Annotated in this window: 51 protein-coding genes and 1 pseudogene (2 of these 52 running past the window's edge); 21 read left to right on the top strand and 31 right to left on the bottom strand. The window is 65.7% G+C overall.

The window, feature by feature from the left end; genetic code table 11:
• The 3 genes from C693_RS0112940 to pilB form a co-directional block, all read right to left on the bottom strand.
• Positions 1-601, bottom strand: partial view of a prepilin peptidase gene (locus C693_RS0112940; protein WP_017462706.1) — the 5' portion only. 257 nt of this gene lie to the left of the window's left edge; the window shows 601 of its 858 coding nt (coding positions 1-601); it begins with the start codon at positions 599-601; its stop codon lies beyond the left edge, outside the window.
• Between the two features lie 72 nt (positions 602-673).
• Positions 674-1,936: a type II secretion system F family protein gene (locus C693_RS0112935; protein WP_017462705.1), complete on the bottom strand. Its 1,263-nt coding sequence runs from the start codon at positions 1,934-1,936 to the stop codon at positions 674-676.
• 133 nt (positions 1,937-2,069) lie between these two features.
• Entirely contained in the window at positions 2,070-3,797 is a 1,728-nt protein-coding gene (pilB, locus tag C693_RS0112930; RefSeq protein WP_026107401.1) for a type IV-A pilus assembly ATPase PilB, read from the bottom strand.
• Positions 3,798-3,958: 161 nt separating this feature from the next.
• Between pilB and C693_RS0112925 the strand changes: the two genes are divergently transcribed.
• Genes C693_RS0112925 through C693_RS0112915 form a run of 3 tightly spaced genes read left to right on the top strand, consistent with a single transcriptional unit; the run spans position 3,959 to position 7,095 of the window.
• The gene (locus C693_RS0112925) at positions 3,959-4,846 is read left to right on the top strand and encodes a glycosyltransferase family 2 protein (protein ID WP_052329395.1); all 888 of its coding nucleotides are present in this window, start codon (positions 3,959-3,961) and stop codon (positions 4,844-4,846) included.
• A 48-nt stretch (positions 4,847-4,894) separates the two neighbouring features.
• The gene (locus tag C693_RS0112920; protein WP_017462702.1) at positions 4,895-6,061 is read left to right on the top strand and encodes a glycosyltransferase family 4 protein; all 1,167 of its coding nucleotides are present in this window, start codon (positions 4,895-4,897) and stop codon (positions 6,059-6,061) included.
• On the top strand, positions 6,058-7,095 hold the full coding sequence (locus tag C693_RS0112915) for a glycosyltransferase family 2 protein (protein ID WP_017462701.1): 1,038 nt from the start codon (positions 6,058-6,060) through the stop codon (positions 7,093-7,095). The genes C693_RS0112920 and C693_RS0112915 overlap by 4 nt, the downstream gene beginning before the upstream one ends.
• Here the strand turns inward: C693_RS0112915 and C693_RS0112910 are convergent.
• From C693_RS0112910 to C693_RS21780, 15 genes are all read right to left on the bottom strand, one after another.
• Positions 7,092-7,646, bottom strand: a complete 555-nt coding sequence (locus tag C693_RS0112910) for a methyltransferase domain-containing protein (RefSeq protein WP_241762670.1) — start codon at positions 7,644-7,646, stop codon at positions 7,092-7,094. The two genes, C693_RS0112915 and C693_RS0112910, sit on opposite strands and share 4 nt — an antisense overlap.
• A 241-nt stretch (positions 7,647-7,887) precedes the next feature.
• A complete protein-coding gene (locus C693_RS22690; RefSeq protein WP_017462699.1) occupies positions 7,888-8,910 on the bottom strand; it encodes a glycosyltransferase in 1,023 nt (340 codons plus the stop codon).
• Between the two features lie 22 nt (positions 8,911-8,932).
• Entirely contained in the window at positions 8,933-10,390 is a 1,458-nt protein-coding gene (locus tag C693_RS21800; RefSeq protein ID WP_083868308.1) for a lipopolysaccharide biosynthesis protein, read from the bottom strand.
• Between the two features lie 26 nt (positions 10,391-10,416).
• Positions 10,417-11,391, bottom strand: coding sequence for a 3-oxoacyl-ACP synthase III family protein (locus tag C693_RS0112895; RefSeq protein WP_017462697.1), 975 nt, complete (start codon positions 11,389-11,391; stop codon positions 10,417-10,419).
• Positions 11,384-12,013: a hypothetical protein gene (locus tag C693_RS22685; RefSeq protein WP_017462696.1), complete on the bottom strand. Its 630-nt coding sequence runs from the start codon at positions 12,011-12,013 to the stop codon at positions 11,384-11,386. The genes C693_RS0112895 and C693_RS22685 overlap by 8 nt, the downstream gene beginning before the upstream one ends.
• A complete protein-coding gene (locus C693_RS0112885) occupies positions 12,010-12,744 on the bottom strand; it encodes an SDR family NAD(P)-dependent oxidoreductase (protein ID WP_026107399.1) in 735 nt (244 codons plus the stop codon). Before C693_RS0112885 ends, C693_RS22685 begins: the two co-directional genes overlap by 4 nt.
• Positions 12,737-13,774 carry an aromatic ring-hydroxylating oxygenase subunit alpha gene (locus C693_RS0112880; RefSeq protein ID WP_017462694.1) on the bottom strand — a complete coding sequence of 346 codons (1,038 nt, stop codon included), beginning with the start codon at positions 13,772-13,774 and terminating at the stop codon, positions 12,737-12,739. Before C693_RS0112880 ends, C693_RS0112885 begins: the two co-directional genes overlap by 8 nt.
• The gene (locus C693_RS21790) at positions 13,764-14,825 is read right to left on the bottom strand and encodes a 3-oxoacyl-ACP synthase III family protein (protein WP_017462693.1); all 1,062 of its coding nucleotides are present in this window, start codon (positions 14,823-14,825) and stop codon (positions 13,764-13,766) included. Before C693_RS21790 ends, C693_RS0112880 begins: the two co-directional genes overlap by 11 nt.
• Complete coding sequence (locus C693_RS0112870) at positions 14,822-15,061, bottom strand: acyl carrier protein (RefSeq protein ID WP_017462692.1); 240 nt, start codon at positions 15,059-15,061, stop codon at positions 14,822-14,824. The genes C693_RS21790 and C693_RS0112870 overlap by 4 nt, the downstream gene beginning before the upstream one ends.
• Positions 15,058-16,245, bottom strand: coding sequence for a DegT/DnrJ/EryC1/StrS family aminotransferase (locus tag C693_RS0112865; RefSeq protein ID WP_017462691.1), 1,188 nt, complete (start codon positions 16,243-16,245; stop codon positions 15,058-15,060). Before C693_RS0112865 ends, C693_RS0112870 begins: the two co-directional genes overlap by 4 nt.
• Positions 16,246-16,273: 28 nt before the next feature.
• A complete protein-coding gene (locus tag C693_RS0112860; RefSeq protein ID WP_100243716.1) occupies positions 16,274-18,151 on the bottom strand; it encodes a hypothetical protein in 1,878 nt (625 codons plus the stop codon).
• A gap of 103 nt (positions 18,152-18,254) precedes the next feature.
• Positions 18,255-20,192 carry a hypothetical protein gene (locus C693_RS21785; protein ID WP_157798630.1) on the bottom strand — a complete coding sequence of 646 codons (1,938 nt, stop codon included), beginning with the start codon at positions 20,190-20,192 and terminating at the stop codon, positions 18,255-18,257.
• A gap of 70 nt (positions 20,193-20,262) precedes the next feature.
• Positions 20,263-20,697 carry a pilin gene (locus C693_RS24390; RefSeq protein ID WP_017462688.1) on the bottom strand — a complete coding sequence of 145 codons (435 nt, stop codon included), beginning with the start codon at positions 20,695-20,697 and terminating at the stop codon, positions 20,263-20,265.
• Positions 20,698-20,817: 120 nt separating this feature from the next.
• Positions 20,818-21,261, bottom strand: a complete 444-nt coding sequence (locus tag C693_RS0112845; protein WP_017462687.1) for a pilin — start codon at positions 21,259-21,261, stop codon at positions 20,818-20,820.
• A 450-nt stretch (positions 21,262-21,711) separates the two neighbouring features.
• Positions 21,712-23,112, bottom strand: a complete 1,401-nt coding sequence (locus C693_RS21780; RefSeq protein WP_017462686.1) for a hypothetical protein — start codon at positions 23,110-23,112, stop codon at positions 21,712-21,714.
• Between the two features lie 126 nt (positions 23,113-23,238).
• Here C693_RS21780 and C693_RS0112835 point away from each other — a divergent pair, with 126 nt between their 5' ends.
• Positions 23,239-25,332 carry an alpha/beta hydrolase family protein gene (locus C693_RS0112835; RefSeq protein ID WP_026107398.1) on the top strand — a complete coding sequence of 698 codons (2,094 nt, stop codon included), beginning with the start codon at positions 23,239-23,241 and terminating at the stop codon, positions 25,330-25,332.
• Positions 25,333-25,811: 479 nt separating this feature from the next.
• Here C693_RS0112835 and C693_RS23065 read toward each other — a convergent pair whose 3' ends face one another.
• The 6 genes and pseudogenes from C693_RS23065 to C693_RS0112805 all read right to left on the bottom strand — a co-directional run bounded on the left by C693_RS23065 (position 25,812) and on the right by C693_RS0112805 (position 31,819).
• The gene (locus tag C693_RS23065; RefSeq protein WP_083868305.1) at positions 25,812-26,321 is read right to left on the bottom strand and encodes an REP-associated tyrosine transposase; all 510 of its coding nucleotides are present in this window, start codon (positions 26,319-26,321) and stop codon (positions 25,812-25,814) included.
• 467 nt (positions 26,322-26,788) lie between these two features.
• Positions 26,789-27,808, bottom strand: a complete 1,020-nt coding sequence (gene corA, locus C693_RS0112825) for a magnesium/cobalt transporter CorA (RefSeq protein ID WP_017462683.1) — start codon at positions 27,806-27,808, stop codon at positions 26,789-26,791.
• Positions 27,809-27,844: 36 nt separating this feature from the next.
• A complete protein-coding gene (locus tag C693_RS0112820; protein ID WP_017462682.1) occupies positions 27,845-29,077 on the bottom strand; it encodes a DUF4105 domain-containing protein in 1,233 nt (410 codons plus the stop codon).
• A 93-nt stretch (positions 29,078-29,170) separates the two neighbouring features.
• Entirely contained in the window at positions 29,171-30,022 is an 852-nt protein-coding gene (locus tag C693_RS0112815) for an HlyC/CorC family transporter (RefSeq protein WP_026107397.1), read from the bottom strand.
• A 352-nt stretch (positions 30,023-30,374) separates the two neighbouring features.
• A pseudogene (gene ybeY, locus C693_RS21770) lies at positions 30,375-30,830 on the bottom strand (rRNA maturation RNase YbeY); the annotation flags it as partial.
• A complete protein-coding gene (locus C693_RS0112805) occupies positions 30,827-31,819 on the bottom strand; it encodes a PhoH family protein (RefSeq protein ID WP_017462679.1) in 993 nt (330 codons plus the stop codon). The pseudogene ybeY and the gene C693_RS0112805, both read right to left, overlap by 4 nt.
• 113 nt (positions 31,820-31,932) lie before the next feature.
• Between C693_RS0112805 and C693_RS0112800 the strand changes: the two genes are divergently transcribed.
• The 4 genes from C693_RS0112800 to C693_RS0112785 are packed head-to-tail and all read left to right on the top strand — an operon-like array spanning position 31,933 to position 35,607.
• The gene (locus tag C693_RS0112800) at positions 31,933-32,607 is read left to right on the top strand and encodes a TetR/AcrR family transcriptional regulator (RefSeq protein ID WP_017462678.1); all 675 of its coding nucleotides are present in this window, start codon (positions 31,933-31,935) and stop codon (positions 32,605-32,607) included.
• Positions 32,604-33,557, top strand: coding sequence for an HlyD family secretion protein (locus C693_RS0112795; protein WP_017462677.1), 954 nt, complete (start codon positions 32,604-32,606; stop codon positions 33,555-33,557). Before C693_RS0112800 ends, C693_RS0112795 begins: the two co-directional genes overlap by 4 nt.
• Before the next feature lie 14 nt (positions 33,558-33,571).
• A complete protein-coding gene (locus C693_RS0112790) occupies positions 33,572-34,501 on the top strand; it encodes an ABC transporter ATP-binding protein (protein WP_026107396.1) in 930 nt (309 codons plus the stop codon).
• Positions 34,498-35,607: an ABC transporter permease gene (locus C693_RS0112785; RefSeq protein WP_017462675.1), complete on the top strand. Its 1,110-nt coding sequence runs from the start codon at positions 34,498-34,500 to the stop codon at positions 35,605-35,607. Before C693_RS0112790 ends, C693_RS0112785 begins: the two co-directional genes overlap by 4 nt.
• A gap of 259 nt (positions 35,608-35,866) precedes the next feature.
• Here the strand turns inward: C693_RS0112785 and miaB are convergent, their stop codons facing one another.
• Positions 35,867-37,213 carry a tRNA (N6-isopentenyl adenosine(37)-C2)-methylthiotransferase MiaB gene (gene miaB / locus C693_RS21765; protein ID WP_017462674.1) on the bottom strand — a complete coding sequence of 449 codons (1,347 nt, stop codon included), beginning with the start codon at positions 37,211-37,213 and terminating at the stop codon, positions 35,867-35,869.
• A gap of 172 nt (positions 37,214-37,385) precedes the next feature.
• On the opposite strand from miaB, the gene C693_RS0112775 reads away from it, so the two are divergent.
• A complete protein-coding gene (locus C693_RS0112775; RefSeq protein WP_017462673.1) occupies positions 37,386-38,549 on the top strand; it encodes a lytic transglycosylase domain-containing protein in 1,164 nt (387 codons plus the stop codon).
• Here C693_RS0112775 and C693_RS0112770 read toward each other — a convergent pair.
• A complete protein-coding gene (locus C693_RS0112770) occupies positions 38,535-39,719 on the bottom strand; it encodes a S1C family serine protease (RefSeq protein WP_017462672.1) in 1,185 nt (394 codons plus the stop codon). The genes C693_RS0112775 and C693_RS0112770 overlap by 15 nt on opposite strands.
• Positions 39,720-40,039: 320 nt before the next feature.
• Here C693_RS0112770 and petA point away from each other — a divergent pair, with 320 nt between their 5' ends.
• The 5 genes from petA (at position 40,040) to C693_RS0112745 (ending at position 43,816) form a co-directional block, all read left to right on the top strand.
• Positions 40,040-40,645, top strand: a complete 606-nt coding sequence (petA, locus tag C693_RS0112765) for a ubiquinol-cytochrome c reductase iron-sulfur subunit (RefSeq protein ID WP_017462671.1) — start codon at positions 40,040-40,042, stop codon at positions 40,643-40,645.
• Positions 40,645-41,946: a cytochrome b gene (locus tag C693_RS0112760; protein WP_017462670.1), complete on the top strand. Its 1,302-nt coding sequence runs from the start codon at positions 40,645-40,647 to the stop codon at positions 41,944-41,946. The genes petA and C693_RS0112760 overlap by 1 nt, the downstream gene beginning before the upstream one ends.
• Positions 41,939-42,670 (top strand): cytochrome c1, encoded by a 732-nt coding sequence (locus C693_RS0112755; protein WP_017462669.1) that lies wholly within the window; start codon positions 41,939-41,941, stop codon positions 42,668-42,670. The genes C693_RS0112760 and C693_RS0112755 overlap by 8 nt, the downstream gene beginning before the upstream one ends.
• 73 nt (positions 42,671-42,743) lie before the next feature.
• Positions 42,744-43,367 (top strand): glutathione S-transferase N-terminal domain-containing protein, encoded by a 624-nt coding sequence (locus C693_RS0112750; RefSeq protein ID WP_017462668.1) that lies wholly within the window; start codon positions 42,744-42,746, stop codon positions 43,365-43,367.
• Between the two features lie 23 nt (positions 43,368-43,390).
• Positions 43,391-43,816: a ClpXP protease specificity-enhancing factor gene (locus tag C693_RS0112745; RefSeq protein WP_085939847.1), complete on the top strand. Its 426-nt coding sequence runs from the start codon at positions 43,391-43,393 to the stop codon at positions 43,814-43,816.
• 18 nt (positions 43,817-43,834) lie between these two features.
• Here the strand turns inward: C693_RS0112745 and C693_RS0112740 are convergent, their stop codons facing one another.
• From C693_RS0112740 to C693_RS0112725, 4 genes are all read right to left on the bottom strand, one after another.
• Positions 43,835-44,275 carry a DUF3301 domain-containing protein gene (locus tag C693_RS0112740; protein WP_017462666.1) on the bottom strand — a complete coding sequence of 147 codons (441 nt, stop codon included), beginning with the start codon at positions 44,273-44,275 and terminating at the stop codon, positions 43,835-43,837.
• 49 nt (positions 44,276-44,324) lie between these two features.
• The gene (gene nadC, locus C693_RS0112735) at positions 44,325-45,182 is read right to left on the bottom strand and encodes a carboxylating nicotinate-nucleotide diphosphorylase (protein ID WP_017462665.1); all 858 of its coding nucleotides are present in this window, start codon (positions 45,180-45,182) and stop codon (positions 44,325-44,327) included.
• A complete protein-coding gene (locus C693_RS0112730) occupies positions 45,179-47,446 on the bottom strand; it encodes a DUF1631 domain-containing protein (protein ID WP_017462664.1) in 2,268 nt (755 codons plus the stop codon). The genes nadC and C693_RS0112730 overlap by 4 nt, the downstream gene beginning before the upstream one ends.
• 114 nt (positions 47,447-47,560) lie before the next feature.
• Positions 47,561-47,830 carry a Trm112 family protein gene (locus tag C693_RS0112725; protein WP_017462663.1) on the bottom strand — a complete coding sequence of 90 codons (270 nt, stop codon included), beginning with the start codon at positions 47,828-47,830 and terminating at the stop codon, positions 47,561-47,563.
• Between the two features lie 60 nt (positions 47,831-47,890).
• On the opposite strand from C693_RS0112725, the gene purE reads away from it, so the two are divergent.
• Together purE and C693_RS0112715 are read left to right on the top strand one after the other, a co-directional pair.
• The gene (purE, locus tag C693_RS0112720; RefSeq protein WP_017462662.1) at positions 47,891-48,394 is read left to right on the top strand and encodes a 5-(carboxyamino)imidazole ribonucleotide mutase; all 504 of its coding nucleotides are present in this window, start codon (positions 47,891-47,893) and stop codon (positions 48,392-48,394) included.
• Entirely contained in the window at positions 48,391-49,548 is a 1,158-nt protein-coding gene (locus tag C693_RS0112715; RefSeq protein ID WP_017462661.1) for a 5-(carboxyamino)imidazole ribonucleotide synthase, read from the top strand. Before purE ends, C693_RS0112715 begins: the two co-directional genes overlap by 4 nt.
• Positions 49,549-49,633: 85 nt before the next feature.
• Here C693_RS0112715 and sodB read toward each other — a convergent pair whose 3' ends face one another.
• A complete protein-coding gene (sodB, locus tag C693_RS0112710; protein ID WP_017462660.1) occupies positions 49,634-50,212 on the bottom strand; it encodes a superoxide dismutase [Fe] in 579 nt (192 codons plus the stop codon).
• 122 nt (positions 50,213-50,334) lie between these two features.
• Here sodB and grxD point away from each other — a divergent pair, with 122 nt between their 5' ends.
• From grxD to C693_RS0112685, 5 genes are all read left to right on the top strand, one after another.
• Positions 50,335-50,658, top strand: coding sequence for a Grx4 family monothiol glutaredoxin (gene grxD / locus C693_RS0112705; RefSeq protein ID WP_017462659.1), 324 nt, complete (start codon positions 50,335-50,337; stop codon positions 50,656-50,658).
• Positions 50,658-51,422: an SDR family NAD(P)-dependent oxidoreductase gene (locus tag C693_RS0112700; protein ID WP_017462658.1), complete on the top strand. Its 765-nt coding sequence runs from the start codon at positions 50,658-50,660 to the stop codon at positions 51,420-51,422. The genes grxD and C693_RS0112700 overlap by 1 nt, the downstream gene beginning before the upstream one ends.
• Positions 51,423-51,484: 62 nt before the next feature.
• Positions 51,485-52,084, top strand: a complete 600-nt coding sequence (locus C693_RS0112695) for a YhgN family NAAT transporter (RefSeq protein ID WP_017462657.1) — start codon at positions 51,485-51,487, stop codon at positions 52,082-52,084.
• A gap of 97 nt (positions 52,085-52,181) precedes the next feature.
• Positions 52,182-53,894 carry a lysophospholipid acyltransferase family protein gene (locus C693_RS0112690; protein WP_017462656.1) on the top strand — a complete coding sequence of 571 codons (1,713 nt, stop codon included), beginning with the start codon at positions 52,182-52,184 and terminating at the stop codon, positions 53,892-53,894.
• Between the two features lie 257 nt (positions 53,895-54,151).
• Positions 54,152-57,126: the 5' portion of a TonB-dependent receptor gene (locus tag C693_RS0112685; protein ID WP_017462655.1), read on the top strand. Its footprint extends 280 nt past the window's final position; 2,975 of the gene's 3,255 nt are visible here — the first part of the coding sequence; its start codon is at positions 54,152-54,154; the stop codon falls past the right edge of the window.

Genomic DNA, 57,126 nt, shown 5'->3' with positions numbered 1-57,126 from the left:
TCCCGGTGAGCAATTTGAACCCCCAGTACACGCTCCACAGGCTGAGGTAGCCGATGGCCGCGGCGAGAATGGCCGGGCCCGGTTGTACGAGGAAGGGGGCCAGCGACAGCAGCAGACCCAGCCACAGCAACGGATAGACGATCTGGTCGGGCAGCAGCTGCGTGCGCAGGTCGATGCCGGACAGGGCGATCAGGGCCCAGGTGAAGGCCAGTCCGGCCAGTGCCGGCCAGCCTGCGCCAAAACGCCAGACGATCGCCGCGCTGCACAGGCCGGTGACCAGCTCGACCAGCGGATACTGTGCCGAGATGGGTTCGCTGCAATAGCGGCAGCGCCCTCGCAGCAGCAGCCAGCCGAAGACCGGGATGTTGTCGTAGAACGCCAGCCGGTGCTTGCACTTCGGGCAGTGCGAAGGCTCGAACACGATGCCCGGCGGCGGTGCCTGCGGCTCTCCCTCCAGTTCGAGCACGGCGATGGCATCGGCCCGCCATTCGGCTTCGAGCCTGGCGGGCAGGCGCAGGATCACCACGTTGAGGAAACTGCCCACCAGCAGGCCGAGCACGCCGGCGGAAACGATCCACATCCAGAGGGGCAGGTCGGTCATGGTTTGCCTGTCGCGGAAAAGAAAAGGCCCCTTCCCGCGGGGGAAGGGGCCACGAGACCCGGGCGGGCTCTCCTAGACGGTCGCCGCCAGCTTGAAGATCGGCAGGTAGAGCGAGATCACCATGCCGCCCACCAGCACGCCCAGGATCACCATGATAAGCGGCTCGAGCAGGGTGGACAGGGTATCGACGGCGTTGTTGACCTCTTCCTCATAGAACTCGGCCACCTTGAACAGCATGCTGTCCAGGGCGCCGGATTCCTCGCCGATCGCGGTCATCTGCACCACCATGTTGGGGAACAGGCCGGTCTGGCGCATGGCCAGCTGCAGCTGGTGGCCGACGGCGATGTCGTCGCGCATGGCCTTCACGGCGTCGCTGTAGACCACGCTGCCGGTCGCGCCGGCCACCGCATCGAGTGCTTCCACCAGCGGTACGCCCGCCTTGAAGGTCACGCCCAGCGTGCGGGCGAAGCGGGCGATGGCCGACTGGCGCAGGATGTTGCCGATCACCGGCAGCTTCAGCATCAGGCGGTCGAGGAAATGGGCGAACTTGACCGAACGCCTCTTGCCCATCACCAGCGCCACGACGCCGCCGACGATGCTGCCGATCACCAGCCACCAGTACGCCTTCATGAACTCCGAGGCATTGATCACGATCTGGGTGGGCGCGGGGAGCTCCGCGCCGGCGTCGCGGAACGTCTGGGCAAATACCGGCACCACGAACAGCAGCATGATCATGCTGACCAGCAGCGCCACGGCCAGCACCATCACCGGGTAGAACAGGGCCTTCTTGATCTTGGCCTTGATGCCCTCCATCCGCTCCTTGTAGGTGGCCACCGTGTCCAGCACGGTATCCAGCACACCGGCCGATTCGCCGGCGCGGACCAGGTTGCGGTAGAGCTCGTCGAACTGGACGGGGTACTTGGCCAAGGCCTCGTTCAGCGAGGCGCCGCCCTCGATGCCCTGCTTCACGTCCGTCAGGATGTTCTTGAAGCGGACGTTCTTCTGGCCGTCGGCGATGATCTCGAAGGACTGCACCATCGGCACGCCCGAAGCCATCATGGTGGCGATCTGGCGACTGAAGATGGCCACGTCGCGCGGCTTGACCGTACTGCCGGTGGCGCCGAACAGCGGCTTGCCCCGTTCCTTCACCGTCTGCGGATTCATGCCCTGGCGGCGCAGTTCCGCCTTGACCAGCGAGGCGTTCTTGGCGGGCATCTCGCCCTTCATGCGCTTGCCGCGCTTGTCCAGGGCCACCCAGTCGTACACGGTCGCCTGACTGACCTGGGCCCGCTGGGCGCCCAGATCCCGCGGATTCTTTGCCGTCGCCGTAGCCATGCGTCTCCCCCTCATCCCACCTTGAACCGGCCCGTGGCCGGCGGTAACTGGTACAGCTTATTGCATTTCCGATGCCGTTTTCCGTGGCAGGACACGCATCCGCAATGTGTCGCGGGCCACGGAACCCGGCGCTTCAGTCCTTGGTGACGCGGTCGATCTCGGTCAGGCTGGTCAGGCCGTGCTTCACCTTGAGCAGGGCCGAGGCGCGGAGATCGTTGATGCCGGCCGCCTTGGCTGTCTCGGCGATTTGCAGCGCATTGCCGCCCTTGAGGATGATCTTCTGGATCTCCTCGAGCATCGGCATCACCTGGTAGATGCCCACGCGCCCCTTGTAGCCCTCGTTGCAGCCATCGCAACCGGCCGCCTCGTAGATGGTCATGCCCTCGTCGATGTCCTTCTGGCTGAAGCCGGCCGCCAGCAGCGCTTCGGGCGGCAACTCGATCGGCTTCTTGCATTCATGCAGTCGCCGGGCCAGGCGCTGCGCCACGATAAGGGTGACGGACGAGGTGATGTTGTAGGGCGCGATGCCCATGTTCATCAGTCGCGAGATGGTCTGCGAGGCGTCGTTGGTGTGCAGCGTCGACAGCACCATGTGACCGGTCTGCGCCGCCTTGATGGCGATCTCGGCGGTCTCCAGGTCGCGGATTTCGCCGACCATGATCACGTCCGGATCCTGGCGCAGGAAGGAGCGCAGCGCTGCGGCGAAGGTCATGCCGCGCTTGGTGTTCTGCTGCACCTGGTTGATGCCCTCGACACGGATTTCCACCGGGTCTTCCACGGTGGAAATGTTGCGTTCGGCGGTGTTGAGCATGTTGAGCGCGGTGTAGAGCGACACCGTCTTGCCCGAGCCGGTGGGGCCGGTCACCAGCACCATGCCGTAGGGCTTGTGGATCGCATCCACGTAGAGTTTCTGCTGCTCTGGCTCGTAGCCCAGCTTCTCGATGCCGATCTTGGCGGCCGAGCCGTCCAGGATACGCAGCACGATCTTTTCGCCGAACAGCGTGGGCAGGGTGCTGACACGGAAGTCGACCGCGCGGCTCTTGGACAGGTTGAGCTTGATGCGCCCGTCCTGCGGCACGCGCTTCTCGGCGATGTCCAGCTGGGCCATCACCTTCAGGCGCGAGGAGATCCGGCTTGCCAGCTTCATCGGTGGGCTGGCCACGGCGCGCAGCATGCCGTCCATGCGGAAGCGCACGCGGTACTGGGTCTCGAACGGCTCGAAGTGGATGTCCGAGGCGCCCCGCCGGATCGCATCGACCAGCACCTTGTTGACGAACTTCACCACCGGGGCGTCGTCGCCCCCGGTGGCGTCGATGCCGGTCTGGTCGGCCTCCTCGTCGCCACCGGAGGTCTCGAGCTCGAGGTCGTCGAGATCGCTGCCGCCCATGTCGGAGATGTTGGCGTTCATGGTGCTCATCGCACCGTCGATCGCCCGCTGCAGCTGCCCTCGCTCGACCAGGATCGGCTCCACCATGCAGTTGGAGTGGAACTTGATCTCGTCCAGCGCGTGCGACTGCATCGGGTCGGCGATACCGACATACAGCCGCTTGCCGCGACGGAACAGCGGCAGGGCGCGATGCTTGGTGATCAATGCCTCGCTGATCAGGTTCAGCGGCATGCTGGCCGGCGCCAGTGCGGTGACATCCATCATCGGCATGCCGAACTCGACCGAGGCCACCTGGGTGAAGCGCGTGCTGTCGACCAGCTGGTGATCCAGCAGCCAGGTGGCCAGCGTGGCCTTGGCCTGGGTCGAGTCCGCCACGGCCTTGCGGACATCGGCCTCAGGCACCACGCCCTCCGAAACCAGCCTGCGGGCCATGCCCGAGAGACCAGCAAGAGATGCCTGTACTTGAGATGACATGGTGAAATCTGCCCCAGCCCGCTGATTCACGTGGAATTTACTCCACTCTAGCAGGGCGGTCATCACTCGCAAGCGCTCCGGTCGGACCCATTTCCGGGAGATGCGAAGCAGTCCCGGCTTTGGCCGGGGCGGGGCGCAGCGGCAGGCGAGGTCGCCGCGCTATGATCACCAGCCACCGTCGGGGGAATCCTGGTTTGAAGACAAGCATCATCCTTCCCGCCAAGAACGAGGCGCCAGCGCTCGCCCATCTGTTGCCCGCCCTGAACTCCCTGTACCCGGAGGCGGAAATCATCGTGGTCGACGACGGCTCGACCGACGACACCCGGGAGGTCTGCGCCCGATCCGGGGTGACCTGCCTGTCCTCCCCTTACTCGATGGGCAACGGCGCGGCGATCAAGCGCGGTGCCCGGGCGGCCACGGGTGATGTGCTGGTGTTCATGGATGGCGACGGCCAGCACGATCCGGCCGATGTCGCCCGCCTGCTTGCCCGGCTGGAGCAGGGCTACGACATGGTGGTCGGAGCTCGCTCCTGGGAGGGACAGGCGGGGGTCGGACGAGGCGTCGCCAACACCCTCTACAACTGGCTGGCCACGCAGATGACGGGCCACCGCGTGATGGATTTGACCTCCGGCTTCCGTGCGGTACGCGCGGACAAGTTCCGCGAATTCCTGTATCTGCTGCCCAACGGTTTCAGCTATCCCACCACCAGCACGATGGCGTTCTTCCGCAGCGCCTACCCGTTGGCCTACGAACCCATCCACGTGGCCCAGCGCGACGGCACCACCAGCCATATCCGGCCGCTGCGCGACGGCATGCGCTTTCTGTTGATCATCTTCAAGATCGCCACGCTGTACTCGCCCCTGAAGCTCTTCGTTCCGGCGAGCGCGGTCTTCTTCCTGCTCGGCTGCTTGAACTATGCGTACACACTGCATGCATACAACCGCCTGACCAACATGAGCACGCTGTTGTGGAGCGCTGCCGTCATCGTCTTTCTGATTGGCCTGGTGTCGGAGCAGATCACGAGCCTGATCTACCGTCAGTCGAACTGACATGAGTGAGGAAGAACTCCCCGGCCTCCACGAACGGCGTTCACACCCATGACGCGGGTCCAGCTCGTTTGTCAGTTCGGGCAACCGGTGCGCGGGCTCAGTCCGTATGGTGATGCGCTGTTCGGGAGCATGCCTCGGGAAGAGGGGCTACAGGTCGACAGGGTGGATTTTGCCAGCGCCTATCCGTCCGTGCTTCATCCCGCGGAGCGAGGGGGCGCGAAAGGACCGGGCGGCGCCCTGCATTGGGCCAGCCCCCTCAGTTGGAACCAGGTCGCACGGGCGCCGGCGGATGTCATTCATATCCAGCACTGGGCCCCGCCCCTTTCGAGCTATCTATGGCCCCTTGCCGCGATGGCGCATCGCCGGGGCAAGAAGGTCCTCGTGACGGTCCACAATCCGCTGCCGCACGAAAAGTCCGGCATGTTCCGGATGCTCGAAGACCGGCTGCTGCGCAGCGCCGACGCGCTGGTGGTGCATGGGGAGGCGGCGCGCGAAGACGTGCTGCGACGATTGGGACGCCGCACGCCACCCGTGCACGTCGTTCCGCATGGTCTCGCGCCACTCCGGCAGCCAGCACCGGCCAGCGAGCAGGATTACCGGCGCCTCGGCCTCTCTCCCTCCCGGCGGCATGTCCTGCTGTTCGGGAATCTGCGGGGTTACAAGGGGCTGGATGTGCTGCTCGAAGCCTGGTCGAGCGTGCGATCGGAACTCGACGACGTCGTCCTGGTGATCGCGGGGCGGCTGTGGGGCGGTCGGCAGGGCATCGGCGGGAGACTGGCTGCTTCCCTGGCCGGCACCGGCGAGGAGGCGGCCGGCATCCAGGCGATGCTTGAAGGCCGCGCCTTGCGCGACCGAATCGTTCTGTTGGAAGGGTTTCAGAGCGACGAGGACATCGACGCGTTGATCAGGGTCAGCGCACTATCGGTATTCCCTTATCGTCGGCTCTCCGGCCAATCCGGCGCAGCCTGTCGTGCGGCAGCGATGGGTTGTCCCGTCCTGGTCAGTCGCGTCGGCGCGCTTCCCGACCTGGCCATCGACGACACCTGGATAGTCCGCCCAGGGGACGCGGACGAGCTTGCCCGCAGGCTGCTCGAAAAGCTGCGTGCTCCCGATACGCTTGCCGTTGCCGGGCAGCTCCAGCTTCGGGCCGTCAGCGGCTATGACTGGCCCACGATCGCGCGCATGCATCTGGATCTTTACCGGAGCCTTGCATGAATACGGACCGTGAGCGGGGCGCTCCGGATCCTCTGGTCAGCGTATGCATAGCGAATTTCAACGGAGAGCAACTACTCGACCCGTGCCTCGAGTCCGTCTACGCACAGACCCTCCCATACCCCGTTGAAATCATCGTGCATGATGATGCGTCCAGCGATGCATCCCTTGCGGTGCTGAGGTCACGCCATCCACGTGTGGAAGTCATCGAGAGCTCGAAGAATGTCGGGTACTGCCTGGCGAACAACCGCATGGCTTTGAGGGCAAGAGGGCGGTTTCTGCTCTTGCTCAACAATGACGCGACCCTCAGGCCCGATGCGCTCGAGGTTCTCGTCGATGCGGCGGAAGGTCAGCCGGAACTGACGGTCCTCTCGCTACCGCAGTACGACCCGGAGTCCGGGGCGCTTGTCGACAGGGGCGTGCGGCTGGACGTGTTCCACACGCCGATGCCTTCGCGGCTCCCGGGCCGGGCCGATCTGGCGTACGTCCAGGGCGCCTGTCTGTTCATCGGCAGGAGCGCGTGGATGGCCCTCGGCGGCTTTCCCGAGTGGATGGTCTCGAACGTGGAGGATACCTACCTGTGCCTGCTTGCACGCTTGAAGGGAGGCGTCGTCTCCGTAGTGGAACGCAGCGGCTATCTCCATCGGCAGGGAACAAGTTTCGGCGGCAATCGCGTCGTCGACGGCAAGTTGCGGACGAGCTATCGGCGGCGTTTTCTCAGCGAGCGCAACAGGGCGTGCCTGGTGCTGGTCTGTACCCCGACCTGGGCTGCCTGGCCCTGGTTCCTGATCCATCTAGCGGTGCTCTGTCTTGAAGGCTTCGCCCTGTGTGCGTTGATGCGTGACGTCGGTGTCTGGACACGCATCTACTGGCCGGCGATCAAGGGGGCCGTTGGCCTCCTGCCGACGCTGATCAAGGCGCGCAGTGCAGCGCAGGCCGGGCGCGTCATGGGCTTCTGGAGTTATGTCGGGTTGCTGGACAAGATCCCCCAGAAACTCCGCGTGCTGGTCCGGCACGGCTTGCCTGACCTGACCTAGCCGGTTGACCTTCTGCGGAACAGGAAAAACGGTTCGGCCGGATTGACGCCGGTGTGCAAGGTGTCGACACCGGGCAACAGTTCGTCGTGTCGCCCGACCAGGTTGTCGAATCCCTGCGATGCGATGCGATCGAAGATGTCCCGCCCGAACAGGCGGACATGATCGGCTTGGCCATAAGCCTGCAGTCGCGCAGCATCCGTGTCGATGCCCGGGTCCTGCCAAGTACGATGCAATTTTTCGCTGTACGGCGTCTGCAGGATGGCATACCCCCCGGGCTTGAGCACGCGACGAACTTCGTTGAGCGCCCTCACATCGTCGTCGACGTGCTCTAGTACGTGGTTTGCGATGACCAGGTCAAACGACTGATCGGCGAACTGCATTTGAAGCATATCGACACGCTGTACATTGGGGGAGCTCGGGTAGAGGTCGCAGGGAACGTATCGAGCGGGCGCCACATCGATAATGCGTAGTGCAAGTCGCCTTTCCGGTGCGAAATGCAGCACGGACTTACCACGCATGCCCGCCAGCATGTTGGTCTTCTCCAGATACATCAATAAGTGCCGCTCTCGGTCGTGTGCTCCGCAACGGGGACATTCAAACCAATCGGGGTCGCTGCCAACAGTGTCGATTACGCGCATAAGTTCAGGCACGCCTGCCGACCCATGCATGTAAGGCATGAAACGCCATACTCGGTGGCCACATAACACACACCGGCACCGGCCGCCAGGTACCCAGCCCGCTAGCACATATTTGGCGAGTTTGACGAGTTTCATCATGTTCCAGTGAGGCACGCTAGCGACGATATAGCACTTTGGATGGATTACCGCGCGCGTCTTTGCGGATTCGGCCGATGACTTCCTTGTAAGCAATGCGCAGAATCGATCCAGCTGCCAGTAAAATAGTCCGTGTCGTTCCATATGGCGATGCGCGCAACGCGCGTGGCAACCACTCCCTCAGCAGCTTGATCTGGCGCGTCCGCAGCGACCGATAGAATACGCGTCGGATGAAGTCGGCGATGCCGTGTGCGAGGTCATCATCTGTGACCATCTCACGAGGCACACTCATAATTGCCTCCCAGTAGAGCTGGCGAACACGGTTGTTATCGTGTGCCACCATCGATCCAGTCGAACCGATACGGTAGGAAACCAACGGTTCTGACAAATGTGCCAAGAAGCCGTTTCGAGCCAGCAGTAAATGCCCGCGATAGTCGATTGATGCAACTTCGATTTCGAGCAGGGCTGAGCGAGATGTCGCGCGATAGACCACCGAGCTGTTGTTGAGAAAATTGCCTCGACGCAAAAGTGCGCCCAAGCCGAACTGCCCATCTCCGACATCATTGAATATACCGATGCTTTGGCTGTTCTGATCGACCGTCTGGGCATTGGTAAAGACTGCGACACAGTCAGAATGCTCGCGCAAGTAGTTGATTTGACGAAGAAGCTTTCCCGGAAGCCAGTAATCGTCGCCGTCGAGATAGGCGTAAAACTCGCCACGCGCAGCGAGCAGGATTCGTCGATGATTCAAGGTCGAGCCAACGTTCCTGTCGGCAGTGATGACCCGGATGATGTCCGGATGCGCCTCTTGATACCGCAGTGCGACGTCACGGGTGTTGTCGGTCGAGCAGTCTTCGCCGATAAGCAACTCGATCGGCAAGTCGGTTCGCTGGGCCAGCACGCTGTCGATCGCTTGCGCCAGGTAGGGGCCGTGGTTGTAGGCGAGCATGAGCACACTGACAACAGGCTGCTTGACCAGTGCAAGGTGGTCACTGATTTCGTGGCTATCGTGCGATACGTCACTGTTGGACGCTGGCGTCATGTTGCGGTCTCGTTGACAGGCATCATTGGGTCGGTGTGTCGGACCTCTCGCGCAGCGTGCGCACGATGGTCAACAAGCCGTTCAGCGCAGTATTTCGCGTAAGAACGGCCAGCGTGCCATAAACCATGCCTGCCGCCGCAATGGCACCAAGCATCGACGCGGGCCCGGGCCTCGCCCATTGCAGAATCATCCAGCCAACCAGTGCCGCCACCAGCGACAATGCGAAGGTCGCGGACTGATCTAGCAACTGCGCGAATGGGCCGTAATCGAGCAGTCTTTTCGAGTAATAGGCGTTCATGCCTACGCCAAAAAGGCTAGAGAAAAGTACGGCCCAGGCGATGGCAAGCGGTCCCCAGGGTGAGGCACTGGCGATCAGCAGGATACCTACGACTTGCTTGATAACTTCCACCCTCAACAGCAGATTCGATCGCCCCTGTGCACCGATGGCCGCCAAGTTGAGTACGTGGATGGGCCACAGTGCGGCGCTCAGGGACAGAATGCTCAGGATGGGCGCCGCGGGGCTCCAGCGTGCTCCGTAAACTAGTTCGATCAGCGGCCTGGCGACTAGCGCGATACCCACCATGCAGGGGACAAACAGGAACATCGCCATGCGCAGCGACGCCCTGAAGGCAGATCGCAGCCTGGCCCGGTCCTGCGCGATCGTGGAAAAGACCGGTAAGCCCACCCGTTTAAGAATGCCGTCAATCAACGAGGCGGGAGCCTGTTGGGTATTCTGCGCGAGGGTGTAGTACCCCAGTGAGCTTGCATCGAACAACTTGCCGATCAACAGCGATTGCAGGCGCATGGCAGCCGCGTTGAGCAATCCCGAGAGCAGCATGTAGCCACCGAACCCGAACAGGCTGCGGAACGATGCTCCGCTATAGCGACCGCGCGGCCGCCATCCGGAATAGAGCCACAACAGGAGTCCTCGTGCGCCGATCGAAACGATGCTCTGCCACGTCAGGCTCCACACGCCGAACCCACGCAATGCCAGCACCACCGCTACGGCTCCCGAGCACAACGAGGCAATCACTTCCGCACGTGCGCGCGCCTTGAAGTCGAGCCGCATCGTCAACAGCGCATCTGGCACTGAAGCGAGAGCTCCGAGCGGCAACACCAGCGCCATGACGCGAGTCAGATTTGCCAGCCTTGGCTCGTGGAAAAAGACTGCAATGGCCGGAGCGGCGAGCACCAGAATGCTGGCGGTGAGAATGCTCGCGCCGACCGTGAAGATGAAGACGGTAGTTTCGTCGTCAGCTGTTGTGCGCTGGCGCTGTACCAGTGCCGCCCCGAAACCCGAGTCGACCAGCAGCGTGCCGACGCTGGTAAATACCAACAAAATCGCAATCAGGCCAAAATCGGCCGGCGAGAGCAGTCGCGCCAACACAACCATGACAAGAAACTGCACGCCGTAGCGTGTCAGGATCTCCAGCGTGCTCCACCATGCTGCATTGGCCGCACGTCGTTCGAGATTTGACATATGTGTAAGCGCCGTGAGTAGCAGGTTCAGTCGTTGCCTACATACTCAAGCAGCGCTCCCCCCCAGGACAGACCTACGCCGAAGCCTATCGCCAGAACCAGATCACCACGCTTCAGATGATCCTGCTGGTCCAGCAACAGCAGCGGGATGGACGCGGACACCGTGTTTCCCAGTTCCGCGCAGTTCTGCGGGACTTGGTCATTCTCCAGGCCCATCTTGTAGGCAAGCTTGCCGAGAACGAAACTGTTCGCCTGATGAAAAGCAAACATCCGAATATCTTTCCTGTTTAGCCCGTTGTCCTTCAATGCGGAATCAACAGCGTCTGGCACCACCCGCAGAGCGAATGACAGGATGCCCGGTCCATTCATATGGATGCCCTGGGCAATGCCTCTGTCAGGCTGGATAGCCGAGCCCCGGGCGATGAAGTCCTCATAGCCGGTGCCGTCCGCATAGCAGCGGGAATAGAGCAATCGAAAGCCACTGGGCTGGGTCGAGAAGATGGTTGCAGTCGCCGCGTCGCCGAACAACACGCGGGTTGTGAGGTCATCGTGCCGAATCAGCCGCGTGTAGCAGTCGGCGTTTACCAAGACTGCTTGTTGCAACGCCTTGCTCCGCACCATCGCAGCCATGAGATGGGCGCCATAGATGAATCCGCTGCAACCCTGGTTGATGTCCATGGTGTAGCAGTCTTGTCTGAAGCCAAGCTTGCCGTGTACTCGCGACGAGACGCCGGGAATCAAGTGATCGGGCGTCTGCGTGCAAACGATCAGCCCGTCAAATTCACTGGCGGTACTCGTGCTTTGCAGAAGCAATTGCTCCGTGGCACGCAAAGCCAGGTCACTGGTGTATTCCCTCTCCCCGACGATCGGTCGGCTCAGTACCCCAGTCTTTTTGACGATACGATCGCAGTCTGCGGCAGGCTGCCCCAACGTGTCGGCATCGTTGAACTCGGTTTGCGAGCCATGTGCGGAGGCAATCAGGTTGAGATAGACGTCAGTCATGAGGCTTGCCGTATGCGATGACCTTGGCGGGTGAGCCGAAGACGGTGGTGTATGGCGCGACGTCCCTGATTGCCACGGCTCCTGCGCCAACGACGGCCCCCTCTCCGACCACGATATGCGGCAACACCACGGCGTGCGGATGAATCGTGCAGAACGGCCCCAGCCTGGCGTGGCCGCCAATGAAGGCATGCGAGCTGATGGTGACGCCGGTGCCGATGGCGACGTCGTGACCCACCACGGCGAACCCCTGCACCAGCAGGTCGTCACCCAGCGCCACGCCGGCGGAGATGCTGCAGGCGCCAAGGAAAATGCTGTTGATTGCATCCTCCAGCGGCGTCGCGGTCATCGCGTCGGGGGAAACCAGGCTGGCGAAACGCGCGCCGCGCGCCTGCAATTGCGTGCGGACCTTGTGCCGTGCACGCCCGTCACCGAAACAGGTGAGGTAGCTTGCGTCCTGCCGCGGCTCATGGCCCTGGATCGGTCCCAGCACGTCGGGCTCGCCGGGGTTTTCATCGTCGAGAAAGCCCATGACGGCGAACGGCATGGCTCGCGCCGAGATCCACGCAGCCACCTCGCGGCCAAAGCCGCCACGACCCAGCAGCAGGAGGGGCTTCGCGCTCATTGGGCCGTGAATCCGCCATCGACGACAAGCGTCTGGCCAGTCATGAAGGCCGCATCGGACGAGAGCAGGAAGCGGATGGCGGCGGCGACCTCGAGAGCCGTCGCGTAGCGCTTGCCCAACGGGTAGCGGGCGCGATCGGCCTGCAACGCCTCCTCCGACAGTTGATGGAGATCGTCCACGAGTTCGGTCTGCACCATGCCGGGAGCCACGCAGTTCACGCGTATGCCCTTGTGTGCCAGTTCCAGTGCCATCACCCGCGCAAACGCAGTCAACGCCGCCTTGGTGCCCGCATAGCTGGCCGTGCCCTTGATGCCTACTTCCGGACCGAGGATGGAGGAAAGCAAGACGATCGCGCTACCGGCATTGAGCTTGTTGCCGCGCGCGAGCTCGGCCACCAGGGCCAGTGGCGCCGTCTGGTTGATCGCCACGATGCGCTGGTGCGTTTCCAGCGAGAAGAAGCGCAACGGGTTGTTCTCCACGATGCCGGCGGAATGGACCACGCCATCCAGTGCCGGCACCGGAGCGAGCACCTCGCGATAGCGCGCGAAATCGGTGAGGTCGAAAGCCAGTGGCAACACCGCGTCGCCGCCATGCTGCACAAGTTCCGCAAGGCGCTGCGGATTGCGGCCGACGGCCACCACCTTGGCGCCCTCGGCCAGCAATCGCCGTGTCGTGGCGAAACCGATCCCCGAAGTAGCGCCCGTAACGAGCAGCGTCTTGCCTTCAAACATCGTTCGTCCTCGCCAGGTAAAGCGCATGGAAGTGCGCGATGCGCGCCTCCTGGGGCTGCAACTGCACCTCAAAGCCTTCCGCCTCCAGCCCCTGCTGGCAAGCCTCGACCAGGACCTTGTCCTCCGCCAGCGCTTGCTGCGTGAAGGCGATCGCCTCCTCTTGCATGTGCTGCCGCAGCGCAGGCGGCAGCGCCTTGAGGGCAGGCAGCTCGAACAGCCGCCAGGCCAGCCGCGTGCGCGTCGCGTCCTCCGGGATGACGTGGCTGAGGAAACCGACCAGGCCATTGGTATTGGACAGGAACAGGTCCGGGAAGACGTAGGCATGGCGATAGAAGTGCCCGGCCTGCGGCGCGAGGCGGCGAAGCGCCGCGGTCTTGTCCGCCGCGTCGGCGGAGAGCAATTCGCTCCACGAGGTGTGTCGGCCGCCATGCCAGGCGTAGCGGCCGGTGGAGGTGAAGCCCGCAGGCCTGAAGCTGTTGCCATGGACGAAACTGAGGTGGTAGCCCTCGAGCACGTTCTCCACCAGCAGTTTCCAGTTGCAGGCATGCTCCATGACAGCGGCATGGAACGGCGTATCCGGCACGACGCCGGTGTCGGCCAGCACCTGCGCCACCTCGTCGACGACCGGTGCCGCGCCACCCAGCCCAAGGAAATGCAGGCCGTCCGATTCGCTGACCGGGTAACTGCCCAGCCGGCACCTGGCGATGCCGGCCCTATCGGCCAGCGGGGCCGCGGCGAGTGCGCCATCGTCGGCGTAGCTCCAGCCGTGGTAGCCGCAACGGAACGGCCGGTTGCCGCAACCCGGCAAGTCGATCAGCGCATTGCGGTGCAGGCAGACGTTGTCGAACGCGCGCACGCCGCTGCGCGTGCGGCGAATGGTCACCGCCTTGCGGCCGATCCGCAGGCTGCGGTAGTCGTCGGGCCGGGCAAAGTCGGCCTGCGTACCGACGAACAACCGCTCGGCGAAGATCGTCTCCAGCTCGCGCGCGAAGACGCCGGGATCGCCGTAGCAGCGCCGATCAATAGACATCGTCGGTGTCGATGCAGGGGAGCACGGCGGCCGCCGGCAGCTGGAAGGTGGCGCTCCCCCAGGACAGGCCCACGCCGAAGCCCGAGGCGACCACCCAGCGGGGTACATCGAACAAGGCGGCGTTGGCGCACAAGGTCACCGGGATGGACGCCGAGCTCGTGTTGCCGTAGTGCTCGATCGACGTGGGCACCCGATCCGGCGCGAACCCGAGCTTGCGGGCGATGGTGTCGTTGATCATCCGGTTCGCCTGGTGCAGCAGCAGGAAATCGAAGTCCTGCGCCGCGCGGCCGCTGCTGGCGATGGCACGCTGGATGCTGCCTGGCACGCGCGAAATGGCGAAGCTGAAAATGTCCGCGCCGCGCAGCACCAGGTTGTCGGCGCGGCGCTGCACGCCGTCGCTGCCGGTGACATCGGCAATGCGTCCGTCGACGGGTGGCAGCCGGGACGCCAGGCCGCCGCCGGGAATGATGATGGCCTCCTTGCCGGCACCGTCGGAGCACAGGTCGAGATGGATGGGAGGCGCGCTTTCGTCCAGCTCCAGCGCGGTGGCGGAACCGGCATCGCCGAACAAGGGCCAGGCGCTTTTGTCATGCTCGGCGCAAACACGGCTGGAGACGTCCCCGATCAGCAGCAGTCCGCGGGTGATGCCCAGCGTGCGCATCACCGAGCCGGCCACGGCCAGCCCATAGGGGTAGCTCGAGCATCCGAGGTTGATGTCGAACGCCATGCAGGTCGACGGCAGGCCGAGCTTGTCCTGCAGCACGATGCTGGTTGCCGGGACCGGCTGGTCGCCGGTCTGGGTGATCAGGATCAGCGCACCAAGGCTGGCCGGATCCCAGTCGAGGTGGGCCAGTGCCGCCCTGGCTGCCGCCAGGCAAAGGTCGGACGCGCACTGCCCCGCGGCCACAATGCGGCGCTCGGCGATGCCGGTAGCCTTCTGGAAACGCTGGCGTTCCTCAGGTTCGAGATAGGCATAGTCCGCCGTGCGCGCCACGCGGGTCGGCGTCGCTGCCGTCACCGCGCGGAGCGCGACGCCCGTGACTGCGTTCATTTTGCCGCCGTGCTCTTCGAAGAAACGATGGCCCAGATATCGTTCACCGTTGAGGACGCCTCGATGTCACGTCCGGTCACGGTCACGCCATAGTCGGCATCCGCCATGGCGATGACCGCCAGCGTGTTGAGTGAATCCCAGCTCGGGAGCTCCTTGAAACGGGTGTCCGGCGTGAGCGTGTCGGCTTCGACCTCAATGGCGAAGGCGAATTTCTCGATGAAGTCGTCGATGGTCACGATATGGGCCTTTTGTCGATAAGTGCGACGATGACGTCGCGGATGGTGGACACCGCGACATCATCCACCGCGGCGCCGTTCGGGAGCACGATAACTCGACCGGCTACAGCTTCGCTGTTGGGCAACAGCAAACCAGCGTGGGGATATAGGTCGCGATAGGGTTTCATCTTGTGGCAGCCAGGCCAGAAGTACTTGCGTGCCAGAATGTTTTCAGCTTGGAGAGCGGCAACAATCTCATCACGGCCTGCCGGGCAACGCGCGCCCACTTCTACTACTAGGTAGTGATAGCTGTTCCTCTCGGAGGATCCGTATTCCAGCACTGATATGCCAGGAATGTCGTTCAACGCGCGCTTGTAGGCGTCATGGTTGCGCCGGTTGACCGCGACGATGTCATCGAAGCCGTCGAGGTTGGCGAGCCCCATGGCGGCGCATACTTCGATCATCTTGCCGTTGGTGCCGGGGTGGATGACGTTGTCATAGCCGTTGAAGCCAAAGTTGCGCATCAGGCGGATAGTCTCGGCGAGCTCGTCGTCATTGGTGACGACGGCACCGCCCTCCATGGTGTTGAAAGCTTTGGTTGCATGGAAGCTGAGCACCTCGCAGGCGCCAAAGCTTCCGATGGTCTGCCCCTTGTAGGTGCTGCCAAAGGCGTGCGCGGCATCGAACATGAGCTTCAGCCCATGCTCGTCTGCAATGGCCTGTAGCTCATCGACCGGAGCGGCGCGACCCCACAAGTGCACACCGATGATGCCCGTGGTGCGCGGGGTGATCATTCGCCGCACCGAGTCAGGGTCGAGGTTGTGCGTGGAAGGGTCGATGTCTGCGAAAACGGGTGTGATCGCCTGCCAGTGCAGGGCGTGAGCGGTGGCGATGAACGTGTAGGAAGGTACGATCACCTCGCCTTCCAGACCCAGTGCTCGAATGGCGATTTCCAGCGCCACGGTGCCATTGCACATGGCGATGCAATGCTTCACGCCCAGCAGGGACGCGATTTTCGACTCAAGTTCGCGAACCAAGGGGCCGTTGTTGGTGAGCCAGCGGTTATCGAGGATCTGGCTGGTCAGCTCGAGGAAGCGTTTCTGGTCGCCAATGTTCGGACGACCGACGTGCAGCGGCTCCTCGAAGGCGGGTGGTGCTCCGTTGATCGCCAGGTCTTTGGTGGTTTGAATGCGCTTGGTTGCCACGCGATCGATTCCGGTTTGGGCGGGTGGTTCAATGACTAGCGGGGAGTTCGGCGGTCAGTTCATGGATGTCCGCATCCAGGGAGCCCGCCACATCTAGCTTCTCTAGCTCCCGGATCTGGATTCGCGCTTCGCTGACCTGATCCAGCGCCAGGGCCTCCCGCGCCAAGGTGATCCGATAGGCTGGCTCGCGTGGATCGGCGGCACTTGCCGCTTTTGCCATCCTGAAGGCCAGCTCGTGGTCCTTTAGAATATTCCAGGCGTAATCGCCATAGCTCGAAAGCAGTCTGGGGCTGGGGGCTGCGTGGGAAATGGCGGCTTGGAAGGCTGCGACCATCTTCTCTGTAGGCAGTGGGCAGTGTCCATCGCGGGCACACTGGGTCAACGCTGCAAGTGAGCTCTCGTCCTGTACGCCAGGCTTCCGGGCCCTCAACTTGCCGATCAGGCTGTCCCACCATGCATCCTTGATCGGGAGATGCATCCGGGAGTTCATAAAGATCAGCGCCTGCTCCGGCAGGATCGAGCTGTCGGGCAGTTTCATGGCGCGCTCCAGCGGCGCGTACGCCAGCCGGGTGAAGCGGGATTCCGGGTCGTAGCGCGAGTAGATGATGTAGGTCCGGCCCAATTCGTACTGCGCGCGCGGCGAGTGGGGAGCCCGGTCGGCCAGCTCCACCGCCAGCGACAGCGGATTGCCCCAGGCCTGTGCCGTCATGGCGGTCAGCAGGGCCCACCAGGCAAGCAGGGCGCCCAGCAGTGTGCGGCGGGTCAACGCGAATGCCGGGCGTGCCGGTGCAGGCATCGCGGCAAGCGCCGGTATGACCGCCAGCAGCAGTCCGAAGCTGGCGAAATAATTGCGGTGCTCGTAGATCAGCTCCAGCGGCAGGATGGTGCCGGTGAGCAGGTGGCATCCCAGGAACAGCGCGATGCCCAGCGAGGCCAGCGGATACCGTCGGCGCAGGCGCACCGCCATCCAGCCGAGCGAGACCAGCAAGAGTGCGCTCGGCAGCGTGGTCCATGGCTGCAGCCAGCCTTGCGAGACATGGAAATCGTCGTGATAGAACGAGAGGTCACCCGGGGTGGGCGCCAGCGTCCATCCGATGTAGTCCGAGACGATGCGTGCCTCGCTCAGCAGCCTGGTGCGCAGGGTGAAATCCCGTGTGGCCCAGGTAGCCGGTTGCAGCAGGCCAGGGAGAAGCCAGGCCAGGCCGAGCACCAGCGGCAGCAGCAGCGTGACCACGAACAGGCCCAGGACCGGAAGGCTGCGGCGCCGCTGACGATCGCGAAAATCGAAAAGCACCCACTCTGCCAGTGCGGCATAGAGCGGGAGCATGGCGGCGGTTTCCTTGGCGGTGAGTCCGATGGCGGTGCCGGCGATGACGCTGGCGCAGCACAGCCACAGGCCGGACGTGGTGCGGCCCTCGAGCATCCTCTGGCGGCCGGCGACATACCCGAGCAAGCCCATCAGCACGAACAGGTTGGCCAGGCTCTCCATGCGCTGCACCACATAGAGCACCCCGGTCAGGTTGACCGGCAGCAACAGCCAGGCCGCGGCAATCAACCCGGCGAGGACGGCTTCGCGGGCGGGGTCGCCGGGGGCGTCCCGCGAGGCGCAGCGAAGCAGTCTTCGCGACAGGGCGAACACGAGTGCGCCGTTCAGCAGGTGGATCAGCAGGTTGGTGGCCTTCATCCAGAACGGATCGAGGCCGGCGGCGAGGTAGTTGGCGGCGAACGTGAGGGACGACAGCGGGCGCTTGAACTGGCTCGACGGCGAGGAGAGCGCTGCCCGCGTCAGCATGGCCACGCTGGCGTGATCGGGCTGGACGCCATGGTTGTCGACGATGTTCGGGTAGTCGTCGAACAGCCAGCCGCCGGACAGACCCGGCCAATAGACGCAGGCGGTGACCAGCATGGCCAGGTACAGCGGCCATGCCCTGGGCATGGGCGGAAGCTTGGTATGGCGCATCGGAGCCGTAGTAGACGAGCGGCGACCGAAAGGGTCGCCTCGGGCCATCTTAGTGACCCGCCCCGTTCTTGGCTTGCATCTGGCGGATGGTCGCGATGTCTTCCGCGTTGATCGCCCGGTCATCTACCAGCAGCCGGCGCAATTGCGGCAGCCGCCGGTAGTCCGCATGCTGCAGGGTGTCGATCGCCCGATCGTAAAGTCCTGCACTGACCAGGTACTTCGCCTCCAGCCGCGGGATCTCGGCGTCCGGATCGTTCTGATAGGCGGCCTGGAGCTCGGCGATGGTCAGTGCGAGGTTGCCCTGGCTCACCGCCCAGAAGTGTCGCTGGTAATGCAGGAAGCCGGCGGCCACGCCGTTCTGTGCATAGGCCGGGTTGGCCAGCATGGCATCGCTCAGCGACCACCAGCGTCCTGGCGTAAGTGCCGTGCACTGGTGGGCCGCTGCCAGGTTTCGCAGTTGCTCCATGTTGCTGAAGCCGGCGCGATCGAAGGGGGCCTCCCTGAAAGTCCTTTCGAGATGATCAAGGTCTGACTCGTCTAGCGTTCCCTGCAGGCAACGCAGATACACGCGATCACCGGCTAGGTTGCTGCTGAATGGATACTGCCGGATGGACCGGTCTAGCACATCCAGCGCGGCCCGCAACTGGCCGTGTTGGGTGAGGCGCTCGACCAGGAACGTCTGCGCGCGGATCGAATCGGGGTCGGTGTTGGCCCAGGTCAGCGCCAGCCGGTCGGCCGAGCTGTAGGTGCGTGCACTGAGCGCGGTGGTCAGGGTGCAGGCGGCCAGCCAGGCCACGGCCAGCACCGAAGCCAGGCGTCGCGCCGTGCCCGGAGCCGTTCGTGCCAGGGCCAGCCCCAGCGCCACGAACGGGCCGATGATCGGCACGTAGTTGCGATGCTCGAAATACAGCTCGAGCATGATCGTTGAACTCTCCAGCAACTGCCCGCCCAGGTACCAGAGCACTGCCAGCGCGAACAGCGGCCAGCGGCGCCGGCCGAACAGCGCGGCACCTGCTATCGCCGGCACGAGGGCGAGCGCCGGCAGGGTGGTCCAGGGCGAGAGCAGGCCGCGCGAGACCATGAAGTCATCGTGGTACAGCCCGTACAGGCCGAAGCGCGGCAGGAAGATCTTGCCGAGGTAGCTGGCGAGCACCCGTGGCTCGGTCAGCAGGCGCTCGCCGAGTGAGAAGTCGCGTATTCCGGCGTGCAGGCTGATGGGGATGATCCACAGCAGGAAGCCGACCACGAACAGCACGATGGGCCAGATCAGCAGCCGTCGCCACCAGGCCAGTGCGCGCGGCAGTCGCTTCACCCGGTCGCTGATCAGCGTGCTGTCGATCACCAGCGCGTAGAGCGGGAGCAGCAGGCCGTTCTCCTTGCTGAGCAGCGCCAGACCGGTGCCGGCGCCCAGCCCGAGCGCCATCCAGGCGCCACGACGCCATGAGGGGAGATCCTCGCGCAACAGGCCGTGCAGGTATGTCAGCAGCCCGGTGACGGTGAACAGCGCCATCAGCAGGGTCATCCGCTGCACCACCAACGAGACCCCGGACAGCTGGATCGGGTTGAGCAACCACGCCGCGGCGGCGAACAGGGCGGCCCAGTCGGCGCGCGCTGCGCGAGCCGTGTCCTCGTCCTGGGTGGTGGCGAGCCAGAGCCTAGCCAGGCGCCTGGTCAGCACATACACCAGCAATCCCACCACCAGGTGCAGCGAGAGATTCACCAGCTTGAACGGAAACGGATGATCCGGCCAGTCGGACTTCTGCAGCAGGAAGCTCAGCATCGCCACCGGCCGGCCGGGAAAATCCCGCGGCTGCGACAGGTAGATGCCCAGGTCGCGCCAGCTCGACACATGGTCGATGCTGGTCAGGGCGGCGAGATTGGGGAAATCGTCGAACAGGAACGGGCCGTGCAACGCGGGCCAGTAAATCAGAGTGCAGACAACTAACGTGGCCCCGAGCAGAAACAGCTGCGAACGTGATGCGGTCATGTAAAACGGCTCCCCTGAGAGCTGGGAGCATGGCATATTGAATGGGTCTCGGTGAATCAGCTGAGCATGATCACTTGCATGCGGTGGGCGTAAATGTTGCCGGAGCATCGGTGCTGCAACTCCAGGTAAAGTTGCCGTCGGCGGCTGGGCTCATGCTGAACAACACCTGCTTACCTTGCAATTTGACGGACACCGAGGTGTCGCGCATCGTCGCAGTGATCGTGCAGCCACTGACTCCGCTGCCCACAGTGGCGCTGGCTACGTATTTGCCCGAGTAGCTTGCAGGGGCGCCAATGCTGCCGCTGCCGTTGCTGGGGCAGCTGCCGGCTTGGCTGTAGTACTCGGCCACATCCGTCTTGAGCCCGTCGACGACGGTGAATGCCTCGCTCAGTTCGGCCTTGCCAATGGAGTTGTTGTAGACGGTAATGGCGATGCTGGCGAGGATGGCTATGATGGCCACCACGATCATCAGCTCGATCAACGTGAAACCGCGCGTTGTTTTCATGACGGAATTCAACCCCCTGATTGGTCCCGCAGAAGTATGCAGCCGTTATGCCACGGTCGTAAAAAAAGACCTCTCCGAAGAGAGGTCCTTTTAATATTGCGATGAAGTCCTGCTTTTTGATTACTGGCAAGCTTCCGGCTTGTACTTGGAGGCAATGGCTGTGGCGGAGCAGACCCACGAGAAGCTGCCGCCGTTGTCCGTGCCAGTGAAGGTGACGCTCTGACCCTTGAGCGGCGTCGAGACGGAACCCGCCGTGCTCTTGAACGCAACCGTGATCGTGCAGTTGGGCTCGGTGCCGCCCGCGGTGGCTGAGGTGACATACTTGCCGGAGTAGCTGACAGCCTGCGAGATGCCGCCAGTACCCGGAGTCGGGCACTTGCCGGTCTGGTTGTAGTACTCGACGATCGGCGTCTTCAGGCCGTCGGCGATGGTCTGCGACTCAGAGAACTGCGACTTGGTGACGTAGTTCTGGTACTGCGGGATGGCGATGGCTGCCAGGATCGCGATGATCGCAACCACGATCATCAGTTCGATCAGGGTGAAGCCCTTCTGCATGCTCTTCATGGTGGTTCCTCTTCTTTGGTTAGCTAACCGGATGATGCCCCCTGAGCCCCAGTCCCATATCCCCCTAGGCGGGATCGGACCCCTTTCACGGTCAGGAACGACCAGGAAGCTCGCAGGATGACAAGCACTGAGCATGCCAGCCTGCGGCGCCAATTTCTCCACGTTGGCGACGGCGCCGATTGTGCATGCGGTCACGAAAGACTTACAAGGGAATGGCTGGACCAAACGGGATCCGCAAAGCGTGAACTGTGAGGCAGGTACATATCTGCCCCTTGACGTCACATTCTGACAATCCGTGTCGACGCGAACTTGGAATCCGTAGGGTTTACGGCTGGCAGACCATGGCTATGGGTCGGAGCTTCACCCGTCGTCGCGAGTTCAATACCGGGACAACCGGCATTCGCTGCCTGGTGGGGTGACATCGCCTTGTTGAAGCCCGGGTGGCATGGATCACCCGCCCCGGGTCGCTTCACCCGGATCTTCCCTTGATCCTCGGGCCGCGGGTGCCGTGTCCCCTCTCCGCTGGCGCAGGAGCCAGTGAATGATCACATGCAGCCCCAGGCCGGCCACGAGAATTTCGAATCCTCGATAGGGAATCGCGTAGCGGGGTTCGGCCTGGAGAATGGAGTGGACCAGGGTCACGTAGACAAGCAACAGCGCTGCCGCCTGGCTTGTCGGACATTTGCGGGCACCCCGCCACAAGAGGCTGATGCAACCGGCGAGGGCAAGCACCATCACCAACGGATTCAATGCCCAGCACAGCGACGCCAGGATGCGGAAAGCCGGGTTCCGCAGAAAGGGGGATGCATAGGTCGGGTAGACGTAGATGTCCCCCTGGCCGATACGGATGCCCCAGTCCCACAGCAGGGCGGGCTTGCTGAGGTACCAGCGGAGATAGCGCACGGGTGCCCCGGCCATGCGTGCGCCGATGCGCGAGAGGCCTTCTCTCGGGTTGGCTGCGGCGACATCGGCCTCGTGCTGGATCGCCCGATAGGTTCGCAGGCCTTCCGGATCGCCATCGGCCATCGCGCGAAAGCTGCTGTGATAGTCGGGCCGTGAGCCCTGCACCAGGTTGATCAGCGCACGGCCGCTCGACGACGCGTCTGCCGGGAGTTGCATGTTGCGCATGCTCCAGCATCCCGGAATCAGCAGAGCCGACAGCGCGAGCGTCATGGTCAGCCGCCGAGGCGACAGCTTCCGGACGGCCATGTAGATGGCCAGGAGGATGGCGAATGGAACCAGCACGGCGTTCGTCAGTGCCGCCAGGCCGAATGCCAGGCCGGCGGCGGTCATCCAGCCGACGCTTGCCCTGCGCAGCGCGAGACGCAGAAAAACGAAGGCCAGGGCGCAGAGAAATCCGTAGAGGGTTTCCGTCAGCAGATAACCATTGATGCTCACGTTGTGCGGCCAGATCGCCATCAACAGGCCGGTGGCGATCAGCCAGCGATCAGGGAGCCAGCCACGCGCCGCATTGGCCAGCAACACGACGGTAAGCGCACCCAGTAGTCCCTGGCTGGCCAGCACGTGCCAGTACCAGCTGGAGGCATCCGCGCTCGCATACATCCAGATGGCGAGAAAGGCCGGGTAGACCGGATCACGGAAACTGTCAGGAAGGACCTGCGCGGAACCGGGGGGCGCCATGGAGAAGGTGCCGTGGTGCACCAGATTCCAGGCGTAGGCGTAGTACTGGATGGCGTCACCGCGTACGGGGTGGTCCACCACCGCATGGCTCAGGTAATACCAGCGGATCAGCAATGCGCATAACCCGACGGCGGCCATGGCGAGCCACCAGGCCGGATGGCTGAGACTCGCGTTGTTCATGCCGGCCTTGCGAAGAGCTGGATCCCGCATGAGCTGCCTCCGTGTTGAAGCGACGCACCTTACCCGCTCTGTGCCACCAGCACGAGGTGCCACCCTTGCGCCCGTGCCCGCGGTCGCCCTACCGTCTGCGGCCATGGCCAAGACCGAGGGGAAGCGATGAAACCGCTGGGATTAGTGTTGCTCTGCCTGTCTCTGGCGCCTCTGGGCGCGCATGCGGCCGGTACCCGATCGGAGGGGGCCCACCCCTTCACCGTCCACGACCTGGTCATGCTCGATCGGGTCAGCGATCCCCAGCTCTCGCCGGATGGCCGCTATGCCGCCTTCAGCGAGCGGCGGACCGACTATGCGGCGAACAAGGGCATCACCGCCGTGTACGTGCTGGACCTGAAGGGTTCGCACCAGCCGGTACGGGTGGCCGACCATGCCGGCTCGGCGCGCTGGGCGCCGGACGGACGCAGCCTGTATTACGTGGCGCCGGCCGATGGGGTGGCGCAGCTGTGGCGGGTGACGATGGACCCTGCCAGGGGTGTCCAGGTCGGCACGCCGGTGCAGGTGAGCCACGGCGTGCTCGATCTTGGCGGCTACGCGCTCTCGCCGGATGGCCGCGCCGTAGCCCTGGATTACGAGGTGTACCCGGACTGCGCCGACCTGGCCTGCACCAAGGAGCGCATGGACGGCAATGCCTCGGACAAGTCCACCGGCACGCTCTACAAGAAGTTGTTCGTGCGCCACTGGGATGCCTGGGCGACGGGTCGCCGCAACCAGTTGTACATCGCGCGCTTCGACGCACAGGGCCAGTTGCCGGCCGAGCCCACGAGGCTCAGCAAGGGCATCGACGGCGACGTGCCGAGCAAGCCGTTCGGCGGCATGGAAGAGATTGCGTTTTCGCCGGACAGCCGCAGCGTGTACTTCGGTGCACGCATCGCCGGCAGCAGCGAGCCGTGGTCGACCAATTTTGACGTCTACCAGGTGCCGGCGGATGGTTCCGCGCCACCTCGCAACCTCACCGCAGCCAACCTGGCCTGGGATGCCTACCCGGTGCCCTCGCCGGACGGTCGCACCCTGTACTACTTGGCGATGAAGGAGCCGGGCTTCGAGTCCGACCGCTTCGCGATCATGGCGATGGACCTATCCAGCGGCGCGATCCGCGAGGTCGATCCGCACTGGGACCGCTCCGCCGGCAGCCTGTCGATCTCGGCCGACGGCAAGACCCTGTTCGCCACCGCCGACGATGAGGGGCAGCATCCGCTTTTCGCCATCGATGCGGCGAGCGCTGCCGTGCGCAAGCTGGTCGGCGAGGGCACGGTCGGCGGCTACTCGATGGCCGGCGACACGCTGCTGCTGGCGCGCGATGACCTCAGGCATCCGGCCGACCTCTACACCGTGAAGGCCAACGGTCGCGGCCTGCGCCAGGTCACCCACGCCAATGCGGCGCGGCTCAAGCCCGTGCAGATGGGCGACTTCGAGTTCTTCACCTTCTCCGGTGCCGGCGACCAGACGGTGCAGGGGTACGTGGTGAAGCCGGCCGGCTACCAGCGCGGCAAGCGCTATCCGGTGGCCTTCATCGTCCATGGTGGCCCGCAGGGTGCGATGAACAACGGCTGGAGCTACCGTTGGAACCCGCAGACCTACGCCGGCCAGGGCTTTGCCGTGGTCACGATCAACTTCCACGGCTCCACCGGTTACGGCCAGGCCTTCACCAACGCCATCTCCGGCGACTGGGGTGGCAAGCCGCTGGAGGATCTGAAGCTTGGCTGGAAGGCGGCGCTGGCAAAGTACGCCTTCCTCGACGGGGACCGTGCATGTGCGCTCGGCGCCAGCTACGGCGGCTACATGGTGTACTGGATGGCGGGCGTGTGGAACCAGCCTTGGAAGTGCTTCGTCGACCACGACGGCGTGTTCGACGCGCGGATGATGTATTACGCCACCGACGAGCTCTGGTTCGAGGAGAAGGAGAACGGCGGTACGCCGTTCGAGCACCCGCAGAACTACGAGCGCTTCAACCCGGTCGACCACGTCAAGGACTGGCGCGTGCCGATGCTGGTGGTGCACAGCGGCCACGACTTCCGCATCCCGATCACCCAGGGCCTGGGTGCGTTCACCGCCCTGCAGCGCCGGGGCATCCCCAGCGAGTTTCTCACCTTCCCGGACGAGAACCACTTCGTGCTGAAGCCGCAGAACAGCGTGCAGTGGCACGAGACGGTGAACGCATGGCTGAAGAAGTGGACCGCGGGGGCTGCAAGCCCTTAGGTGCGGCCGTTGTAGGAGCGACTTCAGTCGCGACGCTGCGGGCGTGAGGCGGGCTGTCGGGGCTGAAGCCCCTCCTGCAGGTGCGGCGTATGGGCGGCTCTTGTAGGAGCGACTTCAGTCGCGACGCTGTGGGCGTGAGGTGGGCTGTCGGGGCTGAGGCCCCTCCTACAGGCGCGGCGTATGGGCGGCTTTTGTAGGAGCGACTTCAGTCGCGACGCTGTGGGCGTGAGGTGGGCTGTCGGGGCTGAAGCCCCTCCTACAGGCGCGGGGTATGGGCGGCTTCTGTAGGAGCGACTTCAGTCGCGACGCTGCGGGCGTGAGGTGGGCTGTCGGGGCTGAAGCCCCTCCTGCAGGCGCGGAGTGTGGGCGGCTTCTGTAGGAGCGACTTCAGTCGCGACGCTGTGGGGGTGAGGTGGACGGTCGGGGCTGAAGCCCCTCCTACATGTGCAGCGTATGGGCAGGCCTTTGTAGGAGCGACATCAGTCGCGACATGCTTGCACGTCATGCAGCCATGCCAGGTCGGCGGTATAGGTCGTATCCCAGTACGGATAGTCCAGGGGATGCTCCACCAGTCCGGCTCTCGCTGGATTGGCGATGATGTAGCGCAGCGTCGCGGCAATGCCCTCGTCCTGACGCAAGGCGCGATCATGAAAGCCCGTCTGCCAGACAGCTCCATGACGTTGGCAAGACCTGTTCACGGCGTGAGCCGTTGTTCCCTTGAATCGCTGCATCGTGGCTGCGAGCGTAGTGCCATGGCCGAGTTCGATTAAGCCATGCCAGTGGTCGGGCATCAGCACCCAGCCCAGACATCTGCCTGGGCCCCACGTCTTGGCTGTCGCCGAGAGTGAGGAAACCACGCTGGCCAACTGCCGATCCAGAAAAATGCGCCGGCGGCCTGCGGTGACGGCGGTGAGCAGGTATAGACCGCCCGGGATCGAGTGTCGGCCGCGGCGCAGTTGTCGGTACCCGGCGTTAGCTTGCTGAGTCATGCCGGCAGGATCACCGGTAGCTGGGTGCTGGTCTGTCGGTTGCAACCGAAAAGGGTGTGGTGCCCAACCGTGGCGTGGTCACATTTCCCCGGGGCGGTGCCGAACCGGCTCTGCCGGGCTTGGTCGGGTGTCGGGGCTGAAGCCCCTCCTACGGGGGCGAGGGGCCGGGCTTTGTAGGAGCGATTTCAGTCGCGACGCTGTGGGCGTGAGGTGGGCTGTCGGGGCTGAAGCCCCTCCTACGGGGGGCGAGGGGCCGGGCTTTGTAGGAGCGACTTCAGTCGCGGCGCCGACGGTTTGCGGCGGGGGTGTCGGGGCTGAAGCCCCTCCTGCGGGGGCGAGGGGCCGGGCTTTGTGGGAGCGACTTCAGTCGCGACGCTGGCGGCTTGCGGCGGTGGTTGTCGGGGCTGAAGCCTCTCCCACTGGGAGGGCGGTCGTTCGGATCGAGCCGTGGCGATGTTTCCGTCCGCTCACAGCCAGCGCGACTTGCGCAGCCAGGCGAAGATCCCGGCGACCACCGCGATGACCACCACGATCATGGTCGGATAGGCCCAGGGCTTGTCCAGTTCCGGCATGTGGTGGAAGTTCATGCCGTACCAGCTGGTGATCAGGGTCGGTGCCGCCAGCATGGCTGCCCAGCCGGCGAGCTTCTTCATCACCTCGTTCTGGCCGAAAGTGACCAGCGACAGGTTGATGTTGATGGTCGCGCCGAGCATCTCGCGCATGGCGCTGACCGACTCGTTGACGCGGAACACGTGGTCGTAGACGTCGCGGAAGTAGGCGCGCAGCTCGTCCGGAATCAGGTTCGGATGCAGCCGCACCAGCTGGCTGATCACGTCCTGCAGCGGGGCTACGGCCAGGCGCAGGGTCATCAGGTCGCGCTGCATGTCGTACAGCCGCTTCACCGTCTCGCGGTTGAAGGTCTCGGCGAAGATGTCCTGCTCGAGTTCCTGCAGCTCTTCGCGGAAGTCGCGCACGATCGGCATCAGGTTGTCGACGATGAAGTCGAGCACACCGTACAGGCCGTAGCTCGGTCCGTGCGAGAGCAGTTCGGGCGAGTGTTCGCAGGTGCGGCGCGCCGGCGCGTAGGAGAGCGAGGCGCCATGGCGCACCGTCACCAGATAACGCGGTCCGAGGAAGATGTGCGTCTCGCCGAAGGCCAGCTTGCCGGTCACCAGCTGTGCGGTCTGCACCACGATGAACAGCGAGTCGCCGTAGGACTCGATCTTGGTGCGCTGGTGGGCGTGATGGGCGTCCTCGATCGCCAGGTCGTGCAGGTCGAATTCCTCCTGCAGCTTTTCCAGCAGCGGCTCGTCCGGTTCGTGCAGGCCCACCCAGACGAAGGTGTCGGGTTCGGCCAGGACGTCGCTGATCGCGTCGATGGTGATGTCGCCGATGCGTCGGCCGTCGCGATGGTAGGCGACGCAGTTCACCACCATCTGGCCGGGCGAAACGGGGGTGTCGGTGCAGGCGGGCGTGGGTAGCGGCATGGCCGAATCATGCCCGCCTGAAGCGTGAAGGGGCAATCACGCCACGCCGGTGGTCGCTCCTCGTGCCGCACGCAGCGACCAGGCCAGCGCAAGCCACACCGGCAGCCCCAGCAGCAACCAGGGCTGGTTCTGCTGCACCGCGCCTGGCAACAGGTGCAGCGCGAGCGCGACCAGGCCTGCCACCAGCTGGGCGATCAGCAGGGGGTCTTCCCACTTCCGCGCGGGGTGCTGGCGCGCCGCGCGCCAGACGGCGGGAATCAGCGCGAGTGCGAATGGGTTGAACAGCAGCAGGTTGGCATTGGCCCACGCCGAGTGATGGGTGGTCAGCGTCCACAGGCCGAGCATCAGCAGTCCCGCCAGTCCGGACAGCAGCAGCCACAGCGTGCCGAGGATGGCGAACATGACCGGTGCCCGGCGGCGGGCGAGGGCCAGCAGCAACGCGATCGTCGCTCCGGCCAGCCCCAGCGGGCCGCGCAGGTCGGGTGCCCGTGACGGTGGAGCCTCGACACGGTTCGGCGAGACCTCCTGCTCGTCCACGACCAGCGGCCGCTCGCCGCCGTGGCCGTCGGGCACCTTCACCGAGCGCAGCTCACGCTGCAGCACCATCGGGATGAAGCTCTCCTGCCAACCGGTGAGCGGCTGGTCGGCGTAGGGGCCGAGCCCGAAATCGAGCAGCAGCATCAGCCACGGCTGCGCGCTCATCAGGCGGTCGGTCTGCTGGCGGAAGGTCATGCCGCCCGGCCGGGCATCCAGGGTCGCCTTGAGAATGCCGCCGAGCGCCCTGTCCAACGCATCGCGTACCCGCGTGCTGCAGTTGTCGACGTAGTAGTCGTAGTCGTAGCGGGCGTTTTCCGGGCGCAGGTTCCACAACAGGAAATCGCGCAGCGCCGAGGCCTGTTCGGGCGTGAAGGCGAGGCGCTGGCGGGTGATCGAGCGGCCGGCCTGCACATACCAGGCGGTATCGGCGTCGGTAGGCTCGGCGTCCATCAGGTAATGCATGCGGCCGCGGGCGAAGTTGAGCAGGAAGCCCTTCTCGTCGAAGTCGAACACGCCGTAGTTGAAGCTGATCGCCTCGCCGTCCCGGGTGTCGCGCAGTTCGATGGCGATGTGCCCGAAGCGTTCCCAATACGTGTCGCCCGGGCCGTAGGTGATCACGGTGACCTGCAGCCGGTCGCCCGGGGCGTCGGCGATGCCGGCGCGGGCGGGCAGGGCGTGGGTGCCAAGGAGAATCAGCAGAAGCAGCGCGAAGCCGCGGCGGAGCAGGTGCATCGGGACCGGCCGGGGTCTTGGAAAGGCGCAACTGTAGTGGTCGCTGGCGGGGGTGTCGATGATCGCCGCGCCCGGCGGGGCGCGGCGGCAGGCTCAGTCCTGGGCCGGCTTCGGACTCACGCGGAACTGCTGCACGCGACGGTCGTCCGCCTCGGTGACGTGGAACAGGTAGTCGCCGACGGCGATCTCCTCGCCGACCTCCGGCAGATGGCCGAACTCCGAGGTGACCATGCCGCCGATGGTGTCGAACTCCTCGTCGGAGTAGGTCGAACCGGTCTGTTCGTTGAAGTCGGCGATCGGGGTGAGTGCGCTGACCAGCCAGTCGCCGCCCGGCTGGGCGTGCATCAGGGTGGGTTCTTCCTCGTCGTCGTGCTCGTCGTCGATCTCGCCGACGATCTGCTCGAGCACGTCCTCGATGGTGATCAGGCCGGCGACGCCGCCGTACTCGTCGACCACCAGCGCCATGTGGTTGCGGGTGAGCCGGAACTCGGCCAGCAGCACGTTCAGCCGCATCGACTCGGGAATCAGCACCGCCGGGCGCAGGATCGCGCGGATGTCGAAATGCTCGCCGTCGCCGAAGTACTTCAGCAGATCCTTCGCCAGCAGGATGCCGAGGATCTCGTCCTTGTCCTCGCCGTGGACCGGGAAGCGGGAATGGCCGGATTCGACCACCGCGGCGAGGATGTCATTGAGCGGGGAGTCGGCCGAGATCATCACGATCTGCGCGCGCGGGACCATCACGTCGTCCACGCTCAGTTCGGTGACCTTCAGCGCACCCTCGACCATGGTGAGGGTGTCTTTGGAGAGGAGTCCGTTGGCCTGGGCTGCACGCAGCTCCTCGACCAGTTCCTCGCGATTGCGCGGCTCGCCGGAAAACATGTGGCCCAGTCGATCCCACCACGATCGGTGGGCCGGGCCGCCGGTACTGCCAGGGTCGTCGTTCATTACTCTTGGAAGCTCTGCCCGAAGCCGGGCGGAAGGGCCAGTCTAGCCGAAATGACCTGTCGATTCAGCGCATTGGGGAGCGTGGGGAGGCAGCGCGCAGCGGGGCCGCGTCATGGTCGGGGCTGAAGCCCCTCCCACAGGTGTGCTGAGCAATGGTTTTGCGGGAGCGGCTTCAGCCGCGACGCCGGTGGCTTGCGATATGGGTTGTCGGGGCTGAAGCCCCTCCCACAGGTGTGCTGAGCAATGGTTTTGTGGGAGCGGCTTCAGCCGCGACGCCGGTGGCTTGCGATGTGGGTTGTCGGGGCCGAAGCCCCTCCCGCCGCGAGCCGTCGGGCTCCGGCTCCTGCGGGCGATACGGATCGGCGATGCCGAGGCTGGCCAGGATGCGCGTCTCCAGCGCCTCCATCGCCTCGGCCTCGGCCTCGGCGATGTGGTCATGGCCGAGCAGATGCAGTACGCCATGCACGGTGAGGTGGGCCCAGTGGTCGCGCGGGAGTTTGCCCTGTTCGGCCGCTTCGCGTGCCACCACCGGGGCGCAGATCACGATGTCGCCGATCAGCGGCAGCTTGAGTTCGGGCGGCAGGTCGGCCTCGAACGAGAGCACGTTGGTGGCGTAGTCCTTGCCGCGGTAGTCGCGGTTGAGCGTGCGGCCCTCGTCGGCATCGACCAGCCGGATCGACAGCTCGGTGGCGCGACGACGCCTGGCGCCCCGAAGCGCGGCCTCCACCCAGCGGCGGAAGCTGGCCGCGGACGGCGCGCCGGCGCGCGGCACCGCGTAGCCGACGTGCACGAGTGCGTTCGTGCTCATGCGCCGCTGCCCTTGGCCGCCTCGGCCGCGGCCTCGAACGACTCGTACGCGCGCACGATCTTGGCCACCAGCGGGTGGCGCACCACGTCGCGCGAGGTGAAGAAGGTGAAGCTGATGCCGTCCACGCCGCGCAGCACCTCGATCGCATGGCGCAGGCCGGAGCGCACGTTGCGCGGCAGGTCGACCTGACTGACGTCGCCGGTGATCACCGCCACCGAACCGAAGCCGATGCGGGTGAGGAACATCTTCATCTGCTCGACGGTGGTGTTCTGCGCCTCGTCGAGGATCACGTAGGAGTCGTTGAGGGTGCGCCCGCGCATGTAGGCCAGCGGCGCGATCTCGATCACGTTGCGCTCCATCAGCTTGGCCACCTTCTCGAAGCCGAGCATTTCGTACAGCGCGTCGTACAGCGGGCGCAGGTAGGGATCGACCTTCTGGCTGAGGTCGCCCGGGAGGAAGCCGAGCTTTTCGCCCGCTTCCACCGCCGGGCGCACCAGCAGCAGGCGCTGCACGCGGTTGGCTTCCAGCGCCTCGACCGCGCTGGCCACAGCCAGGTAGGTCTTGCCGGTGCCGGCCGGGCCGACGCCGAAGTTGATGTCATGGCCGGTGATCGCGTGCAGGTAGCGCGCCTGGTTCGGGCCGCGCCCCTTGATCATGCCGCGCTTGACCTTGATCACCACCTCCTGCGCCGACTCGGCGGCTTCGGCCGCCATCGCGTCGATGCCCGATTCGGCCAGATGCAGGTGGATCACCGGACCGGTCAGCGATTCGGTTTCGGTGGCGTCGTACAGGGCGCGCAGCACCTTTTCCGCTGCACCGGTGGCGGGGTCGTCGCCGATCACCTGGAAGATGCCGCCGCGGTGGTTGATCTCCACGCCGAGGCGCAGCTCGACCTGGCGCAGGTGCTCGTCGAACGGACCGCACAGGTTGGCCAGGCGGGCGTTGTCGATCGGATCGAGGGTGAAGTCGCGTTGGTTCAGGGGGCTCATAGACCGGCCAGCATAACGCGGAAGCGGGTAGTTCCGCCGCCTGGCGGGGTGTCGGCCTGAGGTGGGCGCGGTCGCACTTGCATTTAAATTAATTGATGAATTAATTTATCCGCATGCCAGTCCAGGCCACCAGCAAGACACGGCGACGCCGCGTCGGCCGCCCTGCCGGCGACGACGGCGACCTGCGTGGCCGCCTGCTCGATGTGGCCGCCGCGCAGTTCGCCAGCACCGGCATCGCCGCGGCTTCGCTGCGCAATATCGCGCAGGCCGCCGGCGTGACCCCGGCGATGCTGCACTACTACTTCGGCAACAAGGACGCGCTGGTGCGCGCACTCGTCGAGGAACGCCTGCTCCCGAACGTCCGCCCACTGGTGGAGACCCTGGGTTCGGCCGGCGAGACGCCGCTGGAACTGGCGCAGGCATTCGCCCAGGGCGTGTCCGGCATCGTCGCGAAGCTGCCGTGGCTGCCTGCGCTTTGGGTGCGCGAGGTGCTGTGCGAGGGCGGTGCGCTGCGCGAGTTCGTGTTCCGGGAAGTGATGCCCTCGCTGCCGCAGGTGCTGGCGCAGCGGTTCACCGCGGCGCATGGGGCCGGCCAGCTTGCGCCGGGCATCGACCCGCGCCTGCTGGTGGTCTCGCTGGTCGGCTTGACCCTGTTCCCCGCGGCCGGTGCGCCGATCTGGCAGAAGGCCTTCGGCATGCCGGGACTGGACATGCCGGCCCTGGTTTCCCACACCCTCGCGCTGCTCGCTCACGGCCTCGCTATGCCCACTCCGGAGAGATCCCGATGACCGGCCGACTGTTCGCCCTTGGCCTTCTCGCCTGCATGCTGGCCGGTTGCCAGCGTTCCACCGAAGAGGCCCCTGGCACGCTGGAGTACGACCGCATCACCCTGCCGGCACCGGCTGCCGAGCGCATCGTCGCCATGCATGTGCGCGCTGGCGAGGCGGTGAGGGCGGGGCAGCCGCTGCTGGACCTCGATCCGGCCCACACCCAGGCCAACCTGGATGCCGCGCTGGCCGAGCTGCACCGCCAGCGGCAGGCGCTCGCCGAGGGGGTGGCCGGCCCCCGCCGGGAGGACATCGCCCGCGCCCGCGCCACGCTGGCGGCGGCCGAAGCGCAGGCGCACGACGCAAACAGCTACCTCGAGCGTCTGCAGGCGGTTGCCCGGCAGGACCGCGACGCCGTGGCCGCCTCCGACCTGGACCGCGCCCGCGCCAATGCACAGGACACCCGAGGCCAGGCCGACGCCGCCCGCGCTGCGCTCGACCAGTTGCTGCACGGCACGCGCAGCGAACAGCTGGCACAGGCCCGTGCCGCGGTCGATGCCGCCCAGGCGCAGGTGGATGCGCTGCGCGTCACCCTCGGCAAGCTGCACGTGGTGGCGCCACGCGATGGCCGCATCGATGACGTGCCTTACCGGCTCGGCGACCAGGCTCCGGTCGGCGCGCCGCTGGCGATCGAGCTGGTCGGCGATCGCCCGTATGCGCGGATCTACGTGCCGGTAGCGATGCGCAGTGCATTGAAGGTCGGCAGCGCCGTGCAGATACGCGTGCAGGGGCGCGACCAGGCCTTGGCAGGACATGTGCGCCTGCTGCGTTCGGAACCGGTGTTCACGCCGTACTACGCGCTGAGCGGCGACGATGCCACACGGCTCAGCTATCTGGCGGAGGTCGCGCTGGACCGCCCCTCCGATCTTCCGGCTGGCCTGCCGGTCCACGTGACGCCGGCCGCGCCGTGAGCGATGCCCCGGCCATCCATGTGCGCGGCCTGACCAAGCGGTTCGGCCAGTTGCTCGCGGTCGACCATGTCGACCTGGACGTGCCGCGCGGGCGCGTGTACGGCTTCCTCGGACCGAACGGCTCGGGCAAGTCCACCACCATCCGCATGCTCTGCGGCCTGCTCACGCCGACCGGCGGCGACATCGAAGTGCTCGGCCTGCGCGTGCCGCAGCAGGCGGAGGACCTGCGCCGCCGGATCGGCTACATGACGCAGAGCTTCTCGCTGTTCACCGACCTCACCGTGGGCGAGAACCTCGAATTCATCGCCGAAATCCTCGGCGTGCCACGGGATCGCAAGCGCGCGCGCATCGGCGAACTGCTGGAGCGCTATCACCTGGCCGATCGCCGCGACCAGCTGGCCGGCACCATGAGTGGCGGACAGAAGCAGCGCCTTGCGCTGGCCTGCGCCGTGATGCACGAGCCCGAACTGCTGTTCCTCGATGAACCGACCAGCGCGGTGGATCCCGAGTCCCGCCGCGACTTCTGGGAGGCGCTGTTCGAGCTCACCGACGCCGGCACCACGTTGCTGGTATCCACCCACCTCATGGACGAGGCCGAGCGCTGCCATCGGCTGGCGATCCTCGACCGCGGGCGGCTGGTGGCGGACGGGACGCCGGATGCACTCACCGGCGCGCTGGAAGGGCGCACCTGGCTGGTCGAATCGGACAGTCCGCGGCGTGCGCAGCATGCGCTGGTCGGTGCGCCCGGCGTGCTCGGCATCGCCCAGGTCGGCCATGCGTTGCGCCTGCTCGCGGACGAGGGGCAGGGCGACGGATTCGGTGGCAGGGTGGAACACCGGCTGCGCGAGGCCGGGTTGTCGGTGCGGCTGCGATCGACGTCTCCCAGCCTGGAGGATGTGTTCGTCGCCGCCACGCGGTCGGCCGAACGGGAGCGTGCCGCGTGAACCTCCGACGCCTGTGGGCCATCATGCAGAAGGAAGTCCGCCAGATGCGGCGCGACCGCATCACGCTGGCGATGATCCTGGTGATGCCGATCGTGCAGCTGGTGCTGTTCGGCTACGCGATCAACCTCAACCTGCGCGGGCTGGACGCGGCGATCGCCGACCAGGCGCAGACCAGCGGCTCGCGTGCGCTGGTGATGGACATGCTGGCCACCGACGTCATCCGCCCGGTGGCCACGGCGCACACCCCGGAGGAGGTGGTCGACCTGATCCGTCGCGGCCGCATCAACGTGGGCGTGGTGATTCCGCCGGACTTCGAGGCGCGCAGGCAGGATGGACGCCCGGTGGCGCAGGTGCTGGTCGACGGCAGCGATGCCACCGTGGCCGGCGCGGCCGCGCAACTGGCCCAGACGCCGGTGGACAGCCGGCTGCCGGATGCCCGTGCGCCGTACACCAGCACGCCGCCGGTGCCGCGCATCGTGGTGACCTCGTTCTACAACCCGGAGCGGCGTTCGGCGATCAACATCGTGCCCGGGCTGATCGGCGTGATCCTGACCATGACCATGGTGCTGTTCACCGCCATCGCCATCGTGCGCGAGCGGGAGCGCGGCAACATGGAGCTGCTGATCGCCATGCCGCTGACCAGCAGCGAGCTGATGCTGGGCAAGGTAGTGCCGTACGTGCTGATCGGCCTGGTGCAGACCACGGTGATCCTGGCGCTGGGGCGTTGGCTGTTCGACGTGCCGATCCGCGGCAGCCTGCTTGACGTCTACCTTGCCGCGCTGCTGCTGATCGCCAGCAACCTGACGCTGGGGCTGTTGATCTCCTCGGGCGCCCGGTCGCAGTTCCAGGCGATGCAGATGACCTTCTTCGTCTTCCTGCCGTCGATCCTGCTGTCCGGCTTCATGTTTCCGTTCTCGGGCATGCCGACGGTCGCGCGGTGGATCGCCGAGCTGCTGCCGCTGACCCATTTCCTGCGGCTGATCCGCGGCATCATGCTGCGCAACGCGGGCCTGTTCGACCTGTGGGGCGATGCGCTGGCGCTGGTGGTGTTCACCGCGGTGATGATGACCGCGGCGATCCTGCGCTTCCGCAAGCGGCTGGATTGATCCGGCCGCTGCCGCAGGAGCCCGCTCGCGGGCGATGCTCCTGATGCACATTCAAAGCGAAAAGCATCGCCCGCGAGCGGGCTCCTACAGAAGATCGCGGTCTAGTCGTGGCAGCTTTGACGATGGAGGTCGCCGCGAAGCTGTAGTTCCGCCCAGCGGCTGGATTGATCCGGCGGCTTTTTGTAGGAGCCCGCTTGCGGGCGATGCTCCTGCTCCTGATGCACATTCAAAGCGAAAAGCATCGCCCGGGAGCGGGCTCCTACACTGCGGCAGCCGTTTCGTGGCTGTGCAGGCGGCCGCGCAGCGAGTTGCTCATCGCCTCGGTGATCTGCACGTCGACGAACTGGCCGATCAGCCGCGCCGGGCCGGGGAAGTTCACGTAGCGCATGTTTTCGGTGCGGCCGCTGAGTTCGCTGGCGTTCTTGCGGCTGGGCTTTTCCACCAGCACGCGCTGCACGGTGCCGACCATCGCCTCGTTGATCGCCCTGGCGTTGGCGTTGATCGCCGCTTGCAGCCGGGTCAGCCGTTCGTGCTTGACGGCGGCGGGGGTCGGGTCGGGCAGGTTCGCCGCCGGGGTGCCGGGGCGCGAGGAGAAGATGAAGCTGAAGCTCTGGTCGAAGCCGACGTCGTCGATCAGCTTCATGGTCTTCTCGAAGTCCTCGTCGGTCTCGCCGGGGAAGCCGACGATGAAGTCCGAGCTGATGCAGATGTCCGGACGCACCGCGCGCAGCTTGCGGATCTTCTGCTTGAACTCCAGCGCGGTGTAGCCGCGCTTCATCGCGGCGAGGATGCGGTCCGATCCAGCCTGCACCGGCAGGTGCAGGAAGTTGGCCAGCTTCGGCACGCTGGCGTAGGCCTCGATCAGCGAGTCGGAGAACTCCAGCGGATGCGAGGTGGTGAAGCGGATGCGGCCGATGCCCTCGATCTGCGCGATCGCATGGATCAGCACGGCCAGATCCGCGGTGCCGCCGTCGTGGGTGGCGCCGCGGTAGGCGTTGACGTTCTGGCCCAGCAGGTTGACCTCGCGCACGCCCTGTTCGGCGAGCTGGGCGACTTCGACGATCACGTCGTCGAACGGGCGGCTGATCTCCTCGCCGCGGGTGTAGGGCACCACGCAGTAGGAGCAGTACTTCGAGCAGCCTTCCATGATCGAGACGAAGGCGGTCGGGCCCTCGGCGCGCGGCTCCGGCAGGTGGTCGAACTTCTCGATCTCGGGGAAGGAGATGTCCACCTGCGGCTTGCCGGTGGCGCGGCGCGACTCGATCAGCTCGGGCAGGCGGTGCAGCGTCTGCGGGCCGAACACCAGGTCGACGAACGGTGCGCGCTTGACGATCGCCTCGCCCTCCTGGCTCGCCACGCAGCCGGCGACGCCGATCAGCACCGGCTTGCCGTCGGCCTTGTGCTCCTTCCAGCGGCCGAGCTGGCTGAACACCTTCTCCTGCGCCTTCTCGCGGATCGAGCAGGTGTTGACCAGGATGACGTCGGCCTCGGCCTCGTTGTCGGTCAGCTCCAGGCCGTGCGATGCCTTCAGCACGTCGGCCATCTTGGCCGAGTCGTACTCGTTCATCTGGCAGCCGTGGGTCTTGATGAAAAGCTTGCCGCTCATGGGGCGATGTACCGTGGTTCGGAGTGGGGCGGCGGGCGTCCGCTGGACCGCGCAGTTTACCCGCGCCAACGCATGGCGGCCACTGCCGGATCAAGCACTTGCGCCCGGGTCGGGCCGGCCAGGCCGCTCGCCCGGTGGGGCCGGATGCGAAGCACCGCACGCCACCGGCGTCGTGGACTTGGCGCTGCCGGGCGATCGCTGCACACTGCCGGCCATGATTGTCGCCTTGCGCCAGTGGGGAAGCGCCGGTCGGACCCGCCGCTGCTTCCCGCATTCGCCGATCCCTCGCCGGGTCGGGTTGCTCTGCATCCTGCTGCTGGGAGCGCTGGTGCCGATGCGCGCACATGCCGAGGCGATGTACCGCTGCACCGGGGCCAGTGGCGAAGCCGTGTTCACCAGCAAGCCGGCGGGGTACCGGGGCTGTCGCCGGATCGGATCCTACGCGGCACCGTCGCGCCGCGTGCCGCGCCGGGCCCCGGCGGTGGCACGCGCATCGTTCGAGGGTGTTGCCGCTTCGGTCGATACCTCGGCGCGCGTGCTCTCAGGGCGACTACCGATGCGTGGAGCCTTTGCCGACGTGCAAACGTCGGTGCACACCACTGGCCGGGCGCTTGCCGATGCGCCGCAGCCGGCGGCCCCGGGCGGCAAGCCGGGGGGCTGGGCCTATCGCGAGTCCCGTTCGGCCGCCACTACTGTTGCGTCGGCGGGGCCGGGCGATCGCGTGCTGCGCGGCGCCGTCTATCGCGTGAAGCGTGCCGACGGCAGCGTTGAGTACACCAACATCCCGCCGGTCGGCGGCAAGGGCCGGGCGGTGACGATGCTGTTCACCTACATCGCCACCTGCATGGCCTGCGACCTGCATTCGCCGATCCACTGGAATTCGGTGCGGCTCAACCTCCAGGACTACGCCAGCGTGACCCGCCGGGCCAGCGTCGACTTCGGCGTGGACGAGGCGTTCCTGCGGGCGATCATCCATGCCGAAAGCGCGTTCAATCCGCATGCACTCTCGATCAAGGGGGCCCAGGGCCTGATGCAGCTGATGCCTGCGACCGCCAGCGACATGGGTGTGCTGGATGCGTTCAATGCCGAGCAGAACATCCGCGGCGGTGCGCGCTACCTGGGCCAGCTGCTGCAGACCTTCAAGGGCGACGAGCGCCTCGCGGCGGCGGCCTACAATGCCGGCCCTGGCGCCGTGGAGCGCTACAAAGGGGTTCCGCCGTACGCCGAGACGCGGGTCTACGTGGCCCGCGTCGAGGAACTGCGCCAGCGCTACGGCAAGGCGTTGCATCGTCCGCTGGCTTCCAGCGGTGCCGCGGGCGGCTCAGCCGTCCAGTGAGCCGTCGTCCAGTTGTGCCGGGCGTTGTGCGATGGTCAGTTCGACATGGAACGGTACGCCGTTGCGCAGCCCGGACACCTCGACCTTGCTGCCGGGCTTCAGCGCCGCCTCGCGCTTGCGCAGGTTGGACGGGTCGGTGATGTCCTGGCCGCCGATCTCCAGCAGGATGTCGCGTGGCTGGACGCCGGCCAGGGCCGCCGGTCCGCCCGGATAGACATCGGCCACCATCACGCCGCGGGCCGCTGCCGGCAGCCCGCCGTTGGCGGCCACGGGGACGAAGGTGTAATCCGCCCCGAGCCAGCCGCGCACGACGTGACCGGTGTCGATGATCTGGTCCAGCACCTTCTTGGCGCTGTCCACCGGGATCGCGAAGCCGATGCCTTCGGCGTTGGCCGCCTTGCCGATCAGCAGCGTGTTGATGCCGACCAGGTTGCCGTGCGCATCGACCAGCGCTCCACCCGAGTTGCCCAGGTTGATCGCGGCGTCGGTCTGGATGAAGTCCTCGGGGCTGGAACTGCTCAGCTGGCGTCCGATCGCGCTGACGATGCCCATGGTCACCGTCTGGTTGAGGCCGAACGGATTGCCGATCGCCAGCACCACATCTCCGGGGCGCAGGGTGGTGTGCGGCAGGATGTGCGCGACCGGGAGGTTGCCTGCATCGATCTTCAGCACCGCCAGGTCGGTTTCCGGATCGGCGCCGACCAGAGTCGCCTTGGCCACGCGGCCGTCGTAGAGCAGCACCTGGATGTCGTCCGCGTTGGCGATCACGTGGTTGTTGGTCAGCACGTAGCCGTCGGCACTGACGATCACGCCCGAGCCCAGGCTCTGTTCCTTGCGTTTGACCGAGCCCACCGGGACGCCGCCGAACACCTGCTGCATCCACGGGTCGGTGTACATCCGCAGCGCCTGCTCGGTCACCGTCTTGTTCGCGTAGATGTTCACCACCGATGGAGCTGCGCGCGCCACGGCGTCGGCATAGGACAGCGTCGGCGCGGCGGCTGCGCCGGGCGCGGGTGCCGCGACCTGGGCCGCCCGGCCGGCATCCAGCCCGAAGCGTTGGCGAAGCCGCTCACCGGTGCCCGGCCACAGCAGGCCCACCACGAAAGCCAGCGCCAGCCCCAGAACCACGAATCGGGCGACAAAGGCGAGCAGGCCGGCGGCGTGTTTCATGGGGTCGGCTTTCGTAAAATGGTGCGTGGGGTGCGAGGTCAAGGGCGGCCCGGCTGCTTGCACAAAGCCGGCAGTTCGATTGTACGGGCGGGGGGCTGACGCTACACTAACGCGATTTTTGCGGGTGCCGGATTTTGACCGGTGCTGGCGAAGCGGCCCGACTGGAGCTCCCGGTCGGTCCGACGGCGGTTCTCGGGGGAGGATGATCGCTTCTTAAAGTGGTCGGCCCACTCCGTCCGGACCCCGGCGGATCGTTTCGCACGCGCCTGCCGAAGCCCTTCGCTCGTGTCTCAATGGCAATGCAAGTTCCGGAGAGCCTGATGGCGAACGAAGTCGTCGACCATGGTCGCCGCCGCTTCCTCACCGCAACCACTGCGGTGGTTGGTGGTGCGGGAGTCGTGGTAGCAGCCGTGCCTTTCATCAAGACCTGGGAGCCCAGCGCACGCGCCAAGGCCGCCGGTGCCCCCGTGACCGTGGACATCAGCAAGATCGAGCTCGGCCAGAAGGTGACCTTCCCCTGGCGCAGCCTGCCGGTGTTCGTGGTCAACCGCACGCCCGCCCAGCTGGCGGCGCTGCCGAAGGTGGACTCCCGACTGGTCGATCCCAAGTCGGACGGCACTTCGGCCGCGCAGCAGCCCAAGTACGCACAGAACGAGACGCGCTCGATCAAGCCGGAGTGGCTGGTGGTGATCGGCATCTGCACCCACCTGGGCTGCGTGCCGGACTTCTTCCCGGAGATCAAGCCCGAGCCGTTCGACCCGAACTGGGAAGGCGGTTTCTACTGCCCCTGCCACAAGTCGCGCTATGACATGGCCGGTCGCGTGTTCAGCGGCGTTCCCGCGCCGAAGAACCTGCAGGTGCCGCCGTATCACTTCGTGAACGACACCACCATCCAGATTGGCGTGGATCCGAAGGAGGCCGGCTGATGGCTAACGTCTTCACCCGCATCGGCGATTGGGTCAACGAGCGCGCGCCGAACATGATGCCTGCTTACCGCAAGCACATGACCGAGTACTACGCGCCGAAGAACTTCAACCTCTGGTATTACTTCGGCTCGCTGGCGATTCTGGTGCTGGTCAACCAGATCGTCACCGGCATCTTCCTCACCATGAACTACAAGACCAGCGCGGCGGAAGCGTTCGCCTCGGTCGAGTACATCATGCGCGACGTGGAGTGGGGCTGGCTGATCCGCTACATGCACTCCACCGGTGCCTCGCTGTTCTTCGTGGTGGTGTTCCTGCACATGTTCCGCGGCCTGATGTACGGCTCGTTCAAGAAGCCGCGCGAACTGGTGTGGATCCTCGGCATGCTGATCTTCCTGGCGCTGATGGCCGAGGCCTTCATGGGCTACGTGCTGCCGTGGGGCAACATGTCGTTCTGGGGCGCCAAGGTGATCATCTCGCTGTTCGGCACCATCCCCTACATCGGCGACTCGCTGGTGCAGTGGATCATGGGCGACTACATCCCGGCCGACGCCACGCTCAACCGCTTCTTCGCGCTGCATGTGATCGCGCTGCCGCTGGTGCTGCTGCTGCTGGTGGTGCTGCATATCGCCGCGCTGCACGAGGTGGGATCGAACAATCCGGACGGCGTGGAGATCAAGAAGGGGCCGAAGGGCAACCGCTGGGATGCGCTCAAGCCCGCCGATGGCATTCCCTTCCATCCGTACTACACGGTGAAGGACCTGTTCGGTGCGGGCTTCTTCCTGATGATCGCCGCCTTCATCATCTTCTTCGCGCCGACCTTCGGCGGCTGGTTCCTCGAGCACGACAACTTCATCCCGGCCAACAACCTGGTGACGCCGTCGCACATCAAGCCGGTGTGGTACTTCACCCCGTTCTACGCGATCCTGCGCATGATCCCGTCGTTCTTCGGCACTGCCGTGTGGGGCGTGCTGGGGATGTTCGGCGCGATCGCGCTGCTGTTCGCGCTGCCGTGGATCGACGTCGGCCAGGTCAAGTCGATCCGCTACCGCGGCACCGGTTTCAAGGTGGCGCTGGGGCTGTTCGTGCTGTCCTTCATCATGCTCGGCGCCGTGGGTGCCGGTGTGACGGCCGAGGTGATTCCCGCATGGTTCGGCGACGTCGACGTGACGTTCTGGGAGAACCTGTTCGGGCGCGCGATGACCTTGTTGTACTTCGGTTTCTTCGTCTTCCTCGGGTTCTATACGCGCCTGGGCTGGGAGAAGACCAAGCCGGTTCCGGAACGGGTGACGATGCATGACTAAGCGCTATTTCTCCTCCATCGCGCTGGCCTTCGGCCTGCTGGTCGGCAGCACCTCGGTGCTTGCCGCCGAAGGTCCCGAGCTGCCCAAGGCCGGCAACAACATCAGCGACCAGGCGTCGCTGCAGCGCGGCGCCAAGCTGTTTTTCAACTACTGCGTGGGCTGCCACTCGATCAAGTTCATGCGTTACTCGCGGATCGGCGAGGACCTGGGCCTGACCGAGCAGGAGGTCATGCAGAACCTCAACTTCACCGGCGTCAACTACGGGCAGACGATCGAGTCGCACATGCCGCCGGAAGATGCGGCGAAGTGGTTCGGCAAGGCTCCGCCGGACCTGTCGCTCGAGGTGCGGGCCAAGACCGCCGACTGGGTCAATGCCTATCTCAATTCGTTCTACCTCGATCCAAGCCGCCCGGTCGGCTGGAACAACACGGTGTTCCCGAACGCTTCGATGCCAAATCCGCTCTGGGAGCTGCAGGGCATTCAGACCGCGGTGAGGAAGGACGGCAGCGAAGAGGTCGAGAAGCTGGAGCTGTCCAAGCCCGGCACCATGACCCCGGAGCAGTATCAGCAGGCGACCCGCGACCTGACCAACTTCCTCGAGTACGTGTCCGAACCGGCGGCGCTGCAGCGCAAGCACTACGGAATCTGGGTGCTGCTGTTCCTGGCGGGCTTCACTCTCCTGGCCTACATGCTCAAGAAGGAATACTGGAAGGACGTCCACTGACCGCAAGGTTGGAGGGCACGCATGCGGCGGCCTTCGGGCCGCCGCATTCCGTTGTCAGCTGGGGAGATCGCGCATGGTTCAAAGCGCCCGCTCGCGTACGGTGCTCACTCTTTACACCACGGCGGATGACATCCAGTGTCATCGTGTCCGCCTGCTGCTCGCCGCGAAGGGCGTCAGCTACGAGCGGGTGATGGTGGAACCGGGCCAGCCGCCCGAGGATCTGGTCGACCTGAACCCCTATGCCAGCACGCCGACCCTGGTCGACCGCGACCTCGTTCTCTACGACACCTCGGTGATCTGCGAATACCTCGACGAGCGCTATCCGCATCCCCCGCTGATGCCGATCGATCCGCTTTCACGCGCACGCCTGCGTCTCGCCGCCGTACGGATCGAGCGCGACTGGCTGCCGGAGGTCGACACGATTCGCGCCGGCGGGCGTCCTGCCGATGCCGCCCGAAAGCGTCTGCGAGAGCAGCTGCTGGCCTCGCTGCCGCTGTTCAAGGCCGCCCGGTTCTTCGTCAATCCGGAAATGAGCCTGGCCGACTGCCTGGTTGCGCCGGTCGTGTGGCGATTGCCCTGGCTTGGCGTCGATCTCGGCAAGGAGGGCCGCCCGATCGTCGATTACGGCGAACGTCTGTTCAACAGCCAGGGCTATGCCCGAAGCCTCACCGCGGAAGAAAAGGCGATGCGACCCTGATGGGACAGTCCGACACACCTGCGATGAGCTCGAATCGCCCCTATCTGCTGCGGGCGATCTACGACTGGATCACCGACAACAATCTCACGCCCTACGTGCTGGTCGATGCGACCCGGGAGGGTGTTCGCGTCCCGCCGCACGTGATCAAGAACGGTCAGGTCGTGCTCAACCTCGCGATGCGTGCGGTGGCCAACCTCGACCTGGGCAACGAATGGATCAGCTTCCAGGCGCGCTTCTCCGGGGTGAGCCATTCCATTCTTGTCCCCGTATCTTCGGTGCTCGCGCTCTACGCACAGGAAAACGGCCAGGGAATGATGTTTCCCGCCGAGGATTCGGACGCCGAACCACCGCCCTCGCCGCCGGATGGCGGGGAGCCGGCAGGCGCACCCGAGCCTGCGCCGGACGACGACAAGCCCCGGCGTGGCGGTCACCTGCGTATCGTGAAATAGCTCGCCGGCTTCGGCGGCTCAGTCGTCGCGCGGCATGCGTCGCCGGAGCGGAACGACGTTGTTCGTGCGCGGCTGCGCCGTGGTGTCCAGTGGTGGTGCCGCAGGGGGTATGCCCGGAAGCCCATTGTCGTTGCCGGGAACTCCGGCCAGCCAGTGGACGGTCGGCAGGCTCAGTCCGGTGACGCGGCGGCCCTGCATCCAGATCCGGCCTGGCTCGCGGTCGTCGCCGTCGATGCTGACTTCGAACGCATAGCCGTGTTCAAGTCCACGGCTGCCGCTGATCGTACGCAGTCGAAGCGAACGCAGCCCGACCGTCTCGTCCAGCAGCTGCAGGCCCTGCAGCTCGCAATGCCGCCGTGCAGCCGCCACGGCCAGCTCGCGGGCGCGGGCAAGCTCCATCCATGCGGCCACCACGGCACCGAGGATCAACAGCAGCGCGAGATCGTGCAAATTCCCCATGGCCGAAGTGTGTGTGCGCTCGACCCGGTTCGCAAGGTGGGGTGGTGCCTCAGTCCAGATGCAGTCTCAGCGAGAGGTCGATGGCGCGCACATGCTTGGTCAGGGCGCCGACCGAAATGAAGTCCACCCCGGTGGCGGCTATCTCCCGAATCGTGGCGAGCTCCACGTTGCCCGAAACTTCCAGCGGAATCCGACCGCCAGCGAGATTGACTGCCCGGCGCATGGAGGCCAGGTCGAAGTTGTCCAGCATCACGCGGTCGACGCCGGCCGACAGCGCCTGGTCGAGTTCTTCGAGGTTCTCTGCCTCGACCTCCAGCGGAAGGCCGGGATGCAGCCGCCTTGCAGCGGCGACGGCGGCGGCTATGCCGCCTGCGGCAATGATGTGGTTTTCCTTGATCAACACGCCATCGTAGAGGCCGATGCGATGGTTGACGCCGCCCCCGCAGCGTACGGCGTATTTCTGCGCCAGCCGCAGGCCCGGCACGGTCTTGCGCGTGTCGAGCAGGCGGGTGCCGGTGCCGGCCAGCGCGGCCGCATAGGCGGCCGTGGTCGTCGCGGTGCCCGAGAGCAACTGCAGGAAATTGAGGGCGGAGCGCTCTGCCGTCACCAGCGCCCGCGCACGACCTGAGACCTCGCAGAGCCTGGCGTCGGCGGGCACGGCGTCACCGTCGTCGAAGAACCACTCGATCGAGACGCGAGGGTCGTGCGCCCGGAAGCAGGCATCGAACCAGGGCCTTCCGGCGAGCACGGCCGACTCCCGGCAGGTCAACGTGGCGCGGGCCGTGGACTCCGCCGGGAGCAGCTCGGCGGTGGCGTCGCCACCGCCGACGTCCTCGGAAAATGCCCGTTCGATATCGGAAAGGATCTGCTCCCGCGAGGGGGCGGAGAAGCGGCCCGCCTGGGTCATTCCTGCTCCGTCGCCGTGGCTGGGGCTGGCTGGCTGAGCTTGCCGACGATGGCATCCATCGCCCGGTCGAACAGGGCGTTGGACGCCAGGACGCTGGCCCGGCCCTCGGCCATGATCGCGGCGAGCTCCTGTGGTGAGTAGTCGCCAACCTTCAGTCCGCGGCGGTTCACGAACAGGTAGCGGCCGCTCATCGGGCTGATCCACGACAGCTTTGCCCGCTCCGGCGCGCCTTCCGCAGGCTCGAACTGCAGCCAGGTTCCGGGCTTCATCGCCTGTACCTGCTCGAGCTGCGCACGCACCTCCGGTGGCAGGATCTCCAGCTGCTCAGCGGTATCCTCCGGCGCCAGCGGTGCCGTATCCGGGACATTCTCCACCAGCGACTGGATGCTTTCCGGTATCGCCGGTGCCACGACCTCCCGGGGGGCCGTTTCGGAAGATTCGCCCAGCTGCCCGGCGTAGTGGGAGTGCAACTGATCGAGCAGGCGCTCGACGTCGTGTTCCTGGAAGGCAACGTTGGTCAGTCCCTTGCGCAGCGCCCGTTCGATGTTGGGCAACATCTGCCGCAGCGTGTCGCGTCCGTTGGCATCCTTCGGCAGCCGGGTGCTCGCCACCAGCTCGTTGACGAAGCGCAGTGCCTCGGCGAACTCGGGCGAGTCGTCGCCCTGCCGCAGCAGGATCAGTACCAGATAGTTCGCCCACGCGCGTGCGAGTACACCGTGCATGAGGGGGGGCAATGGCTTGCCATCGATGCGATCGAGGATTTCCCGGGCGGCACGCCGGCGCGCCTGCTCCAGCTTCTCGCGACCGCGGGTCGACTCGGCCACCCGCTGTTCGGCCAGCTCAGCGCGCTTGCGCGCAAGATCCTGAAACTCCTGCAGCTCGCCGAGCAGGCGGTCGAAGATGCCCATGTCGTCGTCGAACTCGTTCAGCAGTTGCTCGGCGACGGACTTGATCTTGTCGTAAAGGCGGCGGTCCTTGTCGGACTCCTCCGACCAGCCCTTGGCCGCTTCGGCGAGGCCGTCGAGCAGACGGCGCGCGGGATGCTGGCGGTGCGCGAACAGCTTGCGGTCGAGGATCGCGGCCTTGAGGTAGGGGATCTGCAGGCGCGCAAGCAGCACCTGCATCTGCGGTGGCAGATTCCGGTCCTCGAGGATGAACTCGAACAGCATGCCCACCAGGTCGATGGTGTCCTCGTCGATGGAGGACACGTGACTGGGTCGTTCGCCTCGCAGGGCCCCGATCTGGTTGAGCAGATGATCCTTCAGGTGAGCGACCTCGGCGGAAACGTCGCCGACGCCACTTTCGCCGACGGCGGGCAGGCCGTGGCTGACGATCTGGCCCTGCAGCACGCTCAGTGCGCCGAGCAGCTCGTTGGCCGTGGGAATCGACTGCGGGCCCAGTGTGACGGACGACGAGCCGGCGGCATGACCACGACGCGCCGTAAACAGGGCCTGGAGGGTGGTGAGGATGTTGCCGGCCTCGTCGGTGACCGTGCCCGCAGACCCTGCGTTATCCTCGCCGGCCGCTTGCGCCCGGGGCGCGCTGGTCGTGCGGGCGGCAGTGCTGCGTGCATGCTCGTGCCTGAGGTTGGGGAGCACCCCGGCCTTGGCCAGGAGGTCGTTCAGTTCGCCGTAGAGCTCTTCCATGCCGGACAGGACGTAACGGTCGAACAGCTTGTAGATGATCAGCTTGACGCGCATGTCCGCCTGCAACTCGCGCATCGCCTGACGGAACGCCTGGGTCAACACGGCCGGTCCTACCGGGCTGTTGGCCTCGGAGACCTGAATGCCGCCGCAGATGACGGCCAGCCGCTGGTTCACCGCGAACAGGTCGCGCGCCAGGCGGGACTCGTTCTTGCTGATCATGCTGGTGATGGCGAGCGATTCCTCCAGCTCGTTCTCGGCCACCAGGGTGAGCTCTACCGCACCGATCGTTTCGGCCTCGACCGGAGCCTTGCGGCGCTGCGCGGCGAAGTCGGTCAGCTCCCGGCTGAACTGGGCGAGGTAGCTGCGCTCCACCGCCGGGCGACGCTTGCGCACTTCCCGCATGCCGTCGAAATAGTGCATCTGGGCGGCGTTGTTCTCAGCCTTCTCGGCGAGGTCAAACAGCGCATCGTCGACGTGCTCGAACATGTTGCCGAGAAGTTGCTGCAGCCGACGACTGGACGTGTCCCGTACCGCATGCAGCAGATCACCACCGCGCTCCGGCGCGTTGGGGTGCTGGTTCAGGTTGACGATCCTGCTCGGTTCGATCGCGTCTTTCATCGCCGCCCCCTGGGGCGTTGGCCGCCTGGACAGTCGCGCCCGCCATGGGCGCAAGCCATCTCACGATAAGCCGAAAAGCAGCCCCAAACCATGTGTCAGCCCGCAGTTTTCCGATTACGCGTGAGGGAAATCGGCGATCTGCAGGGTGCCGATGCCCTCCTCGGGCAGCATGACCGGGATCCCGTCATCGACCCGATACAGCACCTTGCGATCGACAGTGATCAGGGCCTCGGCCACTTTTGCCTTGACCGGCGCTCCCGCGACCGTCACCAGCTCCCCGGCGGCGACCGTGCGATTGATGCTGTCCAGCTCGTTCCGGGTGGCCGGTCTGACGGGAGTCTTGCTGACCGGGCAGCACAGGATGTCGAGCAGGCGCTTGTCCATGGGGCGGGATGTAGGGCAGCGGGAAAGCTTTTACAATAGCGGTTTTTGGATGGCCCAGCCATGACGATTACCGCCGTGCCGCCGCGGGTGGGCGTGGTCATGGGATCCCGGTCCGACTGGGAAACCATGCAGCACGCCGCCGACTACCTGACCCAGTTGGGCGTGCCCCACGAGGTCCAGGTGGTTTCTGCCCACCGCACTCCGGATCTGCTGTTCCGCTATGCCGACGAGGCGATGGGGCGCGGGATCCAGGTGATCATCGCCGGTGCCGGCGGCGCCGCCCACCTGCCGGGCATGCTGGCGGCCAAGACCCGGCTTCCGGTGTTCGGCGTGCCGGTGCAGTCCAAGGCACTCAACGGGATGGACTCCCTGCTGTCGATCGCGCAGATGCCGGCGGGCATCCCGGTCGGGACCCTGGCGATCGGTCGGGCCGGTGCGGTGAATGCCGCGCTGCTGGCGGCGGCCGTGCTGGCGCTCCATGATCCCGAGCTGGCCCGGGCGCTCGAGGCGTTCCGCGACAACCAGACCCGCCAGGTGCTGAACCACCCGGATCCACGCGCATGAGCGACCGTCGACAGCCGGTGCTCGGCATCCTTGGGGGTGGCCAGTTGGCGCGGATGCTTACGCTCGCCGCTGCTCCACTGGGCATCAAGACGCTGGTGGTCGACACCTCCGCCGAGGCCTGCGCCGGCCAGGTGGCGCCGCTGATCGCGGCCGACTGGTCCGACCGCGAGGCGCTGGCGGACTTCGCCAGCCGGGTCGACGCGGTGACCTTCGATTTCGAGAACGTGCCGGCGAGTACCGCCGAGTGGCTGGCCGGGCGGGTGGCGGTTTACCCGAATCCGGGGGCGCTGGCGGTGGCGCAGGATCGACTGACCGAGAAGACCCTTTTCCGCGAGTGCGGTCTGGCCACACCCGAGTTCGTTGCCGTGGATACCCGCGATGACCTGGATCGCGCGCTTGCCGTCACCGGCGCCCCGGCGATTCTCAAGACACGGCGTCTGGGCTACGACGGCAAGGGCCAATTCCGCCTGCGCTCGGACGCCGATGCCGATGCCGCCTGGGAGGCGCTTGGCGCCCAGGCGGCAATCCATGGCCTGATTCTCGAGGCCTTCGTCCCGTTCGAGCGCGAGTTGTCGGTGATTGCCGTGCGTGGTCGCAATGGCGAATTCCGTACCTGGCCGCTGACGCGCAACTGGCATACCGACGGCGTACTCAGCCTCAGCCTTGCGCCGGCGCCGGACATCGAGGCGCTGCAGCCGCGTGCCACCGCATTGGCGCGAAAGCTGGCCGAGCGGTTGGACTATGTCGGCGTGTTCGCGCTGGAGTTGTTCGTGAAGGACGGCGATCTGCTGGGTAACGAGATGGCGCCACGGGTGCACAACTCGGGGCATTGGACGATCGAGGGAGCGCACGCCAGCCAGTTCGAGAACCATGTGCGGGCCGTGCTCGGGTTGCCGCTGGGCGATACGGGCGCCCGCGGTGCCTCGCTGATGTTCAACTGGATCGGCGAGCTGCCCGACCCGGCGTCGGTGCTGCGCACCATCGACGGCCACTGGCACGACTACGGCAAGCAGGCACGCCCGGGCCGCAAGGTGGGCCACGCCACGCTGTGCGCGCCGGATGCCGCAACCTTGCTCGAGCGGTCCGAGGCGCTGGCCCGGGTGATCGGCTGGGAGTCCCCCGTGGCCGGCGTGCGCAGGGCGTTCGGCGACTGAGGCTGGCGGGCCTGGCGCACGTCAGGCATGAAAAAAGCGGAGCCGTCGCCGGCTCCGCTTTTCTTGGTCGAACGCTGGATCGGGATCAGGCCAGGTTCTTGGCCGCGAAGTCCCAGTTCACCAGGTTCCAGAACGCCTCGATGTACTTCGGGCGGGCGTTGCGGTAGTCGACGTAGTAGGCATGCTCCCACACGTCCATGGTGAACAGCGGCTTGTCGCTGCCGGTGATCGGCGTGGCGGCGTTGGAGGTGTTGACGATGCCGAGCGAACCGTCCGGGCGCTGCACCAGCCAGGTCCAGCCCGAGCCGAAGTTGCCGGCCGCGGACTTGGAGAATTCCTCCTTGAACTTCTCGAACGAGCCGAACGCCTTGGCGATCGCGTCGGCCAGCTTGCCGGTCGGCTCGCCGCCGCCATTGGGCTTCATCGAGTTCCAGTAGAAGGTGTGGTTCCACACCTGGGCGGCGTTGTTGAAGGTGCCGCCGGAGGACTTTTTGACGATGTCCTCGAGTGCTGCGCCTTCGAACTCGGTGCCCTTGATCAGGTTGTTGAGGTTGGTGACGTAGGCCTGGTGATGCTTGCCGTAGTGGTACTCCAGCGTCTCGGCCGAGATATGCGGCTCGAGGGCGTTCTTTTCGTAGGGCAGGGCGGGTAGTTCGATCGCCATGGCGATGGCTCCTTGACGTTGGCTGGAAAAGGGGAAAAGGGAGTAGCCGCCCCCGAGCGTGGCCGGGGAAGCGGCTGATACACTAGCGGCTTGCCTGCATTGTAGTGATGAAATCCAGAGCTATGGACGTTAACGAACGAATCAAGGCGGTGCTCGCCGAGCACCCCATGGTGCTCTTCATGAAGGGCACGCCGCAGTTCCCCATGTGTGGATTTTCAAGTCGCGCGGTGCAGGCGCTGCAGGCCGCCGGGGCCAGGTTTCATCCCGTCAACGTGCTGGCCGATCCGGAGGTGCGTGCCGCGCTGCCGCATTACGCCAACTGGCCGACCTTCCCGCAGCTCTACATCCAGGGCGAGCTGATCGGTGGCTGCGACATCATCGAGGATCTGCATGTGGCCGGCGAACTTGAGCGCATGGCCCACGACGTGGCCGGAGTCGTGCACTGATGGCCCTGCCGCTGGTCCGACTGCCGGTCGACGAAGCGCCGGCAGGGTTGCTCGCCGGAAAGGTCGTGCTGGTGACCGGAGCCTATGGTGGTCTCGGTTCGGCGGTCGCCAAGGCCGCTGCGCGCGCAGGTGCCACGGTGATTCTCGCCGGTCGTCGCAAGCGCCAGCTCGAACAGCTCTATGACGAGATGGTGCGGGCCGGGCTGCCGGAGCCGGTGATCCATCCGGTCGATCTGGAGGTCGCGACTCCGGTCGATTACGAAGCGCTTGCCGATGCGGTGGAGCGTGATCTCGGGCGACTCGATGGCATCGTGCATGCCGCGGTCAGCTTCACCGGGTTGACGCCGCTGGCGATGCACAAGCCCGACCACTTCCTTCGCGCGATGCACGTCAACGTGTCTGCGCCGTTCGCGATCACCCAGGCCTGCCTGCCGCTGCTCAAGCGGGCGGATGACAGCGCGGTGGTGTTCGTGCTGGACGATCCGGAACTGGTGTCGCGCGCTCACTGGGGCGCCTATGGCGCATCCAAGGCGGCGCTGGAGCGCTTGGCGGCGATTCTTCACGAAGAGCACGATCGGGGTGGGTTCCGGGTGCAGGCGGTGCTGCCGGCGCCGATGCGTACGGCGCTGCGCCGCGAGGCGTACTTCGGCGAGGACACGCTCAAGCAGCCGCCGCCGGACGCCACCGCAGCGGCCATCGTCCATCTGCTTGGCCCCGGCGGCGTTGCCGCGCGCGGTGCCGTGCTCGATCTTCGCAGGCATTGATTCATGTCCGGCCGAGGCGCCGGGCACCACGCATTACCGAGGTTGATTCGATGGAAACGCAGATGACCACGTTGTCGGCGGGAATCCTGCTGTTCCTGATCATGGATCCGCTGGGCAACATCCCGTTCTTCCTGAGCCTGCTCAAGGATGTGCCGCCGCGCCGACGCCGCATCGTGATGGTGCGCGAGCTGCTGATCGCGCTGGGTGTGCTGCTGGGCTTCCTGGTCGGCGGCCAGCTGATCCTCAAGGCGCTGCAGCTCAGGCAGGAATCGATCAGCATCGCCGGCGGCATCGTGTTGTTCCTGATCGGCATCCGGATGGTGTTCCCGCCGGCCGATGGCGGCGGCATCTTCGGCAAGCCTGGGCAGGCCGAGCCGTTCATCGTGCCGATGGCGATCCCTGGCGTGGCCGGGCCATCGGCGATGGCCGCGCTGCTGCTGCTGACCAACACCCAGCCGGGCCGCACTGCCGACTGGGCGACCGCGCTGGTGCTGGCCTGGCTTGCGACCTCGGCGATCCTGCTCAGCTCCACCTACCTGTTCCGCTGGCTGGGCGAGAGCGTGCTGACCGCGCTGGAGCGCGTGATGGGCATGCTGCTGATCGCCCTGTCGGTGCAGATGTTCCTGGGCGGCGTGGCGGCCTACCTGCACCTGACTGTCTGAACCGTTCCAGTCTGCGGCGGGCCGCCGCAGACATTTGCGGGTTTCGAGCGGCTGTCATAATTGGACGCCAGCATGTAGGCAGTCCAAGGAGATGGTCATGCTCAGCATCGACAAGAGCCTTACCGAACGCTTGCCCTGGCTCGCCCAGCATCCCCGCCTGCGCCGTCCTGTTGCGGGCATGCTGGGACGGCTGGCAGACGAGGCCGGCTTCAATCGTGCCCTGATCGCCTCTGGCGGCGTCGAGGGACTGCCTTTCGTCAGCCGTGCCCTCGGGGTTCTGGGCGCCAGCTACCGGGTCAACCCGGACGGCCGCGAAAACATTCCGGTGGATGGCCCTCTGGTGGTGGCTGCCAACCATCCGCTGGGGATCGTGGATGCGCTGGCCCTGCTGGACCTGGTCGGCTCGGTGCGCCCCGACGTGAAGATCCTGGGCAACGACTGGCTCACCCTGGTCGAGCCGTTGCGTCCGTTGCTGTTGCCGGTGGACGTGTTCGGCAAGGGGGCGGCTTCGAAGCTCCGCGACATCTATCGCGCACTGGACAACGGCGAGGCGCTGATCGTCTTCCCGGCCGGTGAGGTGTCCCGTCTGCGTGCGGACGGTCTCAGGGATGGCCGCTGGTCGGATGGCTTCGCCCGGCTGGCCCTCCGCAGCCGGGCGCCGGTGCTGCCGGTGCACGTTGCTGCGCGCAATTCCGCGATGTTCTACGGCGTCTCGATGCTGGCCAAGCCGTTGTCGACGGCGATGCTCCCGCGCGAGGCGGTGTCGCCGGCAGGTCACCGCATCGGCTTCACCGTCGGTGCACTGGTGGGCGCCGACGAGCTGGATCAGCGCAGCGGCGGCGATCCGGTCCAGGCAGCGAAGCTCATGCGCCGGCACGTCTACCGGGTGGCTCGTCGGCGCGGACTGCTCTTCGGTGGGCAGGCGCCGCTGGCCTTGCCGGAGCCTGCCGACCAGGTCGCCGAGGCGCTGGCGTCGCGTGCGGACAAGCTCACTGACCTAGCGGACGGCAAGCAACTGCTGCTCTTCCAGGGCGAGGCCGACAGCGTGGTGATGCGCGAGATCGGTCGGTTGCGCGAACTCACTTTCCGCAAGGTCGGCGAGGGCACCGGCGCCCGCTGCGATCTCGACGCCTATGACGCCTACTACGAGCACCTGGTGCTCTGGGATCCGGAGCCGCAGCGCATCGTCGGCTCCTATCGGTTCGGCCATGGCGGACGCATCATCGCCGAGCGCGGACTGGCCGCCCTCTACACCTCCAGCCTGTTCACCTACTCGCCGGCCCTCGAGTCCCGTCTCGCGCAGGGCCTGGAGCTGGGTCGAAGCTTCATCGCCCCGGCCTACTGGAAATCGCGTGCGCTGGATCAGCTGTGGCAGGGCATCGGCCTGTACCTGCAGCGGCACGGCGATCTGCGCTACCTGTTCGGGCCGGTCAGCATGTCGGTCAATCTGCCACGCGAGGCGCGGGAGTGGATCGCGGCGGCGCACCGGCACTATTTCGGCGCGCCGGGTCTGGCGTCGGCGCGGCAGCCTTTCGTGGTGTCCGATGGGGTCCTGGATACCGTCCGCGCAGCCCTCGATGGCCTTGCCCCGGCCGAGGGTCTGGGCAAGCTCAAGCATCACCTCGACGCGCTGGGCGTGAGCCTGCCGGTGCTGTACCGGCAGTACGTCGACCTGGTGGAGCCGCAGGGCGTCCAGTTCCTGGATTTCGGCGAGGATCCGGGCTTTTCCGGCTGCGTCGACGGCCTGGTCATGCTCGATCTGGCGAACCTCAAGCCGGCCAAGCGTGCCCGCTATCTGGGGCGGCGGTGAGTCGTCCCGCCCCCGGCGGCGCGGCGTGTTGTCCACGCGAAGTGAAACCGTTACAAATCTGTCATACACTGTCGTTAAAGTCGGTTTAACAATCAGTTGGCGGTTGTCGCTGCGCCGCCGCAGACCGAACTAGCCAACAAGCTTCAAAAAAAACCGGGGAAAACACGTCCGTCTGGAAAGCCTGGCCTTGGCCGGGCCCACGTACGTTCTTGCTTTCACTGCCGATTTCCGTTGCGAACTCAAGGGTCGATACCGTAATGAACAATCGAATCCGCACCAAGCTCCTGCCGCTGGCGATCGCCAGCCTGCTGGTCTCTGCGCCGGCATTCGCGCAGAACGTGACCTCCGCCGCCGTGTCCGGCCGCGTCGTCGATGCCAATGGCCAGCCGGTCGCCGGCGCGACCGTGCAGATCGTGCACGAGCCCTCGGGCACCACCAAGGTGGTCACCACCGATGCCGACGGTCGCTACGCTGCGCAGGGCCTGCGCGTGGGTGGTCCGTTCGACATCACCGCCAGCAAGCAGGGCATGGCCAGCGCCCAGCAGGACAACGTCTACCTGCAGCTCGGCCAGGCCTCCGCGATCAACCTGCAGATCGCCGGTGCATCGCAGGCGAAGGATCTCGGCGCGGTGACGGTGTCCGCCTCGGCGCTGGCCCAGACCTTCTCGCCCGACAACAAGGGCCTGTCGACCAACGTGTCGCAGCGCCAGCTCGACACCACGCCGCAGGGCAACCGTTCGATCGACGACATTGCGCGTCTCGATCCTCGCATCAACGTGACCGACCAGGGCGACGGTTCGATCTCGATGGCCGGCCTGCCGAACCGCTACAACAACATCAGCGTGGACGGCATCTCCCAGGGCGACCCGTTCGGCCTGAACGCCAACGGCCTGCCGTACCAGGGCTCGCCGATCTCGGTCGACACCATCGCCGAGTACAACATCTCCACCGCCAATTTCGATGTCGCCTCCGACGCCGTGGGCGCCGACATCAACGCGGTGACCAAGTCGGGCACCAACCAGTTCCACGGTTCGGTGTACTACGCCTACCGCAACGCCAGCAGCATGGTCGGCAACGCCGGCTGGCTGGGTTCGTCCGACCCGGGCTACGGCTACACCGGCTACAAGCGTGACTGGACCGGCGGCTTCACCGTCGGCGGCCCGATCATCAAGGACAAGCTGTTCTTCTTCGTGTCGGCCGAGCAGGAAAAGACCACCGGCATCGGCGCCGACTCGGCCAATGGCCTGGATTCCTCGCTGGGGAGCGGCGCATCGACCTCGAACAAGATCTCCCCGGGGGATCTGCAGAAGGTGATCGACACCGCCAAGGCGCTGGGTCTGAACCCGGGTTCCTTCGGCTCCGGCGGCTCCGAGCTCAATGACAAGCGCTACCTCGCCAAGATCGACTGGAACATCACGGACAACCACCGTGCCAGCCTGACCTACCAGCGCACCAAGGAAAGCCAGCCGATCATCCAGGGCAACAGCTCCAGCAACATCGGTCTGAGCAGCTACTGGTACACCAAGAACAGCCTGACCGAGAACACCGCGCTGCAGCTGTTCGACGACTGGTCCGACAACTTCTCCACCGAAGCGAAGATCAGCTACCAGAAGTTCACCCAGAACCGCGCCGGCTTCGCCGACCAGCCGCAGGTGCAGGTCTACCTGAGCGACACCGGCAAGGGTCCGGCGGTCTATCTGGGTGAGGACCAGTACAGCCACTACAACGCGATCCAGACCAAGAAGTGGTCGCTGTTCCTGGCCGGTACCTACTACCTGGGCGACCACACCATCAAGGGTGGTATCGACTACCAGCGCAACGACATCTACAACCTGTTCGGCCGTACCGAGTTCGGCTCCTACACGTTCTATGGCCTGGACAACTTCCAGAACGCGGCCTACAACTCGTACTTCCTGTATCAGCCCGCTGCTGGCTACACGCTTGGCGACGTGGCGGCGAAGTGGGTGTACAGCCAGTACAGCCCGTTCCTGCAGGACACCTGGCAGGTCAACAACAACCTGTCGGTGACCTACGGCGTGCGCGTCGACATCCCGCACTCCGACCATCCGCCGCTGTACAACGCCGCGTTCGAGCAGGCGTTCGGCTACCCGAACAATTCCACGCTGGGTTCGAAGAACCGCGTGGTCGAGCCGCGCTTCTCGTTCAACTACAACTTCGACACCGAGCGCATGCTGCAGCTGCGCGGCGGCTTCGGTCTGTTCCAGACCTTCCCGCCGACGGTGTGGATGACCAACCCGTATCAGAACAACGGTCTGACGGTGGCGAGCTATTCTTCGTTCGACCCGACGGCGACCCCGTTCAGTCCGGATCCGCACAACCAGAATCTTCCCGCCGGCAATGGCAGCGTGAGTGGCGTGGTCGACACCATCGATCCGAACTTCAAGCTTCCGACCGTGTGGAAGACCACCCTGGCGCTGGACAGCGAACTGCCGTGGTGGGGGCTGATCGGCTCGGTCGAGCTGCAGCACATCCAGACGCGTGACGGCATCCTCTACCAGGCGCTGAACATCGGCGCACCGACGTCCGATGCCAACGGCAATCCGATCCTGCTGCCGGACGGCCGCCTGCAGTACTGGAAGACCCCGGGCGAAACCTCGAGCAAGGATGCCAACGCCTATCGCAACTATGCTTTCGACAAGTACTCGACCCTGCTGACCAACACCCACAAGGGCAAGTCGGACAGCCTGACGCTGGCGCTGTCCAAGCCGTTCTCCGAAAGCTGGTTCGGCAACGTCAGCTTCACGCTCAGCCATGCCACCGAAGTGAATCCGGGCAACAGCTCGCAGGCGTCGTCGGGCTACAAGTACGTGGTGCGCACCAACGCCAACGAAGTGGTGGCCGGTACCGCCGACCGCGACATCCCGAAGGCGCTCAAGGCCTCGCTCACCTGGCAGCATGCGTTCTTCGGCGACTACAAGACCAGCGTCTCGGCGTTCTACAACGGTCACTCCGGCCTGCCGTACAGCTGGATCTTCTCCGGTGACGTGAACGGTGATGGCATCACCTACGAGGATCCGGCCTACATCCCGACCCTCAGCGATCCGCGTGTGAGCTACGGCAATGCCAGCCCCGAGCTGATCCAGCAGTTCCAGGACTACATCAGCCACGACAAGTACCTGAGCAAGCATCGCGGCCAGATCGCCGCTCGCAACGGTGCGCGCCTGCCGTGGGTGAATGAGCTCGACATGAGCTTCCAGCAGGAGATCCCGGG

The sequence above is a fragment of the Dyella ginsengisoli LA-4 genome (genome assembly GCF_000334915.1).
Classification (GTDB): domain Bacteria; phylum Pseudomonadota; class Gammaproteobacteria; order Xanthomonadales; family Rhodanobacteraceae; genus Dyella_A; species Dyella_A ginsengisoli_A.
This window is presented reverse-complemented; position numbering and strand designations above follow the sequence as displayed.

Coding starts and splice junctions, on each gene's coding strand:
- C693_RS0112935 (WP_017462705.1), bottom strand. CDS start 1,936: ATGGCTACGGCGACGGCAAAGAATCCGCGGGATCTGGGCGCCCAGCGG.
- pilB (WP_026107401.1), bottom strand. CDS start 3,797: ATGTCATCTCAAGTACAGGCATCTCTTGCTGGTCTCTCGGGCATGGCC.
- C693_RS0112925 (WP_052329395.1), top strand. CDS start 3,959: ATGATCACCAGCCACCGTCGGGGGAATCCTGGTTTGAAGACAAGCATC.
- C693_RS0112920 (WP_017462702.1), top strand. CDS start 4,895: ATGACGCGGGTCCAGCTCGTTTGTCAGTTCGGGCAACCGGTGCGCGGG.
- C693_RS0112915 (WP_017462701.1), top strand. CDS start 6,058: ATGAATACGGACCGTGAGCGGGGCGCTCCGGATCCTCTGGTCAGCGTA.
- C693_RS0112910 (WP_241762670.1), bottom strand. CDS start 7,646: ATGTATCTGGAGAAGACCAACATGCTGGCGGGCATGCGTGGTAAGTCC.
- C693_RS22690 (WP_017462699.1), bottom strand. CDS start 8,910: ATGACGCCAGCGTCCAACAGTGACGTATCGCACGATAGCCACGAAATC.
- C693_RS21800 (WP_083868308.1), bottom strand. CDS start 10,390: ATGTCAAATCTCGAACGACGTGCGGCCAATGCAGCATGGTGGAGCACG.
- C693_RS0112895 (WP_017462697.1), bottom strand. CDS start 11,391: ATGACTGACGTCTATCTCAACCTGATTGCCTCCGCACATGGCTCGCAA.
- C693_RS22685 (WP_017462696.1), bottom strand. CDS start 12,013: ATGAGCGCGAAGCCCCTCCTGCTGCTGGGTCGTGGCGGCTTTGGCCGC.
- C693_RS0112885 (WP_026107399.1), bottom strand. CDS start 12,744: ATGTTTGAAGGCAAGACGCTGCTCGTTACGGGCGCTACTTCGGGGATC.
- C693_RS0112880 (WP_017462694.1), bottom strand. CDS start 13,774: ATGTCTATTGATCGGCGCTGCTACGGCGATCCCGGCGTCTTCGCGCGC.
- C693_RS21790 (WP_017462693.1), bottom strand. CDS start 14,825: ATGAACGCAGTCACGGGCGTCGCGCTCCGCGCGGTGACGGCAGCGACG.
- C693_RS0112860 (WP_100243716.1), bottom strand. CDS start 18,151: ATGCTGGTCACCGCCTGCGTCTATTGGCCGGGTCTGTCCGGCGGCTGG.
- C693_RS21785 (WP_157798630.1), bottom strand. CDS start 20,192: ATGACCGCATCACGTTCGCAGCTGTTTCTGCTCGGGGCCACGTTAGTT.
- C693_RS24390 (WP_017462688.1), bottom strand. CDS start 20,697: ATGAAAACAACGCGCGGTTTCACGTTGATCGAGCTGATGATCGTGGTG.
- C693_RS0112845 (WP_017462687.1), bottom strand. CDS start 21,261: ATGAAGAGCATGCAGAAGGGCTTCACCCTGATCGAACTGATGATCGTG.
- C693_RS21780 (WP_017462686.1), bottom strand. CDS start 23,112: ATGCGGGATCCAGCTCTTCGCAAGGCCGGCATGAACAACGCGAGTCTC.
- C693_RS0112835 (WP_026107398.1), top strand. CDS start 23,239: ATGAAACCGCTGGGATTAGTGTTGCTCTGCCTGTCTCTGGCGCCTCTG.
- C693_RS23065 (WP_083868305.1), bottom strand. CDS start 26,321: ATGACTCAGCAAGCTAACGCCGGGTACCGACAACTGCGCCGCGGCCGA.
- corA (WP_017462683.1), bottom strand. CDS start 27,808: ATGCCGCTACCCACGCCCGCCTGCACCGACACCCCCGTTTCGCCCGGC.
- C693_RS0112820 (WP_017462682.1), bottom strand. CDS start 29,077: ATGCACCTGCTCCGCCGCGGCTTCGCGCTGCTTCTGCTGATTCTCCTT.
- C693_RS0112815 (WP_026107397.1), bottom strand. CDS start 30,022: ATGAACGACGACCCTGGCAGTACCGGCGGCCCGGCCCACCGATCGTGG.
- C693_RS0112805 (WP_017462679.1), bottom strand. CDS start 31,819: ATGAGCCCCCTGAACCAACGCGACTTCACCCTCGATCCGATCGACAAC.
- C693_RS0112800 (WP_017462678.1), top strand. CDS start 31,933: ATGCCAGTCCAGGCCACCAGCAAGACACGGCGACGCCGCGTCGGCCGC.
- C693_RS0112795 (WP_017462677.1), top strand. CDS start 32,604: ATGACCGGCCGACTGTTCGCCCTTGGCCTTCTCGCCTGCATGCTGGCC.
- miaB (WP_017462674.1), bottom strand. CDS start 37,213: ATGAGCGGCAAGCTTTTCATCAAGACCCACGGCTGCCAGATGAACGAG.
- C693_RS0112770 (WP_017462672.1), bottom strand. CDS start 39,719: ATGAAACACGCCGCCGGCCTGCTCGCCTTTGTCGCCCGATTCGTGGTT.
- petA (WP_017462671.1), top strand. CDS start 40,040: ATGGCGAACGAAGTCGTCGACCATGGTCGCCGCCGCTTCCTCACCGCA.
- C693_RS0112760 (WP_017462670.1), top strand. CDS start 40,645: ATGGCTAACGTCTTCACCCGCATCGGCGATTGGGTCAACGAGCGCGCG.
- C693_RS0112755 (WP_017462669.1), top strand. CDS start 41,939: ATGACTAAGCGCTATTTCTCCTCCATCGCGCTGGCCTTCGGCCTGCTG.
- C693_RS0112750 (WP_017462668.1), top strand. CDS start 42,744: ATGGTTCAAAGCGCCCGCTCGCGTACGGTGCTCACTCTTTACACCACG.
- C693_RS0112745 (WP_085939847.1), top strand. CDS start 43,391: ATGAGCTCGAATCGCCCCTATCTGCTGCGGGCGATCTACGACTGGATC.
- C693_RS0112740 (WP_017462666.1), bottom strand. CDS start 44,275: ATGGGGAATTTGCACGATCTCGCGCTGCTGTTGATCCTCGGTGCCGTG.
- nadC (WP_017462665.1), bottom strand. CDS start 45,182: ATGACCCAGGCGGGCCGCTTCTCCGCCCCCTCGCGGGAGCAGATCCTT.
- C693_RS0112730 (WP_017462664.1), bottom strand. CDS start 47,446: ATGAAAGACGCGATCGAACCGAGCAGGATCGTCAACCTGAACCAGCAC.
- C693_RS0112725 (WP_017462663.1), bottom strand. CDS start 47,830: ATGGACAAGCGCCTGCTCGACATCCTGTGCTGCCCGGTCAGCAAGACT.
- purE (WP_017462662.1), top strand. CDS start 47,891: ATGACGATTACCGCCGTGCCGCCGCGGGTGGGCGTGGTCATGGGATCC.
- C693_RS0112715 (WP_017462661.1), top strand. CDS start 48,391: ATGAGCGACCGTCGACAGCCGGTGCTCGGCATCCTTGGGGGTGGCCAG.
- sodB (WP_017462660.1), bottom strand. CDS start 50,212: ATGGCGATCGAACTACCCGCCCTGCCCTACGAAAAGAACGCCCTCGAG.
- grxD (WP_017462659.1), top strand. CDS start 50,335: ATGGACGTTAACGAACGAATCAAGGCGGTGCTCGCCGAGCACCCCATG.
- C693_RS0112700 (WP_017462658.1), top strand. CDS start 50,658: ATGGCCCTGCCGCTGGTCCGACTGCCGGTCGACGAAGCGCCGGCAGGG.
- C693_RS0112695 (WP_017462657.1), top strand. CDS start 51,485: ATGACCACGTTGTCGGCGGGAATCCTGCTGTTCCTGATCATGGATCCG.
- C693_RS0112690 (WP_017462656.1), top strand. CDS start 52,182: ATGCTCAGCATCGACAAGAGCCTTACCGAACGCTTGCCCTGGCTCGCC.